We start from the raw sequence: 54,824 nt of genomic DNA, 5'->3' as shown, positions 1-54,824 counted from the left end.
TGCGCTTCTGGCAGCCCGCCATGAGCGCGCCGAGCTCCAGCGGCCTGCGCACGGTGTAGTTGCCGGACTTGGCCCGCGCGATCGCGAGCACCGACTCCAGCGTCGGGGTGGCGCGCGCGTCGTTCACCAGGTCGGCGAATTGCCCGAGCGCCAGCTCCACCCGCATCCGGTCGTACCGCGGCCACATGCGGGCCAGCGCGCGCTCGTCCACCCCGCTCTCCCGCAGCATCCGCTCGGACCAGACCAGGCAGAGGTCGCCGAGCAGGGTGGCCGCCGACTCGCCGAAGCGGGCGGCGTCGCCCGGCAGCCCGAGCTCGCGGTGCGACGCCGCGAAAGCGCGGTGCGCGGCCGGCTCGCCGCGGCGCAGCTCGGCCTCGTCCATGACGTCGTCCTGCAGCAGCGCGAAGGCCTGCAGCAGCTCCAGCGCGGCGGCGGCACGCAGCGCGGCCGGGCTCGGGTCGGCGCCGCAGAGCCAGCCCAGGTACAGGAACATCGGCCGCAGGCATTTGCCGCCGACGGCGTAGTGCCGCAGGATGCCGTCCAGGGGGATACCGCTGATCGGCTCCGGCTGATTTCGCTGCAAGAACGACTCGAGTTCGCGGGTGACCTCCGCGCGCACCCCGGCCCGCCAGCGGGGCGGCGAGCACTCCTCCTCGCCGTCCGGCGCTGTCAGGAGGTGGTACGCCCGATGGGGCTCGGAGAACACGGCACTCACTCGAACTCCTCGTCTGCGGTCGGGCTGTCGTCATCCTAGCTCAACGATGCATAAATGATGCATCGTGTGCGGGGCCTTCGACTACGTTTCGAACCGCTCCCCGGGGCGGATGGGAGCGAGTTCGGTAATTTTCTTAATAATCGAATTGCCCGGATTTCGCCAGCCGAACCAGCGATCTCACGGCCCCGGCGGCACCCACGGCTCACCGCGCAGCGGCCGGTCGTCGGCGGCCCGCCGCTCGTTGTCGCGCAGCCGCGGCTCGTAGTGCGCGAAGAAGACCTTGCCGATGAGCTCCCGCCTGCTGCGGACGCCGGTCTTCTCGAAGATGCCCTTCAGATGTTGCTGCACGGTGTGCGCGGAGAGCACCAGGTCGGCGGCGATCCGGGAGGTGGAGGCGCCCTGCAGCACCAGCCGGGTGACGTCCTTCTCCCGCTCGGTCAGGCCGTAGGTCGACATGAGCAGCGGATACAGTCGGCCCGCTCGATGATGACGGCGATGCGGAGCTCGCCGGTCGAGGTCAGCGGGGCGCCGTGCAGCACGATCCAGGTCCCCGTGCGGGAGAGCACCCGGGCCACGGTGACCAGGTCGCCGCGGTCCGGGTGCTCGGCCGCGCGCAGGGTCCGCCCGACCAGGGCCAGTACCGAGGAGGGCAGCCTGCCCGCTGCCCAGTCGCCGTCCGGTAGCTCCGCGAGCCTGCGTGCCACGCCGGGCGTGGTCGATTCGACGGCGCAGTTCCGGTCCAGGACGAGCAGCCCCGGCGCGTCGGCGACATCGGGCTGCCGCGCCTGGCCGAGCAGCAGCGCCGTGCGGGCGGCCTCGGCGAGCAGCGGCGCCACCGCGCGCACGAAGTTCTTCTCGTCCGCGGAGAAGAGCGGGGTACGCGGCTCCCGGTAGAGCCCGAGCGCGCCCCAGACCTCGCCCGAGCGGGTGCGCAGCCGCGCGATCAGCTCCTGGTCGCCGCCCATGGTCATATTGCGGTGCCAGCGGGGGCTGCGCGCGGGTTCGCCGCCGGTGGCCTCGTGCAGGGTGGCGATGCCCGCCGCCGAGCGGGCCACCGCCGCGAGCTGGTTCACGTCGTCGGCGTAGTACTCGCTGACCAGCCAGTCGGCCGGGATCTCGGCGAGGCCGCGGTGGTAGTGGCTGGTCATCAGCAGGGAGGCCGGGTCGAGGGTGTAGAAGCACGGCGTCCAGTAGTGCGGGACGGCGCGCGCGAGGATCTCGGTCGACTCCCGCCAGAGCGAGATCAGGTCGCGTGGTTCGCCGCACACCCGGGTGAGCTGGGCCGTCGCCCGCTCGAACACGTCCGCCCGCATCACCCCACGGTACGACCGGGCGCCGCCGCGCGGAATGCCACTTTTCTGGTATTCCGGGGCGGGGCGCCGCTCCCTAGCGTCATCGGTGAGCGAAGGAGTCCCCGATGACGACGACCACGACCGAAGTCCGGCTTTCCCCGCCACCACGGGCGCTGATGCGCATGCTCAACCCCCTGGTCCGCCGGGTGCTCACGACCCGGTGGCTCGGCCGCCGGATCCCGCTGATGGCGCTGCTCGAGTTCGGCGGGCGGCGCAGCGGCGCCACCTTCCGGGTGCCGGTCTGCCTGCACACGATCGACGGCACCCCGACGGTCTTCACCCCGAGGTCGTGGCGGCTGAACTTCACCGAGCCCGCGCCGGTCGTTGTCACCCAGGGCGGGCGGGTCAGGCACGGCCGCGCCGTCCTGCTGCACGCCACGCCCCGCGAGCGGGGGCTGGCGATGCGGCAGGCCCTCGACAACGGCGCGACGCCCTTCGAGCTCGGCCTGAAGGTCGCCCGCGGCCACCACATCACCGCCGCCGACCTGGAAACCGTCGGCAACGCCCTCATCCGCATCGACTTCACCGAGGAGTGAAACACCGTGCTGATCAACCGCATCGGACGCGACATCAGCGTCCTCGCCGATTCCGTGGAGGTGCCCGGGCTCGGGTTCGTCCCGGTCAACGCCTTCGTCCTGCACGCCGCCGAGCCCGTGGTGATCGACACCGGGCTGCCCGGAGCAGGCTTCCTGGACGCGCTCGGATCGGTGCTCGACCCGGGTGACGTCGAGTGGATCTGGATCACCCGCCCGGACCGCGACCACACCGGGGCACTGCGCGAGCTGCTCGCCGCGGCCCCGCGAGCCCGGCTGGTCACGACGTTCCTCGGCATGGGGATCCTGTCGATGGAGGGCCCGCTCCCGATGGAGCGGCTCTACCTCCTCAATCCGGGGCAATCGCTCGACGTCGGCGACCGCAGGCTGACCGCCTTCCGCCCGCCGCTCTTCGACAACCCGTCGACCACCGGCTGCTCCGACGAGCACACCGGCGCCTGCTTCAGCTCCGACTGCTTCGGCGCCCCGATGCCGACCGCGGAGCTGGCCGCCTGCCCCGATGCCGGCTACCTGGACCGCGCCGAGCTGCGCGAACGCCAGCTGCTGTGGGCCACCGCCGACAGCCCCTGGGTGCACACGGTGGACCGCGGCAGGTACCTCGCCACCCTCACCGAGCTGCGCGCGCTCGACCCGGCGCTGATCCTCGGCACCCACCTGCCACCCGCCGCGGGCCGTGCCCCCGACTTCCTGGAGATGCTGGCCGCGGCCCCCGGCGCCGACCCCTTCGTCGGCCCGGACCAGGCCGCGCTCGAACAGCTGCTCGCCGGTTTCGAACCGGTGCCGTGAACCCGCGGGCTCAGGGCAGCGGGGCCGACCAGCGCAGCACCGTGCCCCCGCGCTCGCCCTTCTCCAGCCCGAAGGTGCCGCCGGCCTCCTCGGCCCTGGCGGCGAGGTTGGCCAGGCCGCTGTAGCGGCCGGTGCGGTCCGGCATGCCGGTGCCGTCGTCGGTGATCAGGATGGTGGCGTCGTCGTCGACGGTGAGCACCACCGAGATGGCGGTGGCGCCCGCGTGCCGCACGGCATTGCTGACGCCCTCGCGCAGCACCGCCTCGACGTGGTCGGAGAGCGGCGGGCCGAGCACCGAGACCGGGCCGGCCAGCCGGACCGTGGTGCGCAGCCCGCTGTCCGCGGTGGTCTCGGAGACGATGCCGTGCAGCCGCTTGCGGAAGGTGGCGGAGTCGGCGGCGGTATTGCTCTGCAGGTCGAAGATGGAGTGCCGGATGTCCTGCACGATGGACTGCAGGTCGTTCACGGTGTCCGAGAGCCGGGTGCGGATCTCCGGGTTGTGCGAGCGCTGCACCGTCCCCTGCAGCGAGAGCCCGACGCTGAAGAGCCGCTGGATCACGTGGTCGTGCAGGTCGCGGGCGATCCGGTCGCGGTCGGAGAGCACGTCCAGCTCGCGCATGCGGCGCTGCTGCGCGGCCAGCCGCAGCGCCAGCGCCGCCTGCCCGGCGAAGGCGGTCATGATCGACTGCCCGGCGGCGTCCAGCGGCGGCGCGCCGTGCGGGCGCAGCGTGGTGAGCACGCCGATCACCGCGGTGCCCGCGTGCAGCGGCAGGATCAGCGCCGGGCCGAAGGCGATATCCGGCCCGAAGAGCTTCGCGGGCAGGTAGTCGGCGACCGAGACCGGGCGCCGGTCCCGGAAGGCGGCGCCGGAGCGGGATTCGTCGATCGGGATGGTGCGGCCGGTGATCGGCGCGGTCTCGGCGCCCGCGGCGGCGACCACCACCAGGTCGGTGACCTCGTCGTGCGGGATGTCCGGGTCCTCGGGCAGCGCGAGGAAGGCGCAGGCCGCGCCGGTCAGGGTGAGCGCGCGGCGCACGATGAGCTCGAGCACCTCGTCCGGCTCGCCGCCGGCCAGCAGCTCGGTGGCGACCTCCTGGGTGGCCTCCAGCCACTGCTGCCGGATCCGGGACTCCTCGTAGAGCCTGGCATTGGCGATGGCGATACCGGCCGCGGCGGCCAGCGCCCGCACCACCACCTCGTCGTCCTCGGTGAACTCCTGCCCGCCCTTCTTCTCGGTCAGGTAGAGGTTGCCGAAGACCTCGTCGCGCACCTTCACCGGAACCCCGAGGAAGGTGCTCATCGGCGGGTGCTTGTCCGGGAACCCGACCGACCCGGGGTGCGCCGAGAGCTTCGCCAGCCGCAGCGGCTTGGGGTCCTCGATGAGCAGCCCGAGCACGCCGTGGCCGCGCGGGAGGTCGCCGATCAGCACCCGGGTGCGGTCGTCGATGCCCTCGTAGACGAACTCGGCGAGCTGCTTGCTGTCCTCGCCGGTCTCCCGCACGCCGAGCGCGCCGTAGCCCGCGTCGACCAGCTCGATGGCGGTGTGCACGATGGTGCGCAGCGTGTTGTCCAGGTCCAGGCCCGCGGTGACCACGAGCATGGCCTCCATGAGCCGGTCCATCTTGTCCCGGACGCCGACGATCTGGGTGATCCGCTCCTGCACCTCCAGCAGCAGCTCGTTCAGCCGCAGCTGGGAGAGCGCCTGGCCGACCGGGGTGTGGCCGTCCATCCGATCGCCGCCCGCCCCGGCGCCGGGCTCAGTGCCCGTCACGGCCGAGTTTGGAGGCGAGGACCGCGGCCTGGGTGCGGCGCTCCACACCCAGCTTGGCCAGCAGCCGGGACACGTAGTTCTTCACCGTCTTCTCGGCCAGGAACATCTCGGCCGCGATCTGCCGGTTGGTGAGCCCCCGGCCGAGCAGCGCGAGCAGCGTGCGCTCCTGCTCGGTGAGCGTTGCCAGCGGCCCCGCCTTCTGCTCGGCCTGCGCGCGCAGCTTCGCCATGAGCGCGGCGGCGGCCCGGTTGTCCAGCAGCGACTTGCCCGCGCCGACCGCGCGGATGGCGTCGACCAGCTCCAGCGTGCCGATGTCCTTGACGACGTAGCCGCTGGCCCCGGCCAGGATGGCGTCCAGCATGGCCTGCTCGTCGGTGAACGAGGTGAGGATCAGGCAGCGCAGCCCCGGCAGCTGGGAGAGCAGCTCGCGGCAGAGCTCGATGCCGTTGCCGTCCGGCAGCCGGACGTCGAGCACCGCGACATCCGGCCGAAGTGCTGGGATCCGGGCCAGCGCGTGCGTCACGCTCTCCGCGCCGCCGACCATCTCCAGGTCCGGCTCGGCGTCGATCAGGTCGGCCAGCCCGCGCCGCACGATCTCGTGATCGTCGACCAGGAACACCCGGATCATCGCCGTCGCCTCTCCTCGAACCGATTCCGTTACCAGCATGACAGGCATAGCCCGGCCCCGGAGTGGAAGGGCGGTGCCGGAAGGGGACGAGCCGAGGAGGCACAGATGCGAGCACTGCGGTTGACGGCGTGGAAGTCCGATCCGGAGCTGGTCGAGGTGGAGCAGCCCCATCCGGGGCCGGGTGAGGTGGTCGTCAAGATCGGCGCGGCCGGGGCCTGCCACTCCGACCTGCACCTCATGCGCGACTTCTCCGACGACGCGCCGGTCCCGTGGCACCCGCCGTTCACGCTCGGCCACGAGAACGCGGGCTGGGTGCACGAGATCGGTTCGGGGGTCACGGGTTTCGAGGAGGGGCAGCCGGTCGCGGTGTACGGGCCGTGGGGCTGCGGGGTCTGCGCGCACTGCGCGCGCGGCTACGAGACCTACTGCGAGAACCCCGCGGCCGCGCCGGTGCCCGGTGGCGGCGGCGGGCTCGGCCTCGACGGCGGCATGGCCGAGTACCTGCTGGTCCCGGCGGCCAGGCACCTGATCCCGCTGCCGGACGGGCTGGACCCGGTGCGCGCCGCGCCGCTCACCGACGCCGCGCTCACCCCGTACCACGCCATCCGCCGCTCCTGGGCCAAGCTCACGCCGGGCAGCACCGCCGTGGTGATCGGCGCCGGCGGGCTCGGGCACCTCGCCGTGCAGATTCTCAAGGCGACGACCGCGGCCAGGGTGATCGCGGTCGACCTGCGCCAGGAGGCGCTGGAGCTGGCCACCCGGGCCGGCGCGGATCGCACCCTGCGCTCGGACGAGACCGCCGCCGACGCCATCCGCGAGGCCACCGGCGGGCACGGCGCCGACGCGATCTTCGACTGCGTCGGCGCCGACGCCACGCTCGCGCTCGGCGCGGCCGCCGGCCGGGTGCTCGGCGACCTCACCGTGATCGGGATCGGCGGCGGCACCCTGCCGGTCTCGTTCTTCTCGGTGCCCTACGAGCTCTCCGTGCAGACCACCTACTGGGGCGGCCGCTACGAACTCCCGGAAGTGCTCGCCCTCGCCGCGCGCGGCCTGCTGCACGCCGAGACCACCAGCTTCGCCCTGGACGACGCGGTCGAGGCCTATCACCGGCTGGAGCGCGGCGAGATCACCGGCCGGGCCGTCGTGGTGCCCTGACGAATCCGATTCGGGGACCTTCGGCCCTGAAAACGGCGGGCCGGCGGGGGCACGCTGGACGGATGGTCGAAGGGGCAGTGAGCGATCGCAGGGAAATGGCGGGCACGGCGGGGTGCCCGGAGTCCGTGGTGGACGAAACCGTCGAGCGGCTCCGCGCGGAGTTCGAGGACCGGCTGGCGGCCGGGGCGATCGACGAGATCGTCCGGCGCTGCCTGAGCGATCTCGCCGGCATCCCGGCGGGGTCGCTGCCCGAGCTCGCCGAGCGCTCGGCGCGGCAGCGGCTGCTGGAGGCGAGCGCCGGCCCCGGCCGGTGACGGCTATCGTGCTCCCATGCCGCCGGATTTCACGCTCAGGGCCACCAATACCGCGCATCGGCTGCTCACCAGGCTGACCTTCGGCAGGCTGGGGCACCGCATCGCGGGCATGCCGTCGCTGGAGCTCACCACCGTCGGCAGGCGCTCCGGGAAGGAGCACGCGGTGCTGCTCACCGCGCCCATCGTGGAGGGCGGCGGCTACGTGGTGGTCGCCTCCAGGGCGGGCGACGACCGGCACCCCGCCTGGTACCACAACCTGCTCGCGCGGCCGGAGGTCACGGTCGCGGTGCAGGGCGGGCCCCGGGTGCCCATGCTGGCTCGGGTCGCCGATCCCGCCGAGCGCGCCGCGCTCTGGCCGCGGGTCACCGCGGGCCACCCGGTCTACGCCGATTACCAGACCCGCACCGACCGCGAGATCCCGCTGGTGCTGCTCACGCCGCGGGACGGCGCGTGACCACACCCCGCACCGCCACCATCCGCGGCGTCCGCCGCGCCGAGGCCGCCGCGGTCGCCGAGCTGCTGGCCGCCGCCATGGCCGACGACCCGCTCTCCCGCTGGCTGCACCCGGTCGCCGAGTGGCGCCCCGCCGAGCTGCGCGCCTCCTTCCAGCGCGAGATCGAGCTGGTGTGCAGGCCCGCGCTCGGCGCGCACGTACTGGTCGACCCGGAGGGCGCGCTGCTCGCCGCCGCGCTCTGGACCCCGCTGCCGTACCGCCTCTCCTGGCTCCAGCAGGCCAGGCTGCGCGGCGCGCTGCGCCGGCTGCACGGCGACCGCGAGCCCTACCTCCAGCAGGTCAGCGCCGCCACCTTCACCGCGGCGCCGCCGCGCCCGCACTGGCACCTGCTCGCCATCGGCACGGTGCCGCCCGCGCGCGGCCACGGCCACGGCCGCGCCCTGCTCGACTTCGGCATCGCCCGCGCCGACGCCGAGGGGCTCCCCACCCACCTGGAGACCACCGAACCGGCCCGGCTCGGCTTCTACGCGCGCGCCGGATACCGGGTCGCCGCCGAGGTCGACCTGCCCTTCGGCGGCCCGCGCTCCACCGTTCTCTGCCGCGAGGCGAGCTGACTCAGCCGTACTGCGCGAGCAGCAGCCCGATCACGCCGATCTCCTTCGTCTGCTCGGTGACCATCTCGCGCGCCGCCTGCTTGACCGGCCCCGCGGTGAGCAGCGCGTCGGCGCCCCCGGCCATGGCGACGCCGCCGTAGTGGTGGCGCTGCACGAGCCGGAGGAAGAGGAGCTCGGCGTCCCGGCCGCGGGCGGCGGCGAGCGCGTCCAGTTCGGCGCGGGTGGCCATGCCCATGGCGGTGTCGACGGGCTCGGCGGTGGCGGCGACCTGGGCGCCGTGGTGCCCGGCCGCCGGTTCGTGCAGCCACGCCATCGGCTGCGGATTGCTGGGCAGCGCGTTCGCCAGCCGGAGCCAGCCGAGCACGGTGCCGAGCTCGACCCGCTGCACGTCGTCGATCTGCGCGGCCAGCCGGGCGATCACCGGGGAGACGCCGGGGTCGAGGGATTGCACCATGAGCAGCGCCTGCTCGTGGTGCGCCGCCATGTCCTGCAGGAAGGCGATCTCGGTGGCGCTCAGGATCTCCCGCTCCGGCGCGCGGTCCGGGACGAACAGCGGGCGGACGGCCGCGCCGAGCGTCACCAGCAGGGCGGCCAGCGCGACGAGCGCGGCGCCGGCGACGACGGAGCGGCGGTCCACCCGCCGACGGTACCGCGCTCGCCGCATCGGGCACGGTGGAATCAGCCGCGCAGCGCGGAGCCGAGCATGAGCGCGGTGGCCAGATCCATCACCAGGTGCGGCAGCGCCGCGAGCGCGTACCGGGTCACCCCGGCGACCACCGCCGCGTCGAGCAGGAAGAGCGCCACCAGGATCCAACCCGCCACCGGCCACGGCGGAGCCCCGCCGTGCCCGCCGAGCAGCGCGTAGACCATGGCCAGCGCCGCGATGCCGTGATAGGCGGCGGCGCTGATCTCGTCCCCCGTGGTCGCGGTGCGCGGCCCGGTGGCGGCGAGCAGCAGCCAGAGCGCCGCCGCCGCGGCCAGCGCGCCGAAGAACCCGCGCCAGACCGGCGCCGAAATGTGCGCGCCCGGCAGCGTCCACATCCCCGCCATGGACAGCAGCATGGCGACGTGGAACAGCGCGCTCGCCGGTCCGGGGTACACGGTCCGCCCGCGCACCGCGGTCGCCGCCGCGCCGAGCAGGCAGCCGAGCGCCGCCGCCCACGCGGGCAGCAGCAGCGGGTCGTGCACGTCAGCCGGGGACGACCGCGACGGCGCGGCGATCGTCCAGTTCCACCTCGAACACCGCGCGCCCCTCGGCGTCCGCGGTGAGCGCCTGCTCGACCGCGCCGGTGAGTCGGTACTCGCGCCCGGGCGCGAGCCGGTGCACCGCCAGCCGTACCCGCTTCGGCCCCGCACCGGGGCGCAGCACCAGCTCCAGCGCGCTGCCGTCGGTGACCGCCCTGGCGACCAGCACGTCCGGGTAGGCGGCGTCGGCGAGCACCGGCCCGGTGCGCCACGCCTCCGGGATCGCCCCGGTGATCAGCTCGCGCAGCGCGTCGGCGCGGGTGAAGCGGGCGAGCACGTGGTGCGCGTTGGTCACCGTCGACGGCCCCTGGAACCGGCGCGCGCCTGCGCTCTCCAGCGTGAGGTGCTGCTCGCCGAGCGAGCGGACGAGCGCGGCCGCCAGCTCCGGCTCGCCCATCTCGGCGGCCGCGGTGGCGAGGAAGGTCCTGGTCATGCCGTCGCCGTTGACCACGTTGTAGTTGCCGAGATCGACGCGGGCGCGGGCGTTTCCGCGCAGCCGCAGCGTGGTGCCGTCGAAGTCGACGTAGCGGTCCCGGATGGTGGTCCAGGTGTCGCGGGCCAGATCCGGCATGGTGGCATTGAGCCAGGCGACCATGCCTGCGTCGTAGCCGAGTACCGGGCGGCTGATGGTGAGCGAGGGCCCGAGCCGGCCCGGGATGAACCGCCCGCTCCGGGTGCGCCACCCCTCGGTCAGGTAGCTGTCCCGGATCCGTTCCACCAGGTCGCCGGTGAGCGCGGTGCCGTGCAGCCGGTCGTGCAGCACCAGGGTGTTGAAGGCGAAGACATTGCAGATCGGGTAGATCAGGTGCGGTTCGCACGGGTACTGGGCGCACTTCGGGTTGGCCAGCATATTGCGCTGGACGGCACCGGCCAGCCGGGCGAAGTCGTAGTCGTGCGCGCGGGTTTCGTTCCAGCGCAGCCGGAGCGACCCGGGCCGGTCGAAAACGCCGTCCCGGTTGAGGGTTTCGTAGAGCCCGAGCATGACGCCGAAGTAGCCGGAGTACATGACATTGGCGTGCCGGATGGGGTCGGTCTCGTATCGGCCGTAGCCGATCAGGCTCTCCAGCGCCCAGTAGCCCCAGACTCGCTTGTCGCACATCTTGCGAATGGCATTGCGCTGCGCCTCGGCGAGGTAGCCGGTGAAGGCCGGGGTGCGGGTGTACTGGGCCATCGCCAGCCCGTAGCCGATGAAGTTGAGCTGGTAGCGCAGTGCGCTGGCCGCGATCTGCTCGATCCGGTCGAAGCCGTCGAAGCGGTCGAGCGGTTGCAGCGCGAGGTCGAGCACGAAGCGCTGGAAGGCCAGATCCTCCGGCGTGGATTCGGTGACCGCGGAGATCGTCACGCGATCACCACCCGCCGGGTTGCCACCGGCTCCGGGCCGGATCGCCGCGCGGTGGGCGCGAACTCGGACGGCGCCGCGGTGCGGCCGCGCAACCGGCGGCTGACCCGGACGAATCCGGCGGAGAGGAACCCCGCCAGCAGGCAACACGGCATCGTGGCTCGCTTCCGTCGTGAGATAATTCAACGAAAACACTATCACTGTGTCGTAACCGACATTCCCGATATCGCCGCAGTTCGTTGCCTATCTTCCCGTGCCGCAGCGGCTTCCGTGGCGTGGCCGGGTGGATTGGGTCCCGGCATTCGGGGTACGGATGCCGAGAGACTGGAGGATAAACCGTCTCACTATGTCGGACGAGCGAGTGGAGCAGTGATGAGCGGAGTACAGCGACGGCGGATGGCGGCGGTGACCAGCGTGCTGGTCGGGGCGGCGCTGGCGGCGGGCCCGGCGGCGGCCGACCCGAATATCCAGGTGCCCGGCAGCGACGACGGCCTGCCGAACTGCCAGGTACTCAATGTGAACGCCTTCGCCGGGTACATCGGCACCGGCGAGCCCCGGCCCACCGAGGTGATCGACGAGAATTTCGCCACCGCACCGGCCGGCGACTGGTGCAACACCAATGTCGGGTACTCCGGCACCAGCTACGGCCCCGACGGCGTCACCTTCACCAACCCGCCCACCCGGGACGGGCTCTTCCCCTACAACAACTCCGAGATTCTGCCGCATCCGATCTTCGAGCCCGGCCAGACCCAGGTCTACGACGTCAAGGGCGCGCCCGACCTGACCACGCACAACGGCACCGCGGGGTGGGGCGTGTCGAACCGCTCGATCGACCCGCTGAACCTGGAGCTCGCCTGGTTCATGTACAACGGCTCGCACGGGCCGCTCGGCGACGTCAGCGAACTCACCCGCCCGATCTTCACGGTCCTCGGCCAGGACCTCCCGCGCGGCTTCTTCCTCATGGTCAAGCGCGGCGGCGAGCTGATCCCGCAGATCCGGCCGCTCGACCCGGCGCTGCTCGCCGACGACCACAAGTACGCCGTCAAGCTCACCGACCGCAATGTCGAGTTCTACATCGACGGCGCTCCGGTCGGCGACTTCGCGAGCCCGCCGCACGGCACCGGCCACAACATCCTGAATCAGCCGGTGCCGCTGCTCGGCCAGGCCTGGCTGGACGGCAGCTACTGGTTCCCGCTGCCCATCCCGGAGTGGAACGAGCGCCCGCAGCAGCTCACCATCACCCGCTACCGGCAGGGGCCGAGCGAGAGCACGCCGCTCACCTGAGCGCGGCGCGCGGGCTCAGGGCTCCCAGGTGATCCGGCCGCCCTGGAAGTCCTGGGCCTTGCCGTCGCCGAAGTCGTACTCGTCGCTGGTCGGGTAGCCGTAGCGGCCGCCGTCGCCGCCCGCCGCCACCCACTTCTCGCGCAGCGCGCCCCACACCACGTGCGCGCCGGAGGCCGAGGCCCAGTAGATCGCGCCGCCGTTGAACAGGTTGTACCGGCCGCCGCGGGCGCCCGCCTGCTCGTCGGTGACCGGGAAGCCGAGCGCGCTTCCCTCCCAGCCGTAGCTGCCCCACTTGTCCCGGATCAGGCCGCTGACCTGGTGCGCGGCGGTCCCGAGTGACCAGTAGACCGAGCCGCCCTGGAAGTGCGCGAAGCGGCCGGTATCGCCCGGCGTCGCGGCCTCGCGGGTGACCGGGTAGCCGAGCGCACCGCCCTCCGCGCCGAGCTGGCCCCACTTGTCCCGCACCGGCCCGGTGACCGTCTGCGCGCCGGTCGCCTCCGACCAGTAGACCGCGGCATTGCGCGCGAACCCCTGCCACTTGCCGCCGCGCGCGGCGTCCTGCTCCGGCCCGGTCGGCTCGCCCAGCGCCTCCACCCCGCCCGCCGCGTCGAACTCGATCTCGATCGCCCCGCCGACCTCGAACGGCCCCACCGGCCGCGCCCCCGCCGCCTGCGTGCCCGCCGCCAGCAGCAGTGCCGCCAGCGCGGCCGTCGTCGTCACCCTTGTCGCTCGCATGGAGTTGCCCTTCGCCGGTCGAGTGGGAAGATCGGGGTTCAGGGTACCGAGGCGCCGCCGCGGCCCGCGTCAGTGCAGCAGCTCACGCCAGTTCGGCGGAACCCGGTCGGCGGGGCCGGGGGCGGGCTGATCGGCCGGTTTGCTCTCCGGCGGCGCGAGCTGCGGGCCCTCGTACATCTGCTCGTCGCGGTAGTCGTAGTACCAGTCCTCGCCCGGCTCGAAGCTGGTGATCAGCGGGTGGCCGGTGGCGCCCGCGTGCGCGGTGGCGTGCTGGCTCGGCGAGGTGTCGCAGCAGCCGATGTGGCCGCAGGCGGCGCAGCGGCGCAGGTGGAACCACCAGCCGCCGTCGCGCTCGCACTCCAGGCAGCCGGTGCCGCTCGGCGGGGCCGCGGGGTCGATGGGGGAGGTTTCGCTCACCGGTTCATCAAACGCCGCGGGGCGGTTCCGGGCAACCGCTCGGCGAATCCTCCGGGACCAGGGTCTCGGGCCAGCGGGCGCGGATGGCGGCGACGGTCTGCTCCGGGGTCTGCGCGGAGGTGTCGAGGCGGAGGCCGATGGGCGGGGTGCGGTCGCGGAACTCGCGGTCGAACGCGGCGGGGGACCAGCCGCGGTAGCCGGTCTTGGCGCGGGCGGCGTCCCTGGCGGCGAGGACGGCCGGGCCGGGCAGCAGGACGACGACGCGTAGCGGGTGGCCGGTGAGCAGGGTGCGCATGCGCGCCAGCGCGGCGCCGGGGTAGAGGTCCTGGAGGACCGGGGTGATCCCGGCGTCCGCGTAGCCGCGCGCGACCGCGGCGGCGAGCTGCTGCCGCAGGGCCAGCTGGGTTTCGGCCTCCGCGCCGAGCGGCGGCTCGGGTTCGGCGCGGCCGCTCACGATCCACCGCCGGAAGGTGTCGCCGCGGACGTGCGCGGCGCGCGGCAGCGAGCGGGCCAGCAGCTCGGCCACGGTGGACTTCCCGGCCGCCATGGCGCCGGTGATCAGGACGATGTCCGTGGTCATCCGGGGGAGGGTAGCGGTGTGTCCGTCACCGGCGACAGCGAATTTCGGTGCGACACTGCCGGACATGAGCAATGGGGAGGTGCGCGCGCACGACTGGTTCGTCGCGGAGCGGGAGTACCGCAGGCACGAGGAGCGGCGGGGGCGGCGGTTCGCCTACCCGGTGCTGGATCCGGGGCGCACCGCGCTGGTGGTGATCGACATGATCCCCTTCCACGTGGCGGGCAACCCGTACTGCCGCGGCATCGTCGCCCGGATCGCCGACCTCGCCGCGGTACTGCGCGCCGCGGGCGGGACGGTGGCGTGGGTGGTCCCGGCCACCCGCCCCCCGCTCCCGCACGCCGTCGAGTTCTTCGGCGCCGCGACGGCCGCGAGCTACGCCCGCTCCGGCGGCACCGGCCCCTCGGCGGAGCGGCTCTGGCCGGGGCTCGGCGCCGAGCCCGGCGACCTCTACGCGGAGAAATCCGCCTACAGCGCCTTCTTCCCCGGCCGCAGCGACCTGCCGGAGCGGCTCACCGCCCGCGGCATCGACACCGTGCTGGTGGCCGGCACCCTCACCAATGTCTGCTGCGAATCCTCGGCCAGGGACGCGGCCACCCTCGGCTACCGGGTGATCCTGCTCGCCGACGGCACCGCCGCGCGCCGGGACGCCGACCACAATGCCACCCTGCACGTGGTCTACCGCTCGTTCGGCGACGTCAGGGTGTGCGCCGAGATCGCGGGGCTGCTCGCTCAGGCGGCCAGCGCCGAGCGCAGCGAGTCCACCTGGGCGGCGAAGTAGTCGCGGGCCACCCCGGTCTCGGCGGCGACCTCGTCGAAGCCGTGGAAGGCGCCGGGCACCTCCAGTACCTGCACCTCGACCCCGGCCGCCCGCAGCCGCTCGGCGTAGGCGAGGTCCTCGGCGTGGAAGAGGTCGAGGGTGCCGACGCCGATCCAGGCGGGGGCGAGCCCGGCCAGGTCGGTGCGGCGCGCGGGCACGGCGGCGGCGGGGTCGGCGCCGCGCAGGTAGGCGCGCCAGCCGAAGCGGTTGGCGGCGGTGTTCCAGAGGCGGAAGGTGCCGGTCTCCAGCTCGGCGCTGGTGGAGCGGTCGTCGAGCATGGGGTAGGAGAGCACCTGCAGCACCGGGCGCACCCCGCCGCGGTCGCGGGCGGCGAAGGCCAGTGCCGCGGCCAGGCCGCCGCCCGCGCTGGCGCCCGCGACGGCGATCCGCGCCGGATCGATCTCCGGTTGCGCGCCGAGCCACTGCAGTGCGTCGTAGCAGTCGTCGAGCGCGGCGGGGTAGGGGTGCTCGGGGGCGAGGCGGTACTCCACCGCCGCGACCACGGCGTTCAGTTCGTCCGCGAAGGTCCGGCAGACGCGGTCGTTCTGCCGGGCGGTGCCGAGGACGTAGCCGCCGCCGTGGATCCACAGCAGGGCCGGTCCCGGCGCCGCGGCCAGCGCCGGACGGTGGATCCGGACCGAGACGTTCTCGTTGACCTCGAAGACCTCGGCCCTGCCCGCCGGAACGAGGTCGCTGAGCCTGCGGATGAGCGGCAGGGTGAGCGCGGTGACCGGCCGGCTCGGCAGCAGCCTGCCGTGCAGCCGCAGGTCGGGGTGGAAGGCGGAGGGGTCGAGCCGGGCGCGCACCGCGCCGAGCAGGGCGGCCGGGCCGCCGAGCAACCGTCCGGGTAGTGCCGTCATCTCGGCCCCCTCCCCGCCCGGGATCGGACGGCTGTCGTGGCCGGGTCACCGGCGAACTCTCCGGGCAGTATGCCCCCTCCGGTGCACCGCGGGGTGCGTTTCGCGGCGGTGGTCTGGCAGGCTGCTCGGTGAGCGCCCGCCCGCGGAGGCGGCCCGAACAGGAAGCCGGTCCGAGATGCCGCACGTGGAGATCAGCCACTTCCCCGCCGAGCTCGACGCCGCCGCCCGCGCGCGGCTGGACGCCGACATCACCGCCGCCATCACCCGCGCCTTCGGTGTGCGCGACGGCGCGGTCTCCATCGGGCTGGCGGCGGTGCCGAAGGAGGAGTGGACCGAGCGGGTGTACCGGCCGCTCATCACCGAGCGCACGGACCCCGCCACCCTCCTGCGCGGCCCGGACTACTGAGCAGCACCTCCACCGACACCGACGACGGAGCAGCGATGACCTCCACGACCGCCGCCCTGCTCGCGGCCGCACTGACCGGCGCGGGGATCGCGCTCACCGCGCCGGCGGCGGCGGCCGCGCCCGGCTGCGGCGACGCCGAGCTGGTCATGGCGCGCGGCACCGACTACTCGCGCCCGGTGGCCGAGAGCTGGGCCTCCGTGGACGACCCGACCGTCGGGCGGCCGCTCGACGCCGCCGTGCGCGCCGCCCGCCCCGACCTGAACTGGACCCTCTACAACGTCTCCTACCCCGCCGACACCACCGGCCCGCGCTCCCGCGCCATCGGCGCCGTCGACCTGGTCGCGCACCTGGTGCTCCGGTCCGTCGAGTGCCCCGCGACCCGCTTCGTCCTCGCCGGGTACTCGCAGGGCGGCGAGGTGCTCTCCAACGCCATCGGCATGGGCAGCGACGACTTCCCCGCCACCGCGGTGATCCCCGCCCCCCTCGCCCCGCGCATCGCCGCCCTCCTGCTCTTCGCCAGCCCCATCCACGTCTACAACACCGCCATCCCCGAGCCCTACGCCGCCCGCACCGCGCAGTACTGCGTGCCGCAGGACCCGGTGTGCAATCCGGCATCCGCACTGCCGCCGGACGCGGGCTACGGCGCCCACACCCGCTACGGCGAAGCCGTCACCGCCGCAGCCGCTTTCGCGGCCGGACGGCTCTAAGCCGCGCCTCAGCCGGTGGTCACCGGAACCGCCGGATCCGGCAGCCCGAAGCGGGCGCGGACCGTCGGCTCCGGATACCCGTCCACCAGCGCCCCCGCCTCGCGAAGCAGCGGAACCACATCCCGCACGAAATCCGCGAGATCGTGCGGCAGGGTCGGTGGCTGGACGGTGTACCCGTCGACGACCCCGTCCCGCCACCAGTCGAGAATCTGCTCCGCCACCTCCGCGGGCGTCCCGAGCACGAGCCGATGCCCGCCCTCGACCCGCCGCGCGATATCCCGCAGCGTCAGCTCCTCGCTCGCGACGAGGTCGTGCAGCGAGCGCGTGAAGCCGACGGGCGACTGCTGGTCCTCGTCGGGGAGGAAGAGCTCGGGGAGGAGAACGGCGTCGGGGTCGAAGGGGATACCGTGCCGGTCGGCGAAGGCGCGGAGGAACGACTCCTCGGAGGAGTGCCCGTTGAGCTCCTCGTGCCTGCGCAGTGCCGCCGCGCGCGTCGGGGCGACGAGCGGAACGAGCCCGGGCAGCAGGCGAATCGCCTCCGGATCCCGCCCGTGCGCGACGGCGCGGGCACGCACCCGGGCGCGATACGACCGCGCCGCGTCCTTGCCGAGCAGCGCGGCATAGAGCAGGTCGGCGTGCTTCCCGGCCAGGTCGATCCCGGCGTCGGAGGCACCGGCCTGCGCGATGAGCGGATACCCCTGCGGCCCGAGCGGCACGTTCAGCGGCCCGCGCACGTCGAAGAACTCGCCGTGGTGGTCGATGGTGCGCGCGGTGGACGCGGTCCACAGCGGATCGCCGAGCACGGCCGGCGCGGCGCCCGCATCGTGCTCCCAGCTGCGCCACAACTCCTTCACCACCTCGACGAACTCGTCGGCCCGCCGATACCGCTCGGCCCGGCCCGGCAGCGGCGCGGCGCCGAAGTTGGCGGCGATATCGGGGTTGAAGCTGGAGACCACGTTCCAGATCACCCGCCCGCCGGAGATGTGGTCCAGGCTGGCCAGCCGCCGCGCCAGGTTGTAGGGCGCGTTGTAGGAGCTGGAGGCGGTGATCACGAAGCCGATATCGGGCACCCGCGCGGCGAGCGCGGTGCAGAGCACGATCGGGTCGAGGGTGTGCAGGGGCCTGGTGCCGGGCGCGCGCTGCAGGGCGGGGTGGTCGGAGAGGAAGACAGCGTCGAAGCCGGCGCCGCGGGCCAGCTCGGCCACCGCGACGTAGTGCTGGAACGAGGTGAACCGGTCCCAGGCGGCGTCCGGGGCGAGCCACGAATTGCCGTGGTAGCCGGTGCTGTTCACGCCGACGTTGAGATGCAGTCTGCGGGGCATGGTTGGTCTCCTTCTAGCCGGGAACCCGGCTGGTCACGGAATCGCGGGCCCAGACGGCGTGCAGCCCGGCGTAGCGGCCGCCGCGCGCGATGAGGTCGTCGTGCGGGCCGTCCTCGGCGATCCGGCCGTCGTGGAAGAGCAGCACCCGGTCCGCGGTCTCGGCGGTGTGCATGCGGTGCGCGATGGTCAGGGTGGTGCGGCCGCGGGTGAGCCGGGCCAGCGCGTGCTGCACCCGGACGTCGGTGCCCGCGTCCACGCCGCTGGTGGCCTCGTCCAGCACCAGCAGGTCGGGGTCGACCAGCGCGGTCCTGGCCAGCGCCACCAGTTGCCGCTCGCCCGCGGAGAGCGCCTCGCCGCGCTGGCCGACGGGGGTGCCGAGGCCGCCGGGGAGCCCGGCGACCCAGTCGGCGAGGCCGAGCCGGTCCAGCACCTCGTGCACGGCGTCGGCGTCGGCGCCCTCCCGGCCGAGCGCGATGTTCTCGCCGACGGTGCGGTCGAAGAGGAACGCGTCCTGCGGCACGATGGCGACCCGGCGGGTGAGCGCCTCGTCGGCGATCTCGGTGAGGTCGGCGCCCCAGAGCGTGAGCACGCCGCTGGTCGGCAGCAGCTGCCTGGTCACCAGTTTGGCGAAGGTGCTCTTGCCGGAGCCGGTCTCGCCGACCACCGCGACGTGCTCGCCGGGCGCCAGCCGCACGCTCAGCTCGCGCAGCGCGGGCCTGCCCGGCACGTACTCGAAGCCGACGCCGGCGAGCCGGACGGCGGGCGGCCCTGCGGGCAGCGCGACCCCGGCCCGCGCCTGCTCGACCGGCAGGTCCAGGATCTCCACCACCCGGCGCAGCCCGGCCTCGGCATTGCGCGCGTCGGCCAGGCTGGCCACCGCGAACTGCATGGGCCGCACGAAGAACGTCACCAGGAAGAGGAAGGCGACGATACCGCCCGCGCTCGACCCCAGCTCGGCCCCGAACACCCCGACCCCGGCGGCGGTGCCCGCCACCAGCACCGACGCGGTGATCAGCCCGCTCGCCACCTCGCCAACCGAGACGTTGAACCCCATGGGCCAGAGCGTCCGCCGCTGCGTCGACCACACCGCGTCGATCGCGGCGTCGGCGCGGGCCCGCATCCGCTCCTCGATGCCGTAGCCGCGAATCGTGTCGATCCCGGCCAGCAGCTCCAGCAGCACCGCGTACAGCTCGCCGACGGCGCCGCGCACCGCGTCGAAGCGGCGCGACACCCAGCGCTGCAGCAGCCGCCCGCCGACCGGGACCAGGGCGCCGATCACCAGCACCAGCAGCGCCAGCGGCCAGGAGTAGACCGCCATCACCGCGAGCGCGAGCAGCATCTGGGAGATGTTCTGCACCAGCGTGATGCCACCGGCCTGGGCGTACAGGGTGATCACGTCGACGTCGTTGGTCACCCTGGCCACCAGCGAGCCCGCCGAGTCGGCGCGCGGGTCGGCGGGGGAGAGCCGGAGGATCCGGGCGAAGGCGGCCACCCGCAGGTCGCGCAGCGCCCGCTCGACCGTGCGGACCAGCTGGAAGTTCACGAAGGCCGAGCTCAGCATCGCGAGCAGGACCGCGGTCACGCCGACGCCGACCGCGAGGGTGACCACCTCGGTGCGCCTGGCGGCGTCGACATTCGCGAGCAGGGCGTGGTCCAGCGCGTACTGGATGGTCACCGGGATGACGATGCGGCCGGAGGCGGCGACGGCGGCCGCCGCCAGGATCACGGCGAGCGTGCGGCGGGACAGCACGGTGTCGCGGCGCACCCGGCGCAGCAGCGCGAGGGTGCCGTAGCGCCGTGCCGCGGAAACGGCTCCCGCGGCGGGAGCCGATTCCCCGGCGGCCGCTGCACCCGTTTCGGCTGCCGTAGCCGCTTGGGCAGCAACACCCGCTCGGGCCGCGGTGGCCGGTTCGTTGGTGGTGCCCGCCCGTGCGCTGTCGGCCCCGCTCACCCCAGCACCTCCGCGGTGTCGTAGGCACCGAGCAGGGCGCGATACCCCGGCTCGGCTTCGAGCAGCTCGGCATGGGTGCCCTGCGCGACGATCCGCCCACCCGCCAGGAACACCACGGTGTCGGCGAGCGCGATGGTGGCGGCCCGGTGCCCGACCAGCACCACGGTGGCGTGCCGCTCGTCGCCCGCGTACTCGGCGCGCAGCGCCTCGATCACCGCCCGCTCCACCAGCGGGTCCAGCGCCGAGGTGGCGTCGTCGAGCAGCAGCAGCCCCGGCCGCCGGAAGACGGCGCGCGCCAGCGCGATCCGCTGCCGCTGCCCGCCGGAGAGCTGCGCGGTGTCGGAGAGCTCGGTGTCGGCCCCGTCCGGCAGCGCCGCCACGAAACCGTCCGCGCCGGCCACCTCCAGTGCGTGCCGCAGCGGGCCCGGCGCGCCGAGCGTGACATTGGCGCGCACGGTGTCGGCGAAGAGGAAGGCGTTCTGGGTGTCCAGGGCGGTCCGGCGGCGCACCGCCTCCGGCGCGAGCAGCCTGGTGTCGACGCCACCCACCGCGACGCTGCCGCGATCGGTCTCCAGCAGGTGCGCGAGCAGGGCGAGCAGCGTGCTCTTGCCCGCCCCGGTGGCCCCGACCACCGCGACGACCGCCCCTGGCCGTACCGCGAGGGTCAGGTCGCGCACCGCGGCGGCGTCCGCGCGCTCGCCGTAGCCGAACCAGGCGCCGGTCAGCTCCAGCCCGACGCCACCGGCCCGATCGGGCAGCGCGTGCTGCCCGGCCGCGGGCCGCTCGGTGGCCTCGAGTATCCGCCGCACCCGGGTGTGCCCGGCCACGCCGAGCGGGAGCACGCCGAGGAAGCGCGCGATCACGTTCAGCGGGATGGCGGTGGTGATGAGCAGGTACACCACCTCGACCAGGGCGCCGACGCCGAGCAGCCCGTCCTGCACCCGCGCCACCCCGACCGCCAGGATGACCAGCGCGGCCAGCGGCGGCATGAGCTCGATGGCCGGGTCGAAGACCGCGCCCGCGCTGCCCATGCGCCGATTGGCGGCGCGGGATTCGTCGGCGGCCGCGGCGAACCGCGCGATCTCCCGATCGGTGATGCCGAGCGTGCGCACCACCTGCCGCCCGGCCACCGCCTCGTGCGCCAGCCCGCTGAGCACCGCGCGGTGCCGCTGCGCGTCCCGCGCCCGCGGGGCCAGCACCTTCTGGTAGAGCAGGTTGGCGGCGAAGACCAGCGGAATGAGCACCGCGGCGACCAGCGCCAGCCAGCCGTCCACCAGCGCGATATCGCCGAGTACAAGCAGCAGCATCACCGCCATGCCCGCGGCGAAGGGGAAGTGCTGCATGGGATCCCACGCCGTCTCCACATCCGAGACCACGCCGGAGACCAGCTGCCCGGACGGCCGCCGCCGGTGCCAGGAGACGCCGAGCCGCAGGTACTGCGCCACCACCGCCCTTCGGTCCGCGGCCTCACCGCCGAACTGCACGACCCCGGTGGCGACCCCGCGCCCGATGATGGTGACGATCCGCAGCAGCGATACCCCGAGCACGAACCCCGCCGCCACGACCGCCGCCCCCACCGGGAAGTGGTCGTCGCGGAAGCTCGGGAGCACCACGTGATCGGTGGCCCAGCCCACCGCCTTGGCCGCCAGCACCATGCAGACCGCGTTGATCAGCGCGCAGCCGACGGCGATCGCGGCGGCGAGCGGCCGGTCCCGGCAGCCGCGCAGCATCATGGTCAGCCCGGTGCGCAGGGTCCGGGAATCCCGCCCCGCCGGTTCCTCGACGCCGGCGAGCAGCGCGCCCCTCCCGAATGTCATCGACGGCAACACTTCGCGTTCGACACCGTTTCCTCCTCCACACCTCCCCGAAACAGTGCGATGGACTCATTGCCGAAAGCAACGAAATCGATCATGCCGATCGGAATGCGAAATGAGGGTCAAGCCGAACTTCACCGTCGGTGTAGGCAATCTTCCCGATTCCAAATCGCGGTCGTCGCCCGCCATCGGAATAGCCTGGCCCGCATATCCTTCTCCGACCGACCGAGGTGGTGGGCTCGATGACAATCGCTGCGTCCGAACCGATTTCCGCGCAATCGTCGATCACGGTGGCGCCCCAATCCGGCTACACCGGCGCCGAGATCTCCGGCGTCGACCTTTCCCGGGAATTGTCCGACGGCGTGATCGCCGAGATCCGGCAGGCCCTGCTGAAATGGAAGGTCGTGTTCTTCCGCGACCAGACCATCGGGCACGCGGAACAGATCGCCTTCGCCCGCCGATTCGGCAGGGTGACCCCGGCGCACCCGTACGAGGAGAATCCGCCCGCGGGTTTCCCGGAAATCCTGCCGATCGATTCCCGCCGCTACGACAAGCTCTACGGCCGCAAGCGCACCTCGTACGACAGCAGCTGGCACACCGACGTCACCGCGCTGATCAACCCGCCCGCCTTCTCCATCCTGCGCGCCGACATCCTGCCGCCCTACGGCGGCGACACCGCCTGGACCAACCTGGTCGCGGCCTACGAGAACCTGCCGCAGGAGCTGCGCGACTTCGTCGACACCCTGGACGCCGAGCACACCTTCGAGAACCGGGCCGCCGCGGGCAGCGACCGCAACCGGATCATCGGCACCAAGCCGCTGCGCACCTTCCACCCGGTGGTCCGGGTGCACCCGGAGACCGGCGAGCGGGCGCTCTTCGTCAGCCCCGGCTTCACCCGCAAGGCCAAGAGCCTCCGCGGCTTCTCGCCTCGGCTCGCCGGGCACCTGCTGGAGGCGCTCTGGGAGGAGGCCACCCGCACCGAGTACAGCGTCCGGTTCCGCTGGCAGCCGGGCAGCGTCGCGTTCTGGGACAACCGCGCCACCGCGCACCTGGCCATCGCCGACGCCGGGCACCTCGACCACGACCGGGTGCTCTACCGGGTGACGCTCGAGGGCGACGTCCCGGTCGGCGTGGACGGCCGCAGCTCGGAATCCCTGGAAGGCGAGCCGTTCCACGGCTCCTGATCGGGGGCGCTCCCCGGTCGGCGCGGTGCGCGACGAGCACGCCGAGGACTGCGCCGGCCGCCGATCCCGGCCGCGGGATCACCCGCTCCCGCCGCCGGGTGAATCGGTCCCCGATCGGCCGATACAGTGAGTGCCGTGACAACGACCGGCAGGCAGTACGGGGGTCGCGCGATCTCCGAGCGCAAGCGGGAGCGGCGCGCCCGCTTCATCGCCGCGGCGATCCGGTTGTTCGCCGAACGCGGCTACCCGCACTGCTCGCTCGCCGACGTCTGCGCCGCCGCGGGGCTCTCCAAGCGGCAGTTCTACGAGGAGTTCGAGACCCGCGAGGACGTCCTGGTCGCCGCCTACGACCGCATCCAGGACGATGCCGCCGCCGCCGTCGGCACCGCGCTCTCCCGCCTCGGCCCCGCCACCGACCCGCACGCCGGCCTCACCACCGCCTTCACCGCCTACCTCGGCTCCATCGACTCCGACCCCTACCGCGCCAAGGTCGCCTTCCTCGAGGTGGTCGGGGTCAGCGAGCGCATGGAGCGGCACCGCCGGGAGCGGCGGCACGGGTGGAGCCTGCTCATCGAGATGGCGGTCGGGCCGATCGCCGGGCCCGGCGCGCACGTCCGCGGGGAACCCATGCTCGCCGCGGGCGCGCTGATCGGCGCGGTCAACGGGGTCGCGCACGAGTGGCTGCTCATGGATCCGCGCCCGCCCGTCGCCGAGCTGGTCGATCTGCTCGTCCCGGTGGCGCTGGCCATGATGGTGCACCCCGCCCCGGAGTGACTCACTCCCTGGCGTGCACCTCGTGCCCGCTCACGATGGAGATCCGGTTGAACGCGTTGATGGCGATGGCGATCCAGGCGACGGCCGCGAACTGGTCGTCGTCCAGGTGCTCGCGGGCCGCCGCGTAGGCGCGCTCCTGCTCGTCGTGCGGTGGCAGCGTCGTCACCGCCTCCGCCAGCGTGAGCGCCGCCCGCTCCTGCTCCGTGTAGAGATCGGCCTCGCGCCACGCCGCCAGCACATGCAGCCGCTGCTCGGTCTCGCCAGCCTCGCGCGCGGCCCTCGTGTGCACGTCCAGGCAGCGCGCGCACCCGTTGAGCTGGGAGAGCCGCACATTCACCAGCTCGACCAGGTGCCGGTCCAGCCCCGCCCGCTTCGCCGCCTGCTTGGCCGCGAACGCGACCCCCACCTGGCTCTTGTACACGGACGGGCTCTGCTCGTCGATCCGGATGCGTTCGCTCACCGGGCAATTCTCCCGCATCGCGTGATCGGCGGCCGACAGACCGGGATTGACAGGGTTGGGACCGGCGGCTTTAGTTATGGCAGGGTCGGCGTTCCAAGATGCCGGGGGGCACCAGCGACGGGGGAAAGTAGTGGATTTCGGCAGCCTGCTTCAGGGCTTCGAGGAGGTGCGGAGCGCTGTCGAGGCCAGAGCCGCCACCTATCTGTGGATTGATCGGACAGCACGAACCATGGACCGGTCGGGCCGGGATGCGAGCGGCGCGGTGCACACCGAGCTGGACCACGACAACATTCCGCGACGGTTCACCATTTCGCAGAATTGGCAGTCGCTGCTGAACGGGCAACGCCTCGACGCGGCGATTCTCGAGGCTTTCGGAGCCGCCTACGCGGACGGCTGGAAGACGGCACGCGAGGAGGTCGAGGCCGCCGGCCGCCGGGGTGTGCCGCCACCTGCCCTGGTGCCCGAGGCTCGAACCGTCCCGGTTCACAGCGCGGCCGAGGACCTCATCGAGGAGGTGCTGGCCATTTCGGCGCAACCCCTTGCCACACCGTCTCGTGATAGCAGTGATACGCCGCGCGCGATCGAGTTCGCGTTCTCCGAGCACGGAATGTCGGGCTGCCGCATCGACCAGGAATGGGCGGAGCGGCAGGCGACCAGCCGGCTCGCCACCGAGATCAACGCCGCGCTGCAAACGCAGCGCGACGAGTACGCGCACGGCCGGGTATCGCCGACGGCGAAGCTCACCGCCGCTGCCGAGCAGCTGATCGCTCTGCTGCACAGCAACAACGTCACCGGGGGAAACTGATGGCACCGACGCCGGAACGGGTCACCGTCGCGCTCGACGCGCTCCGCAAACAGGCGACCGGCTGGGCCGAGCGGGCCACTGATCTCGGAGATGTCGCCGACGAGATCGGCGAGTACACCTACACGACACTGCAGGCAGGGCTGTTCCTCGGCTTCGTGGACAAGTACGACGAAGTCGTCGCGCAGATGCAGACCCGGCTGCGCGAAGGCGAGCTGGCGATGAAGGAGATCGCCCGCACGCTGAATACCGTAGCCGGCGTGTACGAAGACGAAGAGCGTGCGCAGGCGCACGCCATTCACAATCTCTACTGAACAATCGGGGGAAGTCGGGATGGCGCCATCCGCCGCGCAAATGGAGCAGGTCGCGCAGGACCTGATCGACAAGGTCGAGGAACTAGGGAATCTCCCCGCTCGAATCAGGGAGTCGTTCCGCGATGCGGCCGACATGCCGATCATTCGCTACGTTCTGCGGATCGGTGACGAGATCATCGAGATCGGGAACGATTTCGCGGACGCGATCAGCCGGCTCTGGGACAAGTTCGTGGAGGCGATCGAGGGAGTCGGCGCGCCCGTCGCCTTCATCAGCACCTCGTACGACTGGGTCGATGTGGCCAAGTCGATGAACACGGTGGCCTCCGATCTGGAGGACACCGCCGTCAAGGTCGGCGGGTACTGGCAGGGCGCGGCCGCCGAGTCGTACTCCGATGCGATTGCGCCGCAGCGCATCGCCGCCGCGCGAATGGGCTCGATCGCGGCGGCGATTCGTTCGGCGACGTTGACGCTCGGTGTCGCGGGAGTGACGTTCTATACGTCGCTGCTCTCCATTGTCATCGCGGTCATCGTCGAGGCTGTCGCGGAGTGTCTCACCGCAGGCACTGGCGTCGGCGCCATCCCAGCCGGAATCGCGGGATTGATCACCGCGGCGAAATTCGCCGGGCTGGTCACCGCCTCGATCTCGGGCATCTTCACCATCATCCAATCCACGATGGGTCAAGTGCAGGCGGTGCAGTTGGAACTGGACAACTCGCAGGGATTCCCGCTCGGGCACTGGCCGGCCACCGGGGCAGCCGACTATACCGATGCCACCGTGCTGGATGGGGATGCGGATTGGTCGGTGAAATCGGGATGACAGCCCCCGACCCTGACCCCGACCGGGTACGCCAGATCGTCCTGCGCATCCGCGTCACCGTCGCCGCGGCGTTCGGCCTGCTGGTACTGGCCGGAACCGTCGGGTTCGTCTTCCTGCTGCACGGCGCCGAGATCGACCCGCAGGGCTTCAGCCGACGCGAGGTAGTGGTACTCGCCGGCAGCGCGATCGCCGCCGCGTTGCTCGTGGCGGGAGCCGCCGTGCTCGCGGCCATCGGCAGGCGAAGCCTGACCGTGGAGGCCGTCCTGTGGCTGCTGGTCGCGGCGCTGATCGTAACCGGGGCCTGCTACCTGCTGACCGGGACGTGGTCGCCGGTACTCTGGTTCATCGCGGCCGGCGCGGGCGTCGACGTGATCAGGGCATCCCGACGCAGCTGACGCTCGATCAGCGATTCCCGTCGCGCACGGCGCGGAAGGCGCGGGTGAGGGCGGGGATATCGGCGGGGTCGATTCGGTCGAGGAGCGCGGCGCGGACGGCGGCGACGTGGCCGGGGCTCGCGGCGGCGAGTTCGGCGGCGCCGGTGTCGGTGAGCTCGGCCCAGGCCCCGCGGCGGTCGGATTCGCAGTCGACGCGGCGGACCCGGCCGGAGTGCTCGAGCCGGGTGACGGCGCGGGTGATGCCGCTGCGGCTGGTGCTGCTGGCGTCGGCGAGCGCGCTCATGCGCAGCCGCCGGTCGGGGGCCTCGGCGAGCAGGACCAGGATCTCGTAGTCGGCGAAGGCGATGCCGGCGTCGCGGGTGAGCTGCTTGTCCAGGTCGCGGAAGAGCAGGCGGGTCGCGTCGAGGTACGCCCGCCAGAGCTCGTTCTCGTCGGTATCGAGCCAGCGTGTCGCGTTCACGGTCTCCAGCGTACGCGCATTGGTTGACAAGGCAACGATAGTGAGTAGTCTGCAGGTAGTTGACAAAGCAATGAACTCGGAATCGAGGCAACCGTGTCCGCTCCCACCACCCCGCAGATCGACGTCCGCCGCGCCGGCGACCGGCTGAAGACCCGGATCGGCTGGCTCGACTCCAAGCACTCCTTCTCCTTCGGGCAGCACTACGACCCGGAGAACACCCACCACGGCCTGCTGCTGGTGAACAACGACGACATCGTCACCCCGGGCATGGGCTTCGACACCCACCCGCACCGGGACATGGAGATCGTCACCTGGGTGCTGCGCGGCTCGCTGGTGCACCAGGACTCCACCGGGCACTCCGGGGTGATCTACCCGGGGCTGGCGCAGCGGATGAGCGCGGGCACCGGCATCCTGCACTCGGAGAAGAACGACTCCTGGCGCTTCGCGGGGGCGACCGGCTCGTTCGCGCGGCAGCACGAGGAGCCGGTGCACTTCGTGCAGATGTGGGTGCTGCCGGACGAGTCCGGGATCACCCCCGGCTACGAGCAGCTGGAGATCGACGACGCGCTGCTCTCCGGCGGGCTGGTCCCGGTGGCGTCGGGCATGAAGGAGTACGCCGACCACTCCGCCATCCGGATCGCCAACCGGTACGCGACCATGCACGTGGCGCGGCTCGGCGCGGGCGACGCGCCGATCACCCTGCCGGACGCGCCGTTCCTGCACCTCTTCGTCGCGCGCGGCGCGGTCGAGCTGGAGGGCACCGGGCCGCTGGGCGAGGGGGATTCGGTGCGCTTCACCGGCGCGGGCGGGCAGCGGGTGAGTGCCGCGGGCGAGGCCGAGGTGATCGTGTGGGAGATGCACGCGACCATCGGGTGAACCGGGTCAGCCGATGCGCAGCACCCCGGTGACGGTGCCCTGCAGCATCCGTCCGTCCGGCAGGATGAGCGGCGACATCTGCAGCGGGTCGTCGAGCACCGTCCCGGGGGCGGGGGAGTCGGCGAGCACCGCGCCGGTGGCCGGGTCGAGCACCGTCACCGAGAAGCCGTCGGCCGGGGTGGCGGTGTCCGGGCCGTGCCGGGTGAGGGTGTAGAGCAGATTGTCCGCGGTCGACAGGTGCGGTACCGCCGCGCTGCGAATCGCGCTGTCCCACACCGTGTGACAGCCCGCGTCGTCCACATCGACCCGGGTGAGGCCGCCGGTGAACGGCGCCGTCGGCGGCACCGCGGGCCCCGCGTCTCCAGGCACCGTCGGGTACGGGTAGCCGTACGTCCCGGCCACGAAGACCGAGTGCCCGGCGCCGATCGGCGAGTTCTCACTGCCCGGCCCGCCCGCGGTGAGCACCGGCTGCGCGCAGACGAGCTCGCCGGTGCCGGAGCGGAAGACCAGCACCCGCACGCCGGCGTCGGCGCTGTCCACGATGGTCAGGTACTCCGACCCGGTCCGCGGGCCGAAATAGGTGGGCGTGGAGCCGGTTCCGTGGCTCAGCTGCCCCGGCTTGCGGGCGGTGCCGCGGTCGTACGGTGCGCGCCAGGCGATCCGGGCCGCGCCGCCGGGGGCGGTCAGCTCGTAGAGCGCGTGCGTGGTGGCCACCGCGACGTGGCCGTCCGGGGCGGCCGAGATGCTGTTCGCGACCTGCTCGCCGAGGTCGACGGTGCTGGTCCGGCCGTCGGGGGTGCGCAGCCCGGCGACACCACGGCCGGTGGCGAACCAGACATTGCCCGACCAGTCCGGCACCAGCCCGGTCACGCTGTCGCCCTGCGGGATAGCGCCGGAGAGGTCGGTGCGCTCGGCGATCTCCAGCCGCCACCGTCCGTCGGCGTCCCGGTGGTGCGCCACCCGGACCAGCGCGCGCTCGCCGTCCACGGCCACCAGCCGGTCGTCCTGGTCCAGGTACGCGTACACCCCGCCGAGCAGGCTGCCCTTCACCAGCGGCAGCGCGGCCAGCGAGCCGTGCTCGGGGTCGAGCAGGTGCACCGTCGGCACCTGCCCGGCGATGCTCGTGCAGAGCGCGACCACCAGCCCGTCGCGGCCCTGCAGGAGCGTCGGGCAGGCGGCGGCCAGCGGGTCGGCGCGCACCGCGAGCGGCCCGGTGCCCGGCCCGGAATACGGTGTGGTGTCCGAAGATCCGGCATCGCCGTGCATGGTCGCCGAGCCCGCCGGACCGAGGAACGGGTGCGGTGGCTGCGGCACCGCGTGCGCCACTCCCGGAGCGGCCAGGAGCCAGACGGCGGCGGCGAGGACGAGCGAACGCATGCCTCGCAGCCTAGGACGCCCGCCGCGCACGCTCCGCTACCGCCCCCGCGGCGTGCGACCCGCGAACCCGGCACCCGCGCGGGCGCCCCACCCCGGGAACCCGGCGACAACGACCCCGCCGCCCCCCGACGGTGCGGCGGGATCGGGTCAGTAGGCCCCTTCACCCTCGGCGACCGCCCGCAGCGTGCGGGTGATGATCCAGAGATCGAGCGTCATGGACCAGTTCTCCACATACGAGATATCCAGCTCCACCGACTCCTCGGGGGAGAGGTCCGAGCGGCCGCTGACCTGCCACAGCCCGGTCACCCCCGGCCGCACCAGCAGCCGGCGCCGCATGACCCCGTCGTAGGAGTGCACCTCGCGCCGCACCTGCGGGCGCGGCCCGACCACGCTCATCTCCCGGCGCAGCACATTGAAGAACTGCGGCAGCTCGTCCAGGCTGTATTTGCGCAGGAAGCGCCCGACCGGCGTCACCCGCGGGTCGTTCTTTATCTTGAAGAAGAGCGGGTTCCCGCCGTTCTCCGAGATCAGCGTGTGCACGTGCTTGTCCGCGTGCACGTACATGCTGCGGAACTTGATCATCCGGAACGGCCTGCCGTCCATGCCGATGCGCTCGGAGAGGTAGAAGACCGGGCCGTGGCTGGTGAACTTCACCGCGGCGGCGATCACCAGCAGGATCGGCGAGATGGCGAGCAGCACCAGCGCCGAGAAGCAGAAGTCGAAGATCGCCTTGCGCAGCGAGAGCGCGCGGTCGTACTGCGGGCGCTCGATGTGCAGCATCGGCATGCCCGCGAGCACCTGGCTCGACATCCGGGTGCCGGAGACGTCCATGATCCCGGCGGCGACGATGAGCTCCGCGCCGAAGGCGTCCAGATCCCAGGCCAGGTGCCGGATATCGCGCGGGCCGAGCCGGTCGGTCGCCATGACGACGACGGTGTCGGCGCCGGTGCGCCGGGCGGCCCTGATCACCGAGCGGTCGTCGCCGACGATCGGGATCTCGCGCCCGCCCACCGCGATGGAGCCGGGCCCCTCCGGGTTCGGCCCGGCGGCGGTGCAGACCCCGACCACGTGGTAGCCGTACATGTGGTTGCGGTCGAAGTTGTGCGCGATGGCGCGCGCCGACTCCGGGCCGCCCACGACCAGCACCGAGTGCCGGTACCGGCCGAGCGCCCGGTGCCGCGCGGCGTGCCTGCGCCAGGCGGCGCGGGTGCCGACCAGCCCGGCCAGCCCCACCGGCAGTGCCACCGCGAGGTAGTCGTGCGCGGCGTCGGCGCGCAGCACCAGGGCGCCGATCGCGAGCGCGCCGAAGAGGTGCAGCGTCACCGACAGCAACCGCCGGTACTCCTCGTTCCCGCTGCCGACGGTGCGGTGGAAGCGAGTGTCCTTCCAGCCCAGCGCGATCGACCACGCGACGACGACGGCGAGCGAGAGCGCGACGGCGGCGCCGCTGAAGTCCGGCGCCCACACCACCGGCCGCGCGGCCGTGAAATCCACCTCCACCAGCTGGGCCAGCAGCGTTCCCGCGGCGATGGCCAGCATGTCGGTGACGACGAGCCGTCTGACGTAGTTGAGGCGCCAGCGGTCTCGCTCGCCGGGGCGGGAGGAGTGGTGGCGCAGGTCGACGGCACCGCCGGTGCCGGTGAGCTCGAGAACCATCGTGAAACAACCTGCTTGAAGCTTGAAGCGCAAATTCTTCGCAACCGTAGGAAAACGAAGAATTCAGAGGACCCATCCCGTCCGGCGGCGTCGCGACGGTGCGAATCGAAGCCGGGCCGATCTGTTGCGAAGATATTGCCCCCGATGATCGCCGGGCACAAGCCGTAGGAGCCAGGTCACAGCACCGTACTTATCGGTATGACCTGGGCCGGTACGTGCGTACGAAAATGCGCAGGCGGGCTGGGATGCGCTCGGGCCGCGGTGATCCGGGACACCGGTCTGCAGGGCCGGTAACTCGAAACAAGCTGTTCGAGGTTTTCGGGGCGGAATCGGTCACTGTTCGGGTCGCGCCGGGCGCGGGGTGATGATACTTTTTGTCCCGGTCGGTAGAGAAGTGACTTCTCGGGCTGCGGGGCGCCGCCGGCGGGATTGTTGTTTCGATGTGGAGCCCGTGTGCGTTGTCGTCTGTGTGATTCGCCCAGCTTGACCAGTGTGGTCGACCTGGGAGCCACACCCCCCTGTGAGAAGTTCCTGTCCGCCGCCGAGCTCGATCTGCCCGAGCCGGCGTACCCCCTGCACCTGCGGATCTGCGCGGAGTGCCTGCTGCTGCAGATTCCCGCGCTGATCACGCCGGAGGAGACCTTCACCGAGTACGCGTATTTCTCGTCGTACTCGGACAGCTGGGTGCGGCACGCGAAGACCTTCGTCGAGGACGCCGTGCTCCGGCTCGGGCTGACCGGCGATTCCCTCGTGGTCGAGGTGGCCAGCAACGACGGATATCTGCTGCGCAATGTGGTCGCGGCGGGCGTGCCCTGCCTCGGAATCGAGCCGTCGGTGAATGTCGGCGCGGCCGCGCGCGAGGCCGGGGTGCCGACGCTGACCGCATTCCTGGACGAGGGGCTGGCGGAAAAGGTCAGGGCCGAACACGGCCCGGCCGATCTGGTGGTGGCGAACAATGTCTACGCCCATATTCCGGATCTGCGCGGGTTCACGCACGCGCTGCGCGGGCTGGTCGCCGACGACGGCTGGATCTCGATCGAGGTGCACCACGCGCTGAACCTGGTCCGGTACGGCCAATTCGACACCATCTACCACGAGCATTTCCAGTACTACACGCTGCTCTCGGCGCAGCGCGCGCTCGCGGTGGCCGGGCTGGCGGTGGCCGATGTCGAGCTGCTGCCCACGCACGGCGGGTCGCTGCGGATCTGGGCCCGCCCGGAAGCCGTGGCCGAGCCGACCGAGCGGGTCGCCGAGCTGCTCGCGCTCGAGGCCGAGGCCGGGCTGCACACCGTCGCGGGCTACACGGTGCTGCGCACCAGGGCCGAGCAGGTCCGCCACGACCTGCTGCGCTTCCTGCTCGACGAGCGGGCCGCGGGCCGGACGGTGGTCGGCTACGGCGCCCCCGGCAAGGGGAACACGCTGCTCAACTGGTGCGGGATCCGGCCGGATCTGCTCGCCTACACCGTCGATCGCAACCCCTACAAGCACGGGAAGTTCACCCCGGGCACGCGCATCCCGATCCACTCCCCTGACCGGATCGACGAGGACCGGCCGGACGTGGTCGTCGTCCTGCCCTGGAATCTCGAGACGGAGCTGACCGCGCAGTTGCGGCACATCGGCGCGTGGGGCGGCCGGCTGGTCTTCCCGCTGCCTGCCGTGCGCGTGGTCGCCCCGGCGAACACGGAGGTCGGCACCCGATGAAGGTCGTTCTGTTCTGTGGCGGCTACGGCATGCGCATGCGCAACAGCGACAACGACGTGGTCCCCAAGCCCATGCAGATGGTCGGGCCGCGGCCGCTGATCTGGCACGTCATGCGGTATTACGCGCACTACGGCCACACCGAGTTCATCCTCTGCCTCGGCTACGGCGCGCACCACATCAAGAACTTCTTCCTGACCTACCAGGAGACGATGTCCAACGACTTCGTCATCCGCGGCGGCCAGGTCGAGCTGCTCGACTCCGATATCGCGGACTGGACCATCACCTTCGTCGACACCGGGCTGGAGTCGGCGATCGGGGAGCGGCTGCGCCGGGCGCGCCCGCACCTGGGCGGCGACGAGATGTTCCTGGCGAACTACTCCGACGTGCTCACCGACGCCCCGCTGGACGAGGTGGTCGGGCGCTTCGCGGAGTCCGGCGCCGCGGCCTCCATGCTGATCGTGCCGCCGCAGTCCTCGTTCCACTGCGTGGATGTGCTGCCGAACGGCGAGGTCAAGCAGATCACCCCGGTGGCCAAGCTCCCGATCTGGGAGAACGGCGGCTACTTCGTGCTCACCCAGGAGATCTTCGACCACCTGCCGCCCGGCGGCGACCTGGTGGAGGACGCCTGCGGCGCGCTGGCCGCGCAGGGCAGGCTCTTCGGCTACCAGCACTTCGGCTTCTGGAAGCCGGCCGACACCTTCAAGGAGCGCGCCGAGCTCGACACCGGGTACCACCGCGGCGACCGGCCCTGGATGGTCTGGGAGCGTCCGGCGTCGTGATCTCGCTGGTACCCGCGCGGCTCACCGAGATCGCGCTGCTCGGCGCGCACTGCGACGACATCGCGATCGGCGCCGGTGCGACGCTGCTGACGCTGGCGCGCGCGCACGCCGGGCTCCGGGTCCGCGCGCTCGTCCTCTCCGGCGGCGGGACACGCCGCGAAGCCGAGGAGCGGGCCGCGCTCGAATCGTTCTGCCCCGGCGCCGATCTGGCGCTCACCGTGCTGGACGTGCCGGACGGCCGGGTGCCCGCGCACTGGGACCGGGTGAAGGACGCGCTGGCCGCCTTCCGCCGGACCACCGACCCGGAGCTGGTCTTCGCGCCGCACCGCGGCGACGCGCACCAGGACCACCGGACCCTGGCCGAGCTGGTGCCGACCGAATTCCGTAACCATCTGGTGCTCGGTTACGAGATCCTCAAGTGGGAGACGGATACTCCGCGCCCGGCGGTGCTGCACCCGGTGGCGCCGGAGGTGGCCGCCGAGAAGGCGGCGCTGCTGGCGAAGCACTACCCCTCGCAGGCCGGGCGGGACTGGTTCGACGACGAATCGTTCCTCGGGCTGGCGCGGCTGCGCGGGGTGCAGTGCCACGCGCGGTACGCGGAGGGTTTTCTGATGGACAAGGCCGTGCTGGATTTAGGGAGTGGGTAGGACGATGCGGGTTCTCGTCACCGGGCACCAGGGGTACCTCGGCACCGTCATGGTGCCGCTGCTGCGGGCGCGCGGGCACGAGGTCACCGGCCTCGACACCGGCTGGTTCGCCGATTGTGTGCTCGGCGCGGCGCCGCAGGACCCGCCCGGGCTCGCGGTCGACCTGCGCGACGTCACCGCCGAGCAGCTGACCGGCTTCGACGCGGTGATCCACCTGGCCGCGCTCTCCAACGACCCGCTCGGCGCGCTGGTCCCGGAGATCACGCACGACATCAACCACCACGCCTCGGTGCGGCTGGCCCGGCTGGCCAAGGAGGCGGGGGTGCGCCGCTTCCTCTACGCCTCCACCTGCTCGGTCTACGGCTCGGCCGGTGACGGCCTGGTGGACGAGTCGGCGCCGCTGCGCCCGCTCACCCCGTACGCGGAGAGCAAGGTGCGGGTCGAGGACGACGTCGCCGCCATCGCGGATTCCGGCTTCGCCCCGGTCTTCCTGCGCAATGCCACCGCCTTCGGCTTCTCGCCCCGGCTGCGCGCCGACATCGTGCTGAACAACCTGGTCGGCCACGCGGTGCTGAGCGGCGTGGTCAAGGTGCTCTCGGACGGCACGCCGTGGCGGCCGCTGGTGCACGCCGAGGACATCGCGGAGGCCTTCGCGGTGTGCCTGGAGGCGCCGGTCGAGGCGATCCACTGCCGCGCCTACAACATCGGCACCGAGCGGAACAACCGCACGGTGGCCGAGATCGCGAACGCGGTGGCCGACGTGGTGCCCGGCGCCGAGGTGGTGATCACCGGCGAGTCCGGCGCCGACCCGCGCTCGTACCGGGTCGATTTCGCCGCCGCCCGCCGCGACCTCGGCTTCGAGGCGCGCTGGAGCATCCCCGACGGCGCCGCCCAGCTCTACCGCGAGTACCGCGACCGCGGGCTCACCGCCGAGGCGTTCGGCACCGCGTTCGTCCGGCTGGCCGCGCTGCGCGCGCTGGGCGAGCGCGGGCTGCTCGACACCGAGCTGCGCCGGGTCAGAACCGATGCGTGAGCCGCTCGGCGGCCAGGAGCTCGCGCCAGCTGCCCGCCCCGCGATCGCGGGGCGAGACCACCGTGACCGGCTGCGGCCAGTCGAGCGCGAGGTCCGGGTCGTCGTGCGCGACCGCGAGATCCTCGGCGGGGTCGTGCGGGCGGTCGATGCGGTAGCAGACGTCCGCGGTCGCGGTCAGCGCCTGGAAGCCGTGCAGGAACCCCGGCGGCACGTAGAGGTGCCGGAAGTCGCTGTCGTCGAGCAGGAATGCCGCGCTGCGGCCGAAGGTCGCGGAGTCCGGCCGGATGTCGACCAGGACGTCGTGCACCGCGCCGTGCGCGCAGCGCACCAGCTTGGCCTCGCCGCGGCCGCGGCGCCCGTGCAGCCCGCGCACCACGCCGCGCGCCGAGCGGGACTGCGAGTCCTGCGTGAACGTCGCGCTGGTGCCCGCGCCCACCTCGGCGTCGAAGATCTCGGCGTCGAAGGTGCGGGTGAAGAAGCCCCGCTGGTCGTGGAAGGGCTCCGGGATCAGCAGGAGGACGCCGGAGAGCCCGGACCGCTCGATACGCACCGGGTGATCGTGCCATGAGCGCCTGCCTGGCGTGCGGGAGCGCCGTGCTGACCCGGGTGCTCGACCTGGGCCGGATGCCCGCGGCCGACCACTTCCCGCCCGCGGGCGAGCCGGTGCGCCCGGACGAGGCGGCGCACCCGCTGGCCATGGCGCTCTGCGCGGCCTGCGGGCTGGCCCAGCTGGCCGAGGACGACACCGAGACCGCCGAGCCGCGCGGGGTGGAGCCGCGGGCGCTGCGTGAGCAGGCCGCCGAGGCGGTGGCGCTGGCCGCCGCGGCGGGGCTGCTGCGCGGGCGCACCGTGCGCGAGTTCGGCAGCCCGCACGGCGGCAGCTGGCTGGAGTTGCTGGCCGCGCGCGGCTTCGCGCCGACGGCCGGACCCGCCGATGTGGTGCTCGACTGTTTCGGGCTCATGCACGACCGTGACCAGCGCGCGGCCGTCGCCGAGCGGGCGGCGGCCACCGCTCCCGGCGGTGTGTTGCTGGTGCAGTACCATCCCGTGCACACCATCGTCGCGGGAGAACAGTGGAATGCGTTGCGGCACGGTCATTTCGCCTACTACAGCCTGGCGGTGCTGCGCGGCATGCTCGGCGCCGCGGGGATGTCGGTCGTCACGGCCTGGGATTTCGGGCTGTACGGCGGCACGGTGCTGATCGCCGCGGTGCACGGGCGGGCCGAGCCGGACGCGGCGGTGCGCCGGGTCCTGGCCCGCGAGGCCGGCTCGGCGGAGCCCGCCTTCGTCGGCCGGTTGCAGCGCGCGGCCGACCGGCAGAGCGAGAACCTGCGCGCCGCACTGGAACTGGAGGCGGCCCGCGGTTCGCGGGTGTACGCCTACGGCGCCGCGTCCCGCGCGGTGGCGCTGTTCTGCCGGGCGGGGGTCCGGCGGGAGCTGGTGGCCGGGGTGGCCGACGCCTCGCCGGCCAAGCAGGGCAGGCGGATGCCCGGCACCGACGTGCCGATCATCGCGCCCGCCGAGCTGGTCGCGGCGCGCCCGGACCGGGTGCTGCTGACCGTGCCCGACCTGCTCGCCGAGGTCTCCGAGCGGCACCCGGAGCTGACCGGGCGCTGGCTCGTCGGCGAGCCGGCCACGAGCAACGGGGAGCCGCCGATCCGCTGAACGCGCACCGGGGGCGGCGGGGTGCTGTGAGGTCGCCCACTGGCAACGATCCGGGGTATCCCTGCACGACGAATCGCGATAGCTTGACCATTGCTCCGCCGAATTGGAACATTCGAGAATTCCGGAGCTGCACGTAATGAGGGCGGTATGAAAGACCACGGGACCTGTTTCCGGTCCATCCGATTCGAGCCGGTCGCGGCCGAACCGCTATTTCCCGCCATATTGCCGGTATGTTGCTGAATTCATTTTTATCCCGCTAAAAGGAGGGGACATGGTCAGCCTTTCGGTCTGCGTTCCCGCCTACCAGGCGGGACGGACCCTGGAACCGACGATGCGCTCGATTCTGAGCCAGGACGTCGAATTCGAACTCCTGGTGCTCGACAACGCGAGCACCGACGAGACCGGCGAGATCGCCGCGTCCTTCGCCGACCCGCGCGTGCGGGTCGAGCGCAACGACCGCACGCTGCGCATCGGCGACAACTGGAATCGGGTCATCCAGCTCTCCACCGGCGAGCTGGTGAAGGTGGTCTGCGCCGACGACATCCTGCTGCCCGGCTCGCTCGCCACCCAGCTCGAGGTCATGGGCGACCCGGCCTTCGCGCTCAGCTCCTCGCGCTTCCAGGTGATCGACGAGGGCGGCGCGCTGGTGGAGACCGGGCTCGGGCTGCCGGGGCTGGACGGCGTGCACGGCCCGCGCGAGCTCGCGCGCACCATCGTCCGGCGCGGGCCCGCCGACTTCGGCCCGACCGCCGCCGCCATGTTCCGGCGCGAGCACTTCGACCGGGTCGGCGGGCTCCGCGGCGACCTGGTCTTCCCGATGGACGTCGACCTCTTCGCCCGGGTCGGGCAGTTCGGGCTCTTCTACGGCCTCACCGAGGTGGCGGCGGCCTGGCGGAACTCGACCTTCAACCTCTCCAGCCGCACCTCGTCGCTGAGCAAGCTCACCGAGATGCTGCGCTTCCACCACCGCATCGCGCGCGACTGCCCGCGGCTGCTCTCCCCGCTCGACGTCGCGGTGGGGGACCTGCGGCTGGCGAAGGCCGCGCTGCACCGGCTGCGGGTGCGCACCGGGCACCTGATCCGCACCCGCCGCGGGGGCCGGGCATGACCGCGAACGCCGCACCGCGGGTGCACATGACCGGGTCGGAGTGGTTCGGCTCCGCCCCCGGCGGGCTGAACCGCTACTTCACCGACCTCTACACCGCGCTCGCCGCCCGCGCCGACATCACCGTCGACGCCGCGGCCTTCGGCGCGGCCCCCGCGGGCGCCCGCTCCTGGGGGCCGGCCGGTGGCTCCACGCTGCACCGGGCCCGCACCGCCTACGCCGACGCACCCGCCGGAAAGGCCGTGCTGGACCGGCATTTCGCGCTCTACGGCCCGCCCGCGCGGCGCGGGGAGGCGCTGGTCGTGCACTTCCACGGCCCGTGGGCGGCGGAGAGCCGGATGGCCGGTGAGGGCGCCGCGGCGACCAGGGCCAAGTACCTGCTGGAGCGGGTGCGCGGACTGCGCGCGGACCGGTTCGTGGTGCTCTCCGGGCACTTCCGTGACCTCCTGGTCAGCGACTACCAGGTGCGCCCGGAAAAGATCTCGGTGATCCCGCCCGGGGTCGACCTGGCGCAGTTCCGCCCGGCCCCGGCGAGCGCCGAGCCGGTGGTGCTCTGCGTGCGCAGGCTGGAGCACCGGATGGGGATCGACGTGCTGCTGCGCGGCTGGCCCGCCGTGCTGGCCGCGCACCCGGAGGCCAGGCTGGTGATCGTCGGCACCGGCACCGCGGAGGCGGCGCTGCGCGCGCAGGCCGAGCCGCTCGGCGCGAGCGTGCGCTTCGCGGGCCGGGTACGCGACGACGAGCTGACCGGGCTCTACGCCGAGGCCGCGCTCACCGTGGTGCCCTCGGTGGCGCTGGAGGGGTTCGGGCTGATCGCGCTGGAGTCGCTGGCCGCCGGGCGGGCGCCGGTGGTGACCGCCTGCGGCGGGCTGCCGGATTCGGTGCGCGCGCTCGACGATTCGCTCATCGTGCCGGTCGGCGACGCCGAGGCGCTGGCCGCCCGGCTGGTGGCGGCGCTGGACGGCAAGCTGCCCGACGCCGAGCGCTGCCGCGCGCACGCCGAGACCTTCTCCTGGACGGCGGCCGCGGACCGGCACGTCGGGCTCTACCGGGAGCTGACCGGATGATCGACGCCGTCTTCCTGACCCACACCGCCGCGCCGTCGGGCGCCGAGCTGGCGACGCTGCGGCTGCTCACCGCGCTGCGCGCGGGTACGGCGGTGCGGCCGTCGGCGCTGCTCACCGCCGACGGCCCGCTGGTCGAGCTGCTGCGTGCCCGCGACATCCCGGTCACCGTGCAGCGCAACGACTTCGACAGCCGCTCGCTGACCATCGCGGGCTCCGGGCCGCTGCGGCTGGTCGGCGGGGCACTCGAGCTGGTGCGGCTTGGCCGCGCCCTGGGGGACACCCTGCGCCGCGCGGACGCCGATGTGCTGGTCGCGCAGAGCACCAAGGCGCTGCTGATGGGGGCGGTAGCGGCGCGGCGGGCCGGAATCCCGCTGGTCTGGCAGGTGCACGACCGGATCTCCGCCGACTACTTCGGCCGGGTTCTCGCGTTCGCGCTGCGGGTGCTCGGCCGGTGGGCCGCGCGCGGGGTCGTGGCCAACAGCCGCGCCACCCTGAGCACCCTCGCCACCCGGCGCCGGCCCGCCGTCGTGGCGTACCCGGGCATCGAGGAGACCGCGGTGCCGCCGCGGGAGCCGCAGCGGCCCGCCGGAGACGTGCGGATCGTGATGGCGGGCAGGCTCACCGAGTGGAAGGGCCAGGATGTGCTGCTGCGCGCCCTGGCGCTGACCGCGCACCGCCCCGCCGCGCTGACCCTGGTCGGCGGCACCTTCTTCGACGAGGAGGAGTACCGCGCCCGGCTCGAGGAGCTCGCCGCCGAGCTGCCCTTCCCGGTCGAGTTCACCGGGCACGTCGCCGATCCCGGGCCCTACCTCGCCGACGCCGATATCGCGGTGCACTGCTCGGTGACCGCCGAGCCCTTCGGCCAGGTCGTGGTGGAGGCCATGCGCGCGGGGTGCGCGGTGCTCGCCGCCGCCGCGGGCGGCCCCACCGAGATCGTCCGGCCGGAGCTGGACGGCATCCTGGTCCCGCCCGGCGACCCGGCCGCGCTGGCCGCCGCGCTGGACCGGCTCGCCGCCGACCCCGCGCTGCGCACCCGGCTCGCCACCGCCGCCGTCGAGCGGGCCCGCGACTTCGGGATCGACGCCACCGCGGCCGCGGTCACCGGGCTGCTGGCGACGGTCACCGGGCGGACGGCGGTGCCCGCGCCGTGAACCGCTACTCCGAGGACACCGTCCCGATCCGGATCGTGCACCGGCACTACCCGGTGTCGCTGGACGGCATGCGGATGCCGGAGTACGACCCGCCCACCGAGGTCATGCCGGCCTTCATGGACTGGCCGACGCAGAAGCTGCCGATCATCACCAAGGCGCCGCCCGCGGAGCCGGTGTCGCGGCTGCGCGAGCTGCTCGGCGTGGCGCGCGACATCGCCTACGTGAGCTTCGGCAAGTACGGCCAGTACCTGGTGACGGTGGCGACGCTGCCGCTGATGGCGCGGGTGCTCGGCACCGAGGGGCTCGGGCTGCTCGCCGTCGGGATGTCCTCGTACTTCATCGGCTCGCTGCTGGTCGACCTCGGCATCACCTCGTACATGGCCGCCCGGGTCCAGGAGTCCAGCGAGACCAGGAGCCCGGCCGAGCAGAAGGCATCGATCAACCGCACCCGCGGCACCTACCTGGTGATCCGCGCCGGCATCCTCGGCGCGGTGACGCTGGCGCTGGCCGTCGTGCTCGCCATCGGCGCGCCGGAGTACCCGCTGATGATCACGCTCGGGCTCTTCATCGGCGGGGTCTGGTCGATGTCCGAGGACTGGCTGCTGATCGGGCAGGGCCGCTTCGGCGCCTCCACGCTCTACCAGGCGGTGGCCAGGGTGGCGTACCTGCTGCTGCTCATCCTGCTGCTGCCGCGCATCCCGACCGCCGAGGTGGCGCTGCTCTGCCTGCTCGGCAACTCGGTGCTCTGCGTGGCGCTGACCTGGTGGGACACCTGGCGCGGGTTCGGCCCGCCGGCCCGCCCGCGCGGGGTCGTCGCGCTGCTGCGCGCGGCGGCGCCGGTGGTCACCGGGCGGCTGCTGGTGACCAGCTACGGGCAGGGCTCGGCCACGGTCTTCGGCTCGGTGCTCAACGCCGCCTCGCTCGGGCTGTACTCCGCCTCGGACCGGCTGGTGCGGGCGGTGCAGTCGCTGCTCGACGCGATCGGCTTCGCGCTGCTGCCCCGGATGGCCAAGCGCGGCGGCGACGAGCGCTTCTGGCCGGACGCGCTGCGCGCGCTCACCGTCTGCGTGGGGCTGGCCTGCGCGGCCAGCGCTGTGCTCTGGCTGCTGGCGCCCGTCGTGGTGCCGCTGATCTTCGGCGACCAGTTCGCCGAGGCGGTGGCGGTGCTGCGGCTGGAGGTGCTGATCCTCCCGGCCACCACCATCACCTCCTTCATCACCACCGCCATCCTGCCGGTGCGGCAGGACACCGTCGGCGTGCTGATCGGCGCGCTCGTCGGTACCTGCGTCGCGGGCGTCGCGCTGTTCGTGGCCGCGCGCACACACTCCGTCTGGACCCTGGTCGGCGGCATCGTGGCCGCCGAATTCGCCGTAGCACTCTGGTATCTCGCGCGCACGCGCGGGCTGATCGTGCGTGAACGCGCCGCGGGCGGGGTACTGCCCGCCGGCGCGGAAAGAAGGACGCGATGAAGATCCTCTTCGTCGGCGACGACTGGCTCGGCAGCAACGCCCGCTCGCTCGCCGAAGGTTTCCGGCACCTCGGGCACGAGGTGATGGTGATCGACTCGACGGCGGCCACGCTGCCGCCGCGGCTCTCGCCCTCCTGGCTCTACGCCAAATCGCACGAGCAGCGCGCGCCGTGGACCGTCGACCGGGTGCACCAGCGGCTGGAGCGGGCGGGTGCCGAGCTCCGCCCGGACCTGGTCTTCGGCTTCAAGTCGGTGCACCTGGACCAGCGCAGGCTGCTCGACATCCCGGCCGCGCTGCACGTGCACTACAGCCCGGACGACGTCGCCAACCCGCAGAACACCACCCCGGACTACCTGGCGCACGAGTCCGAGTGGGACCTGGTGGTCACCACCAAGCGGCACAACCTGCGCGAGCTGCTCGCCCGCGGCGCCAAGGAGACGCTCTTCGTGCGCAGCGCCTACGACCCGGCCTGGCACCACCCGGCCGCCAAGCGCACCACCCGCCAGTACCTGGTCGGCTTCATCGGCGCCTGCCGCCCGGACCGGCGCGACGGCATGGTCTCGCTGGCCCGCACCTACGGCGCGCAGCTGCTGGTGGCCGGGCCCGGCTGGCGCCGGGTGCGGCGGCTGCGCACCACCCGCGCCGAGGTCAGACCCGGGGTGTTCGGCGAGGACTTCTCCATGACCGTCGCCTCGGTCACCGCGAACCTGGTGCTGCTCAACTCCGACAACCGGGATACCCACACCTGCCGCACCTTCGAGGTGCCCGCGGCGGGCGGGCTCTTCGTCGGCGAGCGCACCGACGAGCACGCCGAGCTGCTCGACGACGGCGCCGAGGCCTTCCTCTTCTCCAGCCGGGACGAACTGGACGAGATCCTGGAGCGCTGCGCGCTCTTCCCGGACCAGGCCACCAAGATCGCCGAGGCGGGGTACCGGCGGATCGTCGAGGGCGGGCACAGCTACGCCGACCGCGCGCGGGAGATCCTGAATGCGCTCGACTAGGGTGCCGGAGTGCTGATCGGCAACACCCCGCTGATGATCATCGTGGCCGCGCTGGTCACGATGGTGATCGCCGCGCTGCTGCTCTCCGGCGTGCTCCGGGTGCTGCTCATCGCGCAGGCGGTGTACTGGGCCATGTCCTACGTGGCGCGGCCGGTGGTGCTGCTGCTCGTGCAGCCCGCCGCGGCCTTCGGCGACAATGTGGCCGACCCGCGGCTGGTCGCGCTCGGCTACGACCGCGGCATCGAGAAGGCGCTCACCCCGGTGGCGTTCGGCCTGGTCGTCTACGCGCTGCTGCTGCTCGGGTACGCGCTGTGGTCGCGGCGCCGCGGCCGCGCGCCGCGGCCGGTGCCGCTGGCGGGCGATCCGGACATGATCGGCACGCTCGCCGTGCTCTACGTGCTCGGCACGCTGGCCCGGCTGGCCAGCGTCGCGAGCGGGTCGGCGGGCGCGGCGGGCGAGGTCGCCAGCGCCTCGCCGGTGCTGAGCCTGCTCGCCATGCCGGCCACGCTCGGCGCGGTCGGGCTGATCGTGCTGGCCCGGCCCGAGCGGAACCGGGACACCCTGCTGCTGCTCGGCTTCCTCGTCCTCGGCGAGCTGTGGTGGACCACCGCCATCCAGTCCAAGACACCGGTGCTCGGCGCGGCGCTCGCCGTCGCGGTCCGCTTCGCGCTCACCGGCTGGACCAGGCAGAAGGTGCTCGGCATCGGCGCGGTCTCGGTGGCCGGGATCGTCGGCTTCGACTGGCTGCAGTCGCTCAAGTCGACGCCGTACCTGCGCGCCCAGGCGGCGTCGGTGGACGCCGCCTACCCGGAGCCGGTGCGGCCCTTCCTCAGCCTGCTGCGCCGCTTCGACCTGCTGGAGGCGGCGACCGACGCCTACTTCACCGAGCCCGGCAGCTGGCTCACCCCGGACCAGGTGCTCACCGCGCTGGCCCGCAGCCTGGTGCCGGGGCAGCTGCTGTCCGGCGAGAAGCTGCAGGCCGGGACGGCGTGGGCGACCGACGTGCGCGGGGCGTCGGTGGACATGAGCCAGGTCTCGGTCTCGCTCGCGGAGGGCAGCATCCCCGAGGGGTACGTGCTCGGCGGCTATGCCGGGGTGGTGATCGGGGTGGTGTTCACCGCGATCGTGCTGATCGCGTGGTCCCGCGCGCTGTACGCGCGGCACCTGGTGCCGGTGCTGTTCGGGATCGGGCTGATCGAGGTGCCGGTGGTCTTCGAGCGCGGCATGCTCGGCACCGCCGAGACCCTCGGCAAATATCTGCAAGTGGTGGTACTGGCCTGGATGGTCCGCCTCGCGGTGGGCGAATGGCGGCGGCACCGGGAACGAACGACGGCGCCGGTGGCGGCAGGAGTCCCCGTGCCGGTGGGAAGCGAAGGAAAACAATGAGGGAACTCTCCGACTACCTGGCGATCGCACGCCGCCGCTGGCCGGTCCTGCTGGCCGGGCTGGTGCTCGGCATCGCGCTGGCGGCCTTCTCGGCGCAGTCGGCGCCGAAGTCCTACAGCGCCACCAGCACGGTGTACGTCTCGATGGCGACCGGCACCTCGGTGGCCGACTCCTACCAGGGCGGGCTCGCCGCGCAGCAGCGCGTGCGCTCGTACCTGGAGCTGGTCGGCAGCGACCACGTGCTGGACCGGGTGATCGGCCAGCTCGGGCTCGGGCTCACCCGCGACGAGCTGCGCGGCATGGTCACCGTGGACTCGCCGCCCGCCACCTCGCTGCTCCGGATCACCGTGACCGACACCGAGGCCGAGCGCGCCCGGCTGCTCACCGACGAGACCGTCTCGCAGTTCCGCGCGCTCGTCAGCGAGCTGGAGACGATCGAGGACACCGCCGCGCCGCAGGCCCGCGTCGCCGTGGTCGACCGCGCCGAGCGCCCGGCCGCCGCCGCGAGCGGGAACACCAAGCTGCTCGCGCTCGGCGCGGTCGGCGGGCTGGTCCTCGGCGGCGGGATCGCGCTGCTGCTCGAGCTGTTCGACCGCAGGGTGCGCACCGGCGCCGAGCTGGCCCCGCTCGGGCGGCCGCTGCTCGGCTCGGTCGCGCTCGGCACCGCCCGCGAGCGCGACGACCTGCGCGCGCTGCGCTCCCGGCTGCCGGAGGCCACGAAGACGGTGCTGCTCACCGGCATCGGCGCGCACTCCGAGCCCGCGCTCGCCATCGGGCTGGCCGGCGCGCTCGCCGCGACCGGAAGCCGGGTGCTGCTGATCGACGCCGACACCACCCGCACCGGCTCCTCGGCGCTGCTGCCCGCGCCGGAGATCGACTGGCCGGTGCGCAACGGCGTCCCGCAGCCGCAGCCCGACCTGGCACTGGTCGGCGCGGGGGAGGGGCCGGAGAACGCCGCGCAGCAGACCACCAAGCTGGATCTGCGCGCCATCCCGGAGAACAAGCCGCAGCCGGAGAAGGTCCCGGCCGCGGTCGCGGCCGCCTGGCACACCGGCGGGCTGGCCGCGCTGCTGCGCGGCGACGGCTCGGTGGAGGACGCCGTCACCCCGTGGCCCGGCGGCAACTTCTCGGTGCTCCCGCTCGGCGCCGCCGACGGCCAGACCTCCGACCTGCTCGCCTCCGGCCGGTTCGCGGCGGTGCTGCGCGCGGCCAGGGAGAAGTACGACCACGTGCTGATCGACGCCGCCGCCCCCGGCGACAGCGCGGACGCGGTCGCGCTGGCGAGCCGGGCCGCGAGCACCGTCGGCGTGGTGGTGCTGCGCGACGCCCGCACCGACCGGGCCGAGGCCGCGCTGGCCACGCTGACCGCGGCGGGCGCCACTATCACCGGGCTGGTCACCGTGAACACCGGCCGCGGCTGGTGGCAGCGGCTCACCCGGCGCAACCCCAAGCGCACCGCGCCCGCGGCGGAATCCGGGCAGGAGAAGTGAGTGGTTTGCGACGGCGGCACCTGCTCGCCGCTACCCTCGGCGCGGCCGCGGTGCCGCTGGTCGCCTGCGAGGCGCCCGAGGCACCGGCCCGGACCGGGCCGGTGAGCCCGACCGTGCGCAATGTGCGCGAGTTCGGCGCCGTCGGCGACGGCAAGGCCGACGACACCGCGGCCATCGCCGCCGCGGCGAAGACCGAGGGCGCCCCGCCGGTGCTCTACCTGCCCGCGGGCGACTACACCGTCACCGCATGGCCGGAGCTGCCGGACGGCGCCGTCGTCTACGGCGACGGCGCCGATCTCACCACGGTGTTCTGCGACCGGGACACCACGCTGGTCTCGCTCGAGGACAAGCAGCGGATCCGCTTCTCCCGCCTGGGCTTCTACCTCACCGGCGAGAACTCCACCGCCATCAAGCTCAGCAACTGCTTCCGGTGCAGCTTCGACCAGGTACTGGTGCGCGGCAACCACATCACCGAGAACCACCCCCGCTACCTGCGGCAGCGCGGCGTGGTGCTGGACAGCAACACCGGCGGCACCTCGTTCATCGACTGCGACATCAACAATTTCGGGGTCGGGCTGGTGACCTCGTGCATCCAGAACTACGTGACCTCGTCGAAGTTCACCAGCAACTGGGTCGGCGTGCTCGGCACCGGCAACGACCACAATGCCGGGCTCGCCATCAGCAACAGCGAATTCGTCTCCGACAACGACCTGACCACGACCGACCGGCACATCCTGATCGACGGCGCGGCCAACAACTGGTGGCTCACCAATGTCTGGTTCGAGGGCGCCGAGGTCGCGGTGCAGGTCGGGGTGGCCGGGCAGGGCGGGCCGTCGCAGTTCGGCATGGTGAACTGCAAGGCCTCCGCGCGCTCGGTCGTGCTCGACCTGGTGCACTGCCGCCAGCCCTACCTGGCGAACATCGCCTTCGACCCGGACCCGGGGCGGCGGCCGGTGGAGCTGCGCATCGACCCTGAGCGCTGCCCCGAGGGCACCGCCGTCAACCTCGTCTCCAGCGCGGGCGAGGACATCGACGCCGGCGCCTTCCCGGAGCATTGGCAGGTGATCGGCCGGGGCCGCGCGTACCGCCCGAGCTTCACCGGGACGGTGACCGCGCAGGCCGCGGGCGACAGCGAGATCCTGCGGGCGCGGGCCGCCGACGGTTCGGCGGTGGCGTCGGTGCTGCCGAACGGCGCCTACGTCTCCGACCGCGCCGACGCCGGGGTGGTGCTGCGCGATCCGGAGGGCGGCTACTGGCGGCTGGTGGTGGCGCCCGGCGGCGCGCTGAGCACCGCCCCGCTCGGCAAGGATCGGCCGGCCCGCTGACATGACCGCGCCGCTGCCCGAGCCCGCCGACCCCGCGCCCCCCGCCGGGCCGCGGTTCGCGGTGCTGCGCCGGGTTGCGGTGGGGCTGGCCGGGTTGCTGCTGGTACTCGGCGTGCTGACGGCCGCCGGGCTGCCGGTCTTCGTGCACCCGCAGGTGGATCCGCTGCGCCCCGCCGACGCCATCGTGGTGCTCGGCGGCACCCCCTACGAGCGCTTCGACCTCGGGCTCGAGCTGGCCGAGCGCGGGCTCGCGCCGGAGCTGGTCATCTCCGCCTCCACCGGGCTGAACGACCCGGTCATGGCGAAGTACTGCGCGGGCGAGCACCCGTTCCGGGTCTCCTGCTTCGAGCCGGAGCCGTGGACCACCCAGGGCGAGGCGCAGGAGATCCGGCGGCGCGCGGCGGCCGAGCAGTGGCGGCACATCATCGTCGTCACCTTCACCCCGCACGTCTCCCGGGCCAGGTACATCGTGGGCAAGTGTTTCGGCGGCGAACTGACCATGGTGGCCAGCCCGAGCCGCACCGACCTCCCTTTCACCGCCTGGATGTACATCCGCCAGAGCGCGGGCTATCTCAAGGCTTTCACCGAGATCGGCTGCTGAGGAGCGAGCATGACGGACTTCACGCGGAGCAATGCCGCCCAGGCGCGGCTGCACGAGCTGGTGCCCGGCGGCGCGCACACCTACGCCAGGGGCGCCGACCAGTACCCCGAGGGGATGGCGCCGGTGCTGGTGCGCGGCAGCGGATGCCGGGTCACCGACTGCGACGGCAACGAGTTCGTCGAGTACGGCATGGGGCTGCGCGCCGTCACGCTCGGCCACGGGTACCGCCCGGTGGTCGATGCCGTGGCCGCCGCCATCGCCGGGGGCAGCAACTTCTCCCGCCCCGCCGTGCTCGAACTCGAGGCCGCCGAGGACTTCCTGGCGCTGGTGCCCGCCGCCGACATGGTGAAGTTCGCCAAGAACGGGTCGGATGCCACCACCGCCGCGGTGCGGCTGGCCCGCGCCGTCACCGGCCGGGTCGCCGTCGCCGCCTGCGCGCAGCCCTTCTTCTCGGTGGACGACTGGTTCATCGGCACCACCGCCATGTCGGCGGGCATCCCCGAGCCGGGCACGATCTCCTTCCCGTACGGCGACGCCGCCGCGCTGGAGGCGGTGCTGCGCGGCGGTGACATCGCCTGCGTGATCATGGAGGCCGCGACCGCGCTGCACGAGCCGCCACCCGGCTACCTCGCCGCGGTGCGCGCGCTCTGCGACCGCTACGGCGCGCTGCTGATCTTCGACGAGATGATCACCGGCTTCCGCTGGGCGGCCGGCGGCGCGCAGGCCGTGTACGGGGTCGCGCCCGACCTGTCCTGCTGGGGCAAGGCCATGGGGAACGGCTTCCCGCTCGCCGCGCTCGCGGGCAAGCGCGAGTTCATGGAGCGCGGCGGGCTGCGCACCGGCGAGCAGCGGGTCTTCCTGCTCTCCACCACGCACGGCCCGGAGACCGGCGGGCTCGCCGCGTTCCGCGCCGTCGTGCACGCCTACGCCACCACCGACCCGGTCGCCCGGATGGAGCGGGCCGGGCAGCGGCTGCGCGCCGGATTCGAGGCGGTGGTCGCCGAGCTCGGGATCGGGGAGTACCTGCGGGTCGCCGGGCGCCCCTCCTGCCTGGTCTTCCAGACCCTCGACCCGGCCGGGCGGCCCTCGCAGGAATTCCGCACGCTGTTCCTGGCCGAGCTGCTGCGCCGCGGCGTGCTCGGGCAGTCCTTCGTGACCTCGGCCGCGCACACCGACGCCGATATCGACCACACCGTCGAGGCGGTGCGCGGCGCCGCCGCCGTCTACGCGCGGGCCCTCGCGCAGGGGTCGGTGGACGGCCTGCTCGACGGCCGCCCGGTCGCCCCCGCGCTGCGCGCCACCGCCGCGCCGCGCCGGCTCGCGGAGGTCGTCCGATGACTCCGCCCGCCAGGACACCGCACGAGCGCCCCGACGACGGGGCGGTGCGGGGCGACACCGTGGCACAGCCGCGAATCGCCATCGTGCACGAGCGCTTCACCGAGTACGGCGGCTCCGAGGCCGTGGTGGGCGAGTTCGCCCGCGCCTGGCCGCGGGCCCGGGTCTTCGCGCCCCTCGTCGACCCCGCCGCCGCCCCCGACATCGCGCACCCGCCCTGGGACACCATCGAGACCACCTGGCTGAACCGGCTGCACGCCGCCACCGGCCGCCGCTCGCACGCCCCCCTGCTCCCGCTGGTGCCGCGCGCGCTGCGCGGGCTGCCGCTGCGCGATGTCGACGCCGTCGTGGTCAGCCACCACGCCTTCGCCGTGCAGGCCGCGCTCGCCACCGACGCCCCCGTCATCGCCTACGTGCACAGCCCCGCCCGCTGGGCCTGGGACCCCGCCTTCCGGGCCCGCGAGGCAGGCGGCCCGCTCGGCCGGGCCGCACTCGCCACCCTCGGCGTGCTCGCCAAGCGCGCCGAGCTCGCCGCCGCCCCCAGCCTCACCGGCGTCGTCGCCAACTCCCGCGCCGTCGCCGACCGCGTCCGCGACTGGTGGGGGCTCCCCGCCACCGTCGTCCACCCCCCGGTCCGCCTCGACCGCTTCGCCCCCGACCCCGCCGTCCCGCGCGAGGACTTCCTGCTCTTCGCCGGCCGGCTCGTCCCCTACAAGCGCCCCGACCTCGCCATCCGCATCGCCCAGCGCACCGGCCGCCGCCTCGTCGTCGTCGGCGACGGCCGCTACCGCCGCCAGCTCGAGAGCCTCGCCGGCCCCGAGACCACCTTCCTCGGCGCCGCCCCCGACGACGTCCTCGTCGACATGTACCGTCGCTGCGCCGCCCTCCTCATGCCCGGCGTGGAGGACTTCGGGATCGTCCCGGTCGAGGCCATGGCCTGCGGTGCCCCGGTGCTCGCCGTCGGATCGGGGGGTGCGCTGGACACGGTGCTGCCGGGTATCAGCGGCGCCCACGTTCCCGCCGGTGCCGACGAAGCGGTGGTCGAGGGCTTCGCCGAGGTCATCGGCGCCCACGACGCGGCCGCCTACGCCCCGCAGACGGTGCGCGCGCACGCGGAGTCGTTCGGCCCGGAAGCCTTCCGGGCCAAGATGGTCGCGGTGGTCGACGAGGCGCTGCACGCCACCCCGGCCTGACCGCGCCGGCGGCCGGGCTCACTCCCTGATCAGGTCTGGCGCTCCGGCACGTACTCGTCCTCGTCGAGCCCGAAGGTCCAGGCGACCCCGGCCCTGGCGGTGGCGGTGCCCGGCGGCACCCGCAGCCAGTAGGTGCGGAAACTCCCGTCCGGCTCGGCGGTGGAGTTCACGACCTCGACCATGACCACGTCCTCGTCGCCGGGGAGCGGGATGCGCCAGAGGATGCCGGTCTCGTCGCGGTGCACGGGCTCGGCGTTGGATTCGGTGAGGTACCGGTCGTAGCCGAAGTGCTCGAGCATGACCCGGCGCAGCTCGGCGTTCTCCTCGACCCGGATGCGCTCGGGGGTCAGCGTGCTCAGGTCGGCGACGAGCTCGGCGGGGACCGGCATTCCGCTCCAGGCGTGCAGCGCGAACCCGTCGGGGTAGGCGAGCGCGGCGCCGTCGCCGCAGTGCAGCCGGCCCGCCTCGTCGCGCAGCAGCCGGACGGGCCGCTCGCTGAGCACGACGGCGTGCTCGTACGGCCACCACCACCCGGCGGCGCGGGCGACGCCGGCCACCCCGGCCAGGGCGGGGGCGCCGTCGAAGGCGGCGAGCCAGGGGGCGTCGTGCTGGCCGAGGACGGCGTCGAGCAGGAGCGCGCGGAGTTCGCTCTCGATCCGGGCGCGGGCCTTGGCGTCGGCCTTCGGTGCGAGGATGGCGTCGGCCTGGGTGGCGACGATCTGCTCGCGCACCACGGTGGTGAGGGCGCGGGTGAGGTCCCAGAGGCGGCCGCCGGTGTCGGCCCAGTGGGCCGCCCAGCCGTCCTGGCCGAGCTCGGCGGCGAGCCGGGCCCGCTCGGCCGCCCACGGCTTGGTGCGCACGCGATCGCGCACGGAGGCGCCGGGATTCGTCAGCCCGCGGACAGCGGTGACGGCGGCCGAGGGGGAGCCGGCCCAGATCACGGTGGTGGGCGCGGGCAGCCCGGCGCGGTGGTAGGCGAGCCGGACCGCGGCCTCGGCGGCGGGGCGGTCGGCGGGTGCGGCGGTGGCGGCGATCGCGCGCCAGGTCTCGGTGCTCATCGGGGCTCCCGCGCTCAATCGGCGACGATGCGGATGGCGGACGGGGTGTACTCGCGCTGCCGCACCACCCGGTACCAGCCGCGCGGCAGCGGGATGGCGGCGTGCTCCTCGTGGCTCAGCCGCCCGCCCTCGGGCAGGTGCAGCAGCATCCGCTCGGCGCCGGTGCGCACCAGCTTGCCCGGCGCCATCAGGGCGTGCGCGTGCCCGGTGACCTCGCCGAGCGCCAGCACCATCCGGCCGCGCGCGTCCCGCGGCTCGCCCGCGGCGTCGACCGCGTGCCGCGGCACCGACTCCTCCGGCACCGGCACGATCAGGACGTCTCCCTGTCGGAACATGGCTTCTCCCCGCGCTGTTCGCCGGCGCCCGCTGCGCCGGTCTCGGAGGGAAGGTAGCGCGGGGGACCGACAGGTCGCGGACCGTCGTGGTAGCCCTGCCGCGTCACCGAGACCCGGCACCCGGGAACTCGAGCGGATTCGGAGCGGAGATCGGCTAGCATGTTCCGGCAGATGTCACGTCCCCCGGCCGCGATCACGGTCGGGGCGCCAACGCCTCCGGAAACCGCTCGAACCCCGGACGTGAGCGCCTCGCCGTCGGCCGAAATCGATTCGAGTCGAGGGTGAGGGTCTGTGCGTATTTCTCTGTCGATCGTTGTCGCCGTACTGGTGGGGTGCGCCTCGGTGGCCGCACCCGCTTCCGCCGCCCCGCCCTACCCGGTCGAGCCGCCGCTGCCCGCGGCCCCGCCCTCCCCGCTGCAGGCGTGGATCGAGGGCACCGTGCCCGCGCCGCCCGCGGTGACCGACGAGGAATCGCTGTGGCGGGCGATAGCGCCGTCGCCCTCGGGTGACCCGATCCTCGATACCTGGCCCGCCGATCTCGCGGAGCGCGCCCCCGGGGAGGTCATCGAGGCCAGGGACGTCACGGTGCCGACCGCGCTGCGGGTCGGGATGCCGGTCGCCCGGTCCACGCTGCTCAAGTTCCGCTCCACCTCGGGGACGGGTGCGCCGTCCTTCGGGACCGCCACCCTGATCGTCCCGCTGGCGCCGTGGACGGGCCCCGGCCCCCGGCCGGTCGAGGTGAACGCGCTGCCGATCAATTCGCTCGGCACCCACTGCACCCCCGGCTACCAGATGTCGCACGACCTGCTGGACAAGCCGAACGCCGATCTCCCGGTCTTCCTGCCCGCCGTCCGGACCGCGCTGGGCAAGGGGTACGCGGTGCTGCTGCCCGATCACGAGGGCCCGTTCATGGCCTACGCCGAGCCGAACGTCGCGGCGCACGTCGTGCTCGACGCCATCCGCGCGGCCCGCGGCTTTCCGCCCGGCGAGCTCGGCGACAGCCGGTATGTGGCCATCGGCTACTCCGGCGGTGCCATCGCGGCCTACGCCGCGGCCATGAAGCTGGACGAGTACGCCCCGGAGCTGGCGGGGGTGCTGACCGGAGCGGCGGCGGGCGGGCTCGTCACCGACTACGTGAATATCGCGCACCAGTTCAACGGCAGGATCTCCTCGGGCATCCTGCTGACGGTGACGCTGGCGCTGGCGCGCGAGCACCCGGAGATCCTCCGGCACATCAACAACTCCGCCCAGTGGGTGGCGACCTCGCCGCTGCGCGATATCTGCGGCGAGACCTCCGGCCCGCTCGGCGTCGTCGGAATCCCGATCGAGACCGCCGCCGACACCGCCGCTCCGCTCGACAGCGAGTTCGCGGCGGCGCTCTTCCGGCAGTTCGACCTCACCGGGCGCACCTCCTCGGTACCGCTGTTCATCTACCACGGCGCGCACGACCCGTGGATCCCGCTCGGCGACGCCCAGCGCATGTTCCGCCAGCAGTGCGGGCGCGGCGTGCCCGGCGTGTTCCGGGTGGTGCCCGGTGAGCACCTGATCGGCTACGTCACCGGCGCGCCGGAGCTCGAGGGGTGGATCGACGGCCGCCTCCACGGCATCCCGGCGCCGAGCGAGTGCTGAGCGGCGAGGCGCGCGAAAACAGTGGTTCTCGGCCGTCCTGAACGGCGGGTCCGAGGCCCGGATCGGGATGCCGGTTCAACCGCCCGGTCGGTCTGTCGGGGCGGCTTGGTAGAACTGCTCCGACACCGAGACCCCGGCCCCTGGGAGCCCCGCGCATGACCGTCAGCGAACACCTCACCGAGTGGCACGGCCTGCCCGTGTTCGATTTCCCCGCCGCGAAGAGCACGGCCGAGCTGCCCGCCGCCGCCGAGGTGGCGTGGCGCATCGCCGTCGAGCCCTACGACGACGACCCGGAGAAGTGGACCGCCGCTTTCGCCCGCTTCCTCGCGGCGGTGGACACCACCGAGGTCACCGCGCTGATCGTGGGTCAGTGGGGCGAGGCGTACGAGGACAGCGTCGACATCGTGGTGGAGGCGCTGACCGGCGCTAAGGATCGCTTCCCTGCGCTGCGCGCGCTCTTCATCGGCGACATCACCTTCGAGCAGGCCGAGATCACCTGGATCGAGCAGGGCGACATCACCCCGCTGCTCGCCGCCTTCCCCGGCCTGCTCGCCTTCGGCGTCCGCGGCGGGCAGAACCTGGCCTTCCCCGCGGTCACGCACCAGGCGCTGCGCACCCTGATCGTGGAGGCGGGCGGCCTCGGCGCCGATGTGGTGCGCGGGATCGGCGCCAGCGAGTTCCCGGAGCTGGAGCACCTGGACATCTGGCTCGGCACCTCCTGGTACGGCGCCGACGCCACCGTCGACGACCTGGAGCCCTTCCTGACCGGCACCCGGCTGCCCAAACTCCAGCACCTGGCGCTGCGCAACAGCGACATCCAGGACGACGTCGCCGCCGCGCTGGCCGGTGCCCCGGTGGTGGCCCGGCTGCACACGCTGGACCTGTCGATGGGCACGCTCGGCAACGAGGGCGTCGAGGCGCTGCTCGGCGGCCAGCCCCTCACCCACCTGCGCAAGCTCGACCTGCACCACCACTTCGTCGGCGAGACACTGGCCGACCGGCTGCTCGCCGAGCTCGGCGCCGACGGCGTCGAGGTCGACCTCTCGGGCCGGGAGGCCGCGGACCGCGGCCGCGAGGACCGCTACACCGCCGTCTCGGAGTGACGCCGGTGCCCGCCCCGCGCATCGCGGTCGTCGGCGTCCCGGCGAACCGGCGCAGCACGCTGTTCCTGGAGGCGGCCGCCCGCGCCGGGCTGCCCGCGCCGCGGCTGGTGTCCTGGCGCTCGGTGCTGGCGGGCACCGCCGCCTTCGAGCCGGGCGAGCTGGTGCGGCTGGACTCGCCCGGCGAGGATCCCGAGCTCGACCGGCTGCTGCGCGGCCACACCGACTCCACCCGGGTGGAGGGCACCGCCCGCTGGTACCGGGGCTTCCTCGCCGCGGCGCGCGCGGTGGCCGAGCGCGCCGCCGCCGACGGCGCCGAGCTGCTCGACGCCCCCGACGATCTCGCCGTCCTCTTCGACAAGCGCCGCTGCCACGCGGTGCTGCACGCGGCCGGGGTGCCGGTGCCCGCCTCGCCCACCTCGGGCCCGGCGGCGGCGCCGGTGCGCGGCTGGGCGGATGTGCGGGCGCTGCTGGCCGCGCCGGGTATGCGCCGCGCCTTCGTCAAGCTCGCGCACGGCTCCTCGGCCTCCGGGGTGCTCGCGGTGGAGACCGCCGGCGGCGGCCGGGTGCAGGCACTCACCTCGGTGCAGCGCGACGAGCACGGCAGGCTCTTCAATTCGCTGCGGCTGCACCGGTATCGGAGCGAGCGCGAGGTCGCCGCGGTGATCGACGCGCTGGCCCCGGACGGGCTGCACGTCGAGCGCTGGCTGCCCAAGCCCGCGCTGCACGGCCGCAGCGCCGACCTGCGGGTCCTCGTGGTGGCCGGGCGGGCCACGCACGTGGTGGTGCGCACCGGCGGCTCCGCCATCACCAACCTGC

General features: G+C 73.3%; 59 protein-coding genes (2 of these 59 running past the window's edge). 36 read left to right on the top strand and 23 right to left on the bottom strand.

Features of this window, described 5'->3' with window-relative positions; genetic code table 11:
- The 3 genes from AB0H71_RS07240 to AB0H71_RS07230 form a co-directional block, all read right to left on the bottom strand.
- Positions 1-673: the 5' portion of a polyprenyl synthetase family protein gene (locus AB0H71_RS07240; RefSeq protein ID WP_357016226.1), read on the bottom strand. Its footprint begins 404 nt before the window's first position; 673 of the gene's 1,077 nt are visible here — the first part of the coding sequence; it begins with the start codon at positions 671-673; its stop codon lies beyond the left edge, outside the window.
- Between the two features lie 219 nt (positions 674-892).
- Complete coding sequence (locus AB0H71_RS07235; protein ID WP_357015890.1) at positions 893-1,171, bottom strand: helix-turn-helix transcriptional regulator; 279 nt, start codon at positions 1,169-1,171, stop codon at positions 893-895.
- The gene (locus AB0H71_RS07230; protein WP_357015887.1) at positions 1,153-2,028 is read right to left on the bottom strand and encodes a LuxR family transcriptional regulator; all 876 of its coding nucleotides are present in this window, start codon (positions 2,026-2,028) and stop codon (positions 1,153-1,155) included. Before AB0H71_RS07230 ends, AB0H71_RS07235 begins: the two co-directional genes overlap by 19 nt.
- A 104-nt stretch (positions 2,029-2,132) precedes the next feature.
- Here AB0H71_RS07230 and AB0H71_RS07225 point away from each other — a divergent pair, with 104 nt between their 5' ends.
- Both AB0H71_RS07225 and AB0H71_RS07220 read left to right on the top strand, forming a co-directional pair.
- Positions 2,133-2,603 (top strand): grhN, encoded by a 471-nt coding sequence (locus AB0H71_RS07225; RefSeq protein ID WP_357015884.1) that lies wholly within the window; start codon positions 2,133-2,135, stop codon positions 2,601-2,603.
- A 6-nt stretch (positions 2,604-2,609) separates the two neighbouring features.
- Positions 2,610-3,407: an MBL fold metallo-hydrolase gene (locus AB0H71_RS07220; RefSeq protein WP_357015881.1), complete on the top strand. Its 798-nt coding sequence runs from the start codon at positions 2,610-2,612 to the stop codon at positions 3,405-3,407.
- Between the two features lie 10 nt (positions 3,408-3,417).
- On the opposite strand, the gene AB0H71_RS07215 is transcribed toward AB0H71_RS07220, so the two are convergent.
- The gene (locus AB0H71_RS07215; protein ID WP_357016223.1) at positions 3,418-5,136 is read right to left on the bottom strand and encodes a GAF domain-containing protein; all 1,719 of its coding nucleotides are present in this window, start codon (positions 5,134-5,136) and stop codon (positions 3,418-3,420) included.
- A gap of 28 nt (positions 5,137-5,164) precedes the next feature.
- Entirely contained in the window at positions 5,165-5,806 is a 642-nt protein-coding gene (locus AB0H71_RS07210) for a response regulator transcription factor (protein ID WP_357015878.1), read from the bottom strand.
- Positions 5,807-5,911: 105 nt separating this feature from the next.
- On the opposite strand from AB0H71_RS07210, the gene AB0H71_RS07205 reads away from it, so the two are divergent.
- The 4 genes from AB0H71_RS07205 (at position 5,912) to AB0H71_RS07190 (ending at position 8,343) form a co-directional block, all read left to right on the top strand.
- Complete coding sequence (locus AB0H71_RS07205; RefSeq protein WP_357015875.1) at positions 5,912-6,961, top strand: NAD(P)-dependent alcohol dehydrogenase; 1,050 nt, start codon at positions 5,912-5,914, stop codon at positions 6,959-6,961.
- A gap of 62 nt (positions 6,962-7,023) precedes the next feature.
- On the top strand, positions 7,024-7,275 hold the full coding sequence (locus AB0H71_RS07200) for a hypothetical protein (RefSeq protein WP_357015872.1): 252 nt from the start codon (positions 7,024-7,026) through the stop codon (positions 7,273-7,275).
- 16 nt (positions 7,276-7,291) lie between these two features.
- Complete coding sequence (locus tag AB0H71_RS07195) at positions 7,292-7,729, top strand: nitroreductase/quinone reductase family protein (RefSeq protein ID WP_357015869.1); 438 nt, start codon at positions 7,292-7,294, stop codon at positions 7,727-7,729.
- Entirely contained in the window at positions 7,726-8,343 is a 618-nt protein-coding gene (locus tag AB0H71_RS07190) for a GNAT family N-acetyltransferase (protein WP_357015866.1), read from the top strand. The genes AB0H71_RS07195 and AB0H71_RS07190 overlap by 4 nt, the downstream gene beginning before the upstream one ends.
- Position 8,344: 1 nt before the next feature.
- On the opposite strand, the gene AB0H71_RS07185 is transcribed toward AB0H71_RS07190, so the two are convergent.
- Genes AB0H71_RS07185 through AB0H71_RS07170 form a run of 4 tightly spaced genes read right to left on the bottom strand, consistent with a single transcriptional unit; the run spans position 8,345 to position 11,082 of the window.
- Positions 8,345-8,980 carry a DUF305 domain-containing protein gene (locus AB0H71_RS07185; protein WP_357015863.1) on the bottom strand — a complete coding sequence of 212 codons (636 nt, stop codon included), beginning with the start codon at positions 8,978-8,980 and terminating at the stop codon, positions 8,345-8,347.
- Positions 8,981-9,021: 41 nt separating this feature from the next.
- On the bottom strand, positions 9,022-9,531 hold the full coding sequence (locus tag AB0H71_RS07180; protein WP_357015861.1) for a DUF5134 domain-containing protein: 510 nt from the start codon (positions 9,529-9,531) through the stop codon (positions 9,022-9,024).
- Position 9,532: 1 nt separating this feature from the next.
- Positions 9,533-10,930 carry a hypothetical protein gene (locus AB0H71_RS07175; protein WP_357015858.1) on the bottom strand — a complete coding sequence of 466 codons (1,398 nt, stop codon included), beginning with the start codon at positions 10,928-10,930 and terminating at the stop codon, positions 9,533-9,535.
- A complete protein-coding gene (locus AB0H71_RS07170; RefSeq protein WP_357015855.1) occupies positions 10,927-11,082 on the bottom strand; it encodes a hypothetical protein in 156 nt (51 codons plus the stop codon). Before AB0H71_RS07170 ends, AB0H71_RS07175 begins: the two co-directional genes overlap by 4 nt.
- A 217-nt stretch (positions 11,083-11,299) precedes the next feature.
- Here AB0H71_RS07170 and AB0H71_RS07165 point away from each other — a divergent pair, with 217 nt between their 5' ends.
- A complete protein-coding gene (locus tag AB0H71_RS07165) occupies positions 11,300-12,211 on the top strand; it encodes a hypothetical protein (RefSeq protein WP_357015852.1) in 912 nt (303 codons plus the stop codon).
- Positions 12,212-12,226: 15 nt separating this feature from the next.
- On the opposite strand, the gene AB0H71_RS07160 is transcribed toward AB0H71_RS07165, so the two are convergent.
- The 3 genes from AB0H71_RS07160 to AB0H71_RS07150 form a co-directional block, all read right to left on the bottom strand.
- A complete protein-coding gene (locus tag AB0H71_RS07160; RefSeq protein WP_357015849.1) occupies positions 12,227-12,946 on the bottom strand; it encodes a hypothetical protein in 720 nt (239 codons plus the stop codon).
- Between the two features lie 69 nt (positions 12,947-13,015).
- Positions 13,016-13,363, bottom strand: coding sequence for a UBP-type zinc finger domain-containing protein (locus tag AB0H71_RS07155; protein ID WP_357015846.1), 348 nt, complete (start codon positions 13,361-13,363; stop codon positions 13,016-13,018).
- 7 nt (positions 13,364-13,370) lie between these two features.
- On the bottom strand, positions 13,371-13,943 hold the full coding sequence (locus tag AB0H71_RS07150; protein WP_357015844.1) for an AAA family ATPase: 573 nt from the start codon (positions 13,941-13,943) through the stop codon (positions 13,371-13,373).
- 64 nt (positions 13,944-14,007) lie between these two features.
- Here AB0H71_RS07150 and AB0H71_RS07145 point away from each other — a divergent pair, with 64 nt between their 5' ends.
- Entirely contained in the window at positions 14,008-14,721 is a 714-nt protein-coding gene (locus AB0H71_RS07145; RefSeq protein ID WP_357015841.1) for an isochorismatase family cysteine hydrolase, read from the top strand.
- Here AB0H71_RS07145 and AB0H71_RS07140 read toward each other — a convergent pair.
- Positions 14,673-15,620, bottom strand: a complete 948-nt coding sequence (locus tag AB0H71_RS07140) for an alpha/beta hydrolase (RefSeq protein ID WP_357015838.1) — start codon at positions 15,618-15,620, stop codon at positions 14,673-14,675. The two genes, AB0H71_RS07145 and AB0H71_RS07140, sit on opposite strands and share 49 nt — an antisense overlap.
- A 175-nt stretch (positions 15,621-15,795) precedes the next feature.
- Between AB0H71_RS07140 and AB0H71_RS07135 the strand changes: the two genes are divergently transcribed.
- The gene (locus AB0H71_RS07135) at positions 15,796-16,026 is read left to right on the top strand and encodes a hypothetical protein (protein ID WP_357015835.1); all 231 of its coding nucleotides are present in this window, start codon (positions 15,796-15,798) and stop codon (positions 16,024-16,026) included.
- 35 nt (positions 16,027-16,061) lie between these two features.
- Entirely contained in the window at positions 16,062-16,733 is a 672-nt protein-coding gene (locus AB0H71_RS07130) for a cutinase family protein (RefSeq protein ID WP_357015832.1), read from the top strand.
- An 8-nt stretch (positions 16,734-16,741) separates the two neighbouring features.
- Here the strand turns inward: AB0H71_RS07130 and AB0H71_RS07125 are convergent, their stop codons facing one another.
- The 3 genes from AB0H71_RS07125 to AB0H71_RS07115 are packed head-to-tail and all read right to left on the bottom strand — an operon-like array spanning position 16,742 to position 21,823.
- On the bottom strand, positions 16,742-18,055 hold the full coding sequence (locus AB0H71_RS07125) for an NtaA/DmoA family FMN-dependent monooxygenase (RefSeq protein ID WP_357015829.1): 1,314 nt from the start codon (positions 18,053-18,055) through the stop codon (positions 16,742-16,744).
- Positions 18,056-18,068: 13 nt separating this feature from the next.
- Complete coding sequence (locus AB0H71_RS07120; RefSeq protein ID WP_357015826.1) at positions 18,069-20,006, bottom strand: ABC transporter ATP-binding protein; 1,938 nt, start codon at positions 20,004-20,006, stop codon at positions 18,069-18,071.
- A complete protein-coding gene (locus AB0H71_RS07115) occupies positions 20,003-21,823 on the bottom strand; it encodes an ABC transporter ATP-binding protein (RefSeq protein WP_357015823.1) in 1,821 nt (606 codons plus the stop codon). The genes AB0H71_RS07120 and AB0H71_RS07115 overlap by 4 nt, the downstream gene beginning before the upstream one ends.
- A 239-nt stretch (positions 21,824-22,062) precedes the next feature.
- Between AB0H71_RS07115 and AB0H71_RS07110 the strand changes: the two genes are divergently transcribed.
- Both AB0H71_RS07110 and AB0H71_RS07105 read left to right on the top strand, forming a co-directional pair.
- Positions 22,063-23,004: a TauD/TfdA family dioxygenase gene (locus AB0H71_RS07110; RefSeq protein ID WP_357015820.1), complete on the top strand. Its 942-nt coding sequence runs from the start codon at positions 22,063-22,065 to the stop codon at positions 23,002-23,004.
- Positions 23,005-23,139: 135 nt separating this feature from the next.
- On the top strand, positions 23,140-23,778 hold the full coding sequence (locus AB0H71_RS07105) for a TetR/AcrR family transcriptional regulator (RefSeq protein WP_357015817.1): 639 nt from the start codon (positions 23,140-23,142) through the stop codon (positions 23,776-23,778).
- 1 nt (position 23,779) lies between these two features.
- Here the strand turns inward: AB0H71_RS07105 and AB0H71_RS07100 are convergent, their stop codons facing one another.
- On the bottom strand, positions 23,780-24,256 hold the full coding sequence (locus AB0H71_RS07100) for a carboxymuconolactone decarboxylase family protein (protein ID WP_357015814.1): 477 nt from the start codon (positions 24,254-24,256) through the stop codon (positions 23,780-23,782).
- 112 nt (positions 24,257-24,368) lie between these two features.
- Between AB0H71_RS07100 and AB0H71_RS07095 the strand changes: the two genes are divergently transcribed.
- From AB0H71_RS07095 to AB0H71_RS07080, 4 genes are read left to right on the top strand one after another with little or no spacing between them, the layout of a single operon-like run.
- Positions 24,369-25,043 carry a hypothetical protein gene (locus tag AB0H71_RS07095; RefSeq protein ID WP_357015812.1) on the top strand — a complete coding sequence of 225 codons (675 nt, stop codon included), beginning with the start codon at positions 24,369-24,371 and terminating at the stop codon, positions 25,041-25,043.
- Entirely contained in the window at positions 25,043-25,354 is a 312-nt protein-coding gene (locus AB0H71_RS07090) for a type VII secretion target (RefSeq protein ID WP_357015809.1), read from the top strand. Before AB0H71_RS07095 ends, AB0H71_RS07090 begins: the two co-directional genes overlap by 1 nt.
- A gap of 19 nt (positions 25,355-25,373) precedes the next feature.
- A complete protein-coding gene (locus AB0H71_RS07085; RefSeq protein ID WP_357015806.1) occupies positions 25,374-26,171 on the top strand; it encodes a hypothetical protein in 798 nt (265 codons plus the stop codon).
- A complete protein-coding gene (locus AB0H71_RS07080; RefSeq protein ID WP_357015804.1) occupies positions 26,168-26,566 on the top strand; it encodes a hypothetical protein in 399 nt (132 codons plus the stop codon). The genes AB0H71_RS07085 and AB0H71_RS07080 overlap by 4 nt, the downstream gene beginning before the upstream one ends.
- 7 nt (positions 26,567-26,573) lie before the next feature.
- On the opposite strand, the gene AB0H71_RS07075 is transcribed toward AB0H71_RS07080, so the two are convergent.
- On the bottom strand, positions 26,574-27,026 hold the full coding sequence (locus tag AB0H71_RS07075) for a MarR family transcriptional regulator (RefSeq protein WP_357015801.1): 453 nt from the start codon (positions 27,024-27,026) through the stop codon (positions 26,574-26,576).
- A gap of 93 nt (positions 27,027-27,119) precedes the next feature.
- On the opposite strand from AB0H71_RS07075, the gene AB0H71_RS07070 reads away from it, so the two are divergent.
- A complete protein-coding gene (locus tag AB0H71_RS07070) occupies positions 27,120-27,902 on the top strand; it encodes a pirin family protein (RefSeq protein ID WP_357015798.1) in 783 nt (260 codons plus the stop codon).
- A gap of 6 nt (positions 27,903-27,908) precedes the next feature.
- On the opposite strand, the gene AB0H71_RS07065 is transcribed toward AB0H71_RS07070, so the two are convergent.
- Complete coding sequence (locus AB0H71_RS07065) at positions 27,909-29,279, bottom strand: hypothetical protein (RefSeq protein ID WP_357015795.1); 1,371 nt, start codon at positions 29,277-29,279, stop codon at positions 27,909-27,911.
- 147 nt (positions 29,280-29,426) lie between these two features.
- Positions 29,427-30,935, bottom strand: a complete 1,509-nt coding sequence (locus AB0H71_RS07060) for a sugar transferase (protein ID WP_357015793.1) — start codon at positions 30,933-30,935, stop codon at positions 29,427-29,429.
- A 453-nt stretch (positions 30,936-31,388) separates the two neighbouring features.
- Here AB0H71_RS07060 and AB0H71_RS07055 point away from each other — a divergent pair, with 453 nt between their 5' ends.
- From AB0H71_RS07055 to AB0H71_RS07040, 4 genes are read left to right on the top strand one after another with little or no spacing between them, the layout of a single operon-like run.
- Positions 31,389-32,636: a class I SAM-dependent methyltransferase gene (locus tag AB0H71_RS07055; RefSeq protein WP_357015791.1), complete on the top strand. Its 1,248-nt coding sequence runs from the start codon at positions 31,389-31,391 to the stop codon at positions 32,634-32,636.
- A complete protein-coding gene (locus AB0H71_RS07050; protein WP_357015789.1) occupies positions 32,633-33,415 on the top strand; it encodes a glucose-1-phosphate cytidylyltransferase in 783 nt (260 codons plus the stop codon). Before AB0H71_RS07055 ends, AB0H71_RS07050 begins: the two co-directional genes overlap by 4 nt.
- The gene (locus tag AB0H71_RS07045) at positions 33,412-34,062 is read left to right on the top strand and encodes a PIG-L family deacetylase (protein WP_357015787.1); all 651 of its coding nucleotides are present in this window, start codon (positions 33,412-33,414) and stop codon (positions 34,060-34,062) included. The genes AB0H71_RS07050 and AB0H71_RS07045 overlap by 4 nt, the downstream gene beginning before the upstream one ends.
- 4 nt (positions 34,063-34,066) lie before the next feature.
- Entirely contained in the window at positions 34,067-35,095 is a 1,029-nt protein-coding gene (locus AB0H71_RS07040; RefSeq protein WP_357015784.1) for an SDR family oxidoreductase, read from the top strand.
- Here the strand turns inward: AB0H71_RS07040 and rfbC are convergent.
- The gene (gene rfbC, locus AB0H71_RS07035; RefSeq protein WP_357015781.1) at positions 35,079-35,645 is read right to left on the bottom strand and encodes a dTDP-4-dehydrorhamnose 3,5-epimerase; all 567 of its coding nucleotides are present in this window, start codon (positions 35,643-35,645) and stop codon (positions 35,079-35,081) included. The two genes, AB0H71_RS07040 and rfbC, sit on opposite strands and share 17 nt — an antisense overlap.
- Positions 35,646-35,659: 14 nt before the next feature.
- Between rfbC and AB0H71_RS07030 the strand changes: the two genes are divergently transcribed.
- The 12 genes from AB0H71_RS07030 (at position 35,660) to AB0H71_RS06975 (ending at position 49,883) form a co-directional block, all read left to right on the top strand.
- The gene (locus AB0H71_RS07030; RefSeq protein WP_357015778.1) at positions 35,660-36,760 is read left to right on the top strand and encodes a methyltransferase domain-containing protein; all 1,101 of its coding nucleotides are present in this window, start codon (positions 35,660-35,662) and stop codon (positions 36,758-36,760) included.
- Between the two features lie 271 nt (positions 36,761-37,031).
- Positions 37,032-37,868, top strand: a complete 837-nt coding sequence (locus AB0H71_RS07025) for a glycosyltransferase family 2 protein (RefSeq protein ID WP_357015775.1) — start codon at positions 37,032-37,034, stop codon at positions 37,866-37,868.
- Positions 37,869-37,894: 26 nt separating this feature from the next.
- Positions 37,895-38,932: a glycosyltransferase family 4 protein gene (locus AB0H71_RS07020; protein WP_357016220.1), complete on the top strand. Its 1,038-nt coding sequence runs from the start codon at positions 37,895-37,897 to the stop codon at positions 38,930-38,932.
- Positions 38,929-40,083 (top strand): glycosyltransferase family 4 protein, encoded by a 1,155-nt coding sequence (locus tag AB0H71_RS07015; RefSeq protein ID WP_357015773.1) that lies wholly within the window; start codon positions 38,929-38,931, stop codon positions 40,081-40,083. The genes AB0H71_RS07020 and AB0H71_RS07015 overlap by 4 nt, the downstream gene beginning before the upstream one ends.
- Positions 40,080-41,552, top strand: coding sequence for a lipopolysaccharide biosynthesis protein (locus tag AB0H71_RS07010; protein WP_357015770.1), 1,473 nt, complete (start codon positions 40,080-40,082; stop codon positions 41,550-41,552). Before AB0H71_RS07015 ends, AB0H71_RS07010 begins: the two co-directional genes overlap by 4 nt.
- The gene (locus AB0H71_RS07005; RefSeq protein ID WP_357015767.1) at positions 41,549-42,553 is read left to right on the top strand and encodes a glycosyltransferase; all 1,005 of its coding nucleotides are present in this window, start codon (positions 41,549-41,551) and stop codon (positions 42,551-42,553) included. Before AB0H71_RS07010 ends, AB0H71_RS07005 begins: the two co-directional genes overlap by 4 nt.
- Before the next feature lie 9 nt (positions 42,554-42,562).
- Entirely contained in the window at positions 42,563-43,939 is a 1,377-nt protein-coding gene (locus AB0H71_RS07000; RefSeq protein ID WP_357015765.1) for a hypothetical protein, read from the top strand.
- Positions 43,936-45,429, top strand: coding sequence for a protein tyrosine kinase (locus tag AB0H71_RS06995; protein WP_357015762.1), 1,494 nt, complete (start codon positions 43,936-43,938; stop codon positions 45,427-45,429). The genes AB0H71_RS07000 and AB0H71_RS06995 overlap by 4 nt, the downstream gene beginning before the upstream one ends.
- The gene (locus tag AB0H71_RS06990; protein WP_357015760.1) at positions 45,426-46,754 is read left to right on the top strand and encodes a glycosyl hydrolase family 28-related protein; all 1,329 of its coding nucleotides are present in this window, start codon (positions 45,426-45,428) and stop codon (positions 46,752-46,754) included. The genes AB0H71_RS06995 and AB0H71_RS06990 overlap by 4 nt, the downstream gene beginning before the upstream one ends.
- 1 nt (position 46,755) lies before the next feature.
- A complete protein-coding gene (locus AB0H71_RS06985; RefSeq protein WP_357015757.1) occupies positions 46,756-47,355 on the top strand; it encodes a YdcF family protein in 600 nt (199 codons plus the stop codon).
- Between the two features lie 9 nt (positions 47,356-47,364).
- Entirely contained in the window at positions 47,365-48,693 is a 1,329-nt protein-coding gene (locus AB0H71_RS06980) for a glutamate-1-semialdehyde 2,1-aminomutase (protein WP_357015754.1), read from the top strand.
- A gap of 59 nt (positions 48,694-48,752) precedes the next feature.
- A complete protein-coding gene (locus AB0H71_RS06975) occupies positions 48,753-49,883 on the top strand; it encodes a glycosyltransferase (protein WP_357016217.1) in 1,131 nt (376 codons plus the stop codon).
- Between the two features lie 29 nt (positions 49,884-49,912).
- On the opposite strand, the gene AB0H71_RS06970 is transcribed toward AB0H71_RS06975, so the two are convergent.
- Together AB0H71_RS06970 and AB0H71_RS06965 are read right to left on the bottom strand one after the other, a co-directional pair.
- Entirely contained in the window at positions 49,913-50,941 is a 1,029-nt protein-coding gene (locus tag AB0H71_RS06970; RefSeq protein ID WP_357015751.1) for a DUF6745 domain-containing protein, read from the bottom strand.
- 14 nt (positions 50,942-50,955) lie between these two features.
- Positions 50,956-51,276 carry a hypothetical protein gene (locus AB0H71_RS06965; protein ID WP_357015747.1) on the bottom strand — a complete coding sequence of 107 codons (321 nt, stop codon included), beginning with the start codon at positions 51,274-51,276 and terminating at the stop codon, positions 50,956-50,958.
- 342 nt (positions 51,277-51,618) lie between these two features.
- Here AB0H71_RS06965 and AB0H71_RS06960 point away from each other — a divergent pair, with 342 nt between their 5' ends.
- The 3 genes from AB0H71_RS06960 to AB0H71_RS06950 form a co-directional block, all read left to right on the top strand.
- The gene (locus AB0H71_RS06960; RefSeq protein WP_357015744.1) at positions 51,619-52,905 is read left to right on the top strand and encodes a lipase family protein; all 1,287 of its coding nucleotides are present in this window, start codon (positions 51,619-51,621) and stop codon (positions 52,903-52,905) included.
- 155 nt (positions 52,906-53,060) lie between these two features.
- Positions 53,061-54,008 carry an STM4015 family protein gene (locus tag AB0H71_RS06955; RefSeq protein WP_357015741.1) on the top strand — a complete coding sequence of 316 codons (948 nt, stop codon included), beginning with the start codon at positions 53,061-53,063 and terminating at the stop codon, positions 54,006-54,008.
- 5 nt (positions 54,009-54,013) lie between these two features.
- Positions 54,014-54,824 carry the 5' portion of an STM4014 family protein gene (locus AB0H71_RS06950; protein ID WP_357015739.1) on the top strand. 290 nt of this gene lie beyond the right edge of the window, so 811 of the gene's 1,101 nt are visible here — the first part of the coding sequence; its start codon is at positions 54,014-54,016; its stop codon lies off the right edge, out of view.

This window comes from Nocardia sp. NPDC050697 (assembly GCF_040654395.1).
Classification (GTDB): Bacteria; Actinomycetota; Actinomycetes; order Mycobacteriales; family Mycobacteriaceae; genus Nocardia.
Note: the sequence above shows the minus strand (reverse complement) of the source record. Positions and strands in the feature narration are given on the sequence as shown.

Coding starts and splice junctions, on each gene's coding strand:
- AB0H71_RS07100 (WP_357015814.1), bottom strand. CDS start 24,256: ATGCGGGAGAATTGCCCGGTGAGCGAACGCATCCGGATCGACGAGCAG.
- AB0H71_RS07110 (WP_357015820.1), top strand. CDS start 22,063: ATGACAATCGCTGCGTCCGAACCGATTTCCGCGCAATCGTCGATCACG.
- AB0H71_RS07170 (WP_357015855.1), bottom strand. CDS start 11,082: ATGCCGTGTTGCCTGCTGGCGGGGTTCCTCTCCGCCGGATTCGTCCGG.
- AB0H71_RS07130 (WP_357015832.1), top strand. CDS start 16,062: ATGACCTCCACGACCGCCGCCCTGCTCGCGGCCGCACTGACCGGCGCG.
- AB0H71_RS07205 (WP_357015875.1), top strand. CDS start 5,912: ATGCGAGCACTGCGGTTGACGGCGTGGAAGTCCGATCCGGAGCTGGTC.
- AB0H71_RS07165 (WP_357015852.1), top strand. CDS start 11,300: ATGAGCGGAGTACAGCGACGGCGGATGGCGGCGGTGACCAGCGTGCTG.
- AB0H71_RS07125 (WP_357015829.1), bottom strand. CDS start 18,055: ATGCCCCGCAGACTGCATCTCAACGTCGGCGTGAACAGCACCGGCTAC.
- AB0H71_RS07080 (WP_357015804.1), top strand. CDS start 26,168: ATGACAGCCCCCGACCCTGACCCCGACCGGGTACGCCAGATCGTCCTG.
- AB0H71_RS07215 (WP_357016223.1), bottom strand. CDS start 5,136: ATGGACGGCCACACCCCGGTCGGCCAGGCGCTCTCCCAGCTGCGGCTG.
- AB0H71_RS06970 (WP_357015751.1), bottom strand. CDS start 50,941: ATGAGCACCGAGACCTGGCGCGCGATCGCCGCCACCGCCGCACCCGCC.
- AB0H71_RS06980 (WP_357015754.1), top strand. CDS start 47,365: ATGACGGACTTCACGCGGAGCAATGCCGCCCAGGCGCGGCTGCACGAG.
- AB0H71_RS07210 (WP_357015878.1), bottom strand. CDS start 5,806: ATGATCCGGGTGTTCCTGGTCGACGATCACGAGATCGTGCGGCGCGGG.
- AB0H71_RS07150 (WP_357015844.1), bottom strand. CDS start 13,943: ATGACCACGGACATCGTCCTGATCACCGGCGCCATGGCGGCCGGGAAG.
- AB0H71_RS07200 (WP_357015872.1), top strand. CDS start 7,024: ATGGTCGAAGGGGCAGTGAGCGATCGCAGGGAAATGGCGGGCACGGCG.
- AB0H71_RS07030 (WP_357015778.1), top strand. CDS start 35,660: ATGAGCGCCTGCCTGGCGTGCGGGAGCGCCGTGCTGACCCGGGTGCTC.
- AB0H71_RS07225 (WP_357015884.1), top strand. CDS start 2,133: ATGACGACGACCACGACCGAAGTCCGGCTTTCCCCGCCACCACGGGCG.
- AB0H71_RS06955 (WP_357015741.1), top strand. CDS start 53,061: ATGACCGTCAGCGAACACCTCACCGAGTGGCACGGCCTGCCCGTGTTC.
- AB0H71_RS06985 (WP_357015757.1), top strand. CDS start 46,756: ATGACCGCGCCGCTGCCCGAGCCCGCCGACCCCGCGCCCCCCGCCGGG.
- AB0H71_RS07115 (WP_357015823.1), bottom strand. CDS start 21,823: ATGACATTCGGGAGGGGCGCGCTGCTCGCCGGCGTCGAGGAACCGGCG.
- AB0H71_RS07085 (WP_357015806.1), top strand. CDS start 25,374: ATGGCGCCATCCGCCGCGCAAATGGAGCAGGTCGCGCAGGACCTGATC.
- AB0H71_RS07145 (WP_357015841.1), top strand. CDS start 14,008: ATGAGCAATGGGGAGGTGCGCGCGCACGACTGGTTCGTCGCGGAGCGG.
- AB0H71_RS07235 (WP_357015890.1), bottom strand. CDS start 1,171: ATGTCGACCTACGGCCTGACCGAGCGGGAGAAGGACGTCACCCGGCTG.
- AB0H71_RS07135 (WP_357015835.1), top strand. CDS start 15,796: ATGCCGCACGTGGAGATCAGCCACTTCCCCGCCGAGCTCGACGCCGCC.
- AB0H71_RS07040 (WP_357015784.1), top strand. CDS start 34,067: ATGCGGGTTCTCGTCACCGGGCACCAGGGGTACCTCGGCACCGTCATG.
- AB0H71_RS07005 (WP_357015767.1), top strand. CDS start 41,549: ATGAAGATCCTCTTCGTCGGCGACGACTGGCTCGGCAGCAACGCCCGC.
- AB0H71_RS07140 (WP_357015838.1), bottom strand. CDS start 15,620: ATGACGGCACTACCCGGACGGTTGCTCGGCGGCCCGGCCGCCCTGCTC.
- AB0H71_RS07230 (WP_357015887.1), bottom strand. CDS start 2,028: ATGCGGGCGGACGTGTTCGAGCGGGCGACGGCCCAGCTCACCCGGGTG.
- AB0H71_RS07065 (WP_357015795.1), bottom strand. CDS start 29,279: ATGCGTTCGCTCGTCCTCGCCGCCGCCGTCTGGCTCCTGGCCGCTCCG.
- AB0H71_RS07195 (WP_357015869.1), top strand. CDS start 7,292: ATGCCGCCGGATTTCACGCTCAGGGCCACCAATACCGCGCATCGGCTG.
- AB0H71_RS07160 (WP_357015849.1), bottom strand. CDS start 12,946: ATGCGAGCGACAAGGGTGACGACGACGGCCGCGCTGGCGGCACTGCTG.
- AB0H71_RS07025 (WP_357015775.1), top strand. CDS start 37,032: ATGGTCAGCCTTTCGGTCTGCGTTCCCGCCTACCAGGCGGGACGGACC.
- AB0H71_RS06965 (WP_357015747.1), bottom strand. CDS start 51,276: ATGTTCCGACAGGGAGACGTCCTGATCGTGCCGGTGCCGGAGGAGTCG.
- AB0H71_RS07050 (WP_357015789.1), top strand. CDS start 32,633: ATGAAGGTCGTTCTGTTCTGTGGCGGCTACGGCATGCGCATGCGCAAC.
- AB0H71_RS07015 (WP_357015773.1), top strand. CDS start 38,929: ATGATCGACGCCGTCTTCCTGACCCACACCGCCGCGCCGTCGGGCGCC.
- AB0H71_RS07060 (WP_357015793.1), bottom strand. CDS start 30,935: ATGGTTCTCGAGCTCACCGGCACCGGCGGTGCCGTCGACCTGCGCCAC.
- AB0H71_RS07090 (WP_357015809.1), top strand. CDS start 25,043: ATGGCACCGACGCCGGAACGGGTCACCGTCGCGCTCGACGCGCTCCGC.
- AB0H71_RS07020 (WP_357016220.1), top strand. CDS start 37,895: ATGACCGGGTCGGAGTGGTTCGGCTCCGCCCCCGGCGGGCTGAACCGC.
- AB0H71_RS06995 (WP_357015762.1), top strand. CDS start 43,936: ATGAGGGAACTCTCCGACTACCTGGCGATCGCACGCCGCCGCTGGCCG.